Here is a 57671-nt window from a genome sequence, read left to right on the forward strand (position 1 = left end):
CGCCGCATCCGTCAGTTTGTGAAGAAGCCGGCTTCCGGTAAGGAGGTGGTGCCTGTGGCGGCGTTGCTGGAAGACACCCGGCAGTTTGCCGAAGTCGATGTGCGGCATAACGGTGGGGGGGTGAATGTATTGGTCGAGGACGGCGTTGAAGACGTCATGGCGGACCCTGTACAGGTTCAGCAGGTCACACTCAACCTGATTCGCAATGCGTTGGAAGCAACTCGGGCCGCCGGCTCTTCCGAGCCGGTTAATGTCACGGCCGTGCGTACCGGCAATGGTTTCGTGCGTATCGACGTCACTGACCGGGGCACCGGACTGCCAGAGGATGCAGAGAGCAAGCTGTTCCTGCCGTTCTACACGACCAAGCCGGAGGGTATGGGTATTGGTTTGCCCATGTGCCAGTCCCTGATCAAATCCCAGGGCGGAGAGATTGGCTTTGAGCGCCCGGAGCAGGGCGGGGCGCGATTCTATTTCACCTTGCCGGAGTCCAGCGCTGCTGAACCCGACGCCCTTCGTCACCAGGCGGCCGAGTAAATCCGGCCGCTATTCAAAACCCAGTCTGCTAATCCTGGTGCCAGGTAATATCGCCGGACAGGTGAGGGGCATCGCCCTTGCTGTTCAGTAGCTGGTAGTCCCAGGTGTTGCCATTTTCCTGCCAGTTCAGCTGCGCGCTGCCGGGCAGGAAGAACGGTTTCTTGAAGCTGCAGCGTACCGTCAGCGGTCCTTTCCGCCAATTCTCCTGCTGTTCAAGCATGGCGAGTACGTGGGCCTTGCTCCACATACCGTGGGCAATGGCCCGTGGAAACCCGAACGCCTTTGCGGTCAGTGCATGGAGGTGAATCAGGTTAAGATCCCCGGAAACCTTACCATAGCGACGGCCCAGGTTTTCTGGCGCCTTGACGTCCAGGGTGTTCGGGTAGCGGGGCAGTTCGGGTTTGCTGCCAGTGCCAGGCTTGCCGCTGCCGGCTGCGCTTTGGCGGAACAGGTTGGTGCTGGTCTCTTCCCAGACCTTTTGACCGGATGAGAAGCATTCGGTAACGAGGTCGAATTCCAGGCCGCGGTCGGTCTGCGTTTCGCCATCAAGCCGCACTTCAATATCCAGTCGTTCCCCAGTACCGATCGGGCGAAATTGGGTAATGCTGTTCCGCAAATGGACCAGGCCCAGAAGCGGAAGAGGGAACTGGCTATCGGTCAAAAGCTTAAGTTGCAGCGGGAACGCCAGGATGTGTGGCCAAGTAATTGGCACTGATGTGTGAGGCGCGAAACCGCATACCTGCTCATAACGTGCTAGCTTTGGCCCGATGGTGCTGACGCCCGTCAGCCTGGCGCTGAGTGCCGGCAGTGATGGCGCTGTAAGGTTTTTTTGCTTCGGTAGCACTGCGCGGCTATAGAGTGGCCAGAGCCCCGGAGCCTGTTTGTTATAGGTGTAGTTTGCGGTCATGGCGGTGCCGACCTCCTGCAATCGCTTGAGAACTGTGAAAAATCTGGTACAACTGTGCCTTATTGGCCCAAATTGCCCGATATTACGCTAATATTGTTCGAATGCGCCTGAGTCTGGCAAACTCATTGGGTCAGGACATTGACTCGGCCTACTGGCCCTTTGGTCTGGATGGCCAACGTAGAAAAAAATATACAACTATAAGCGGGATGATATGCAGGAACTTCGTGATGCTGGTGTGATGCTGCGCTTGATCTATCAGGCAATGAAGAAGAAGGGAATCGATACTGATGCAGTTTTTACCCGGCTTGGTGTTGACGAGGCTTATGTCTACACCGAGCAGCTTCGAACACCACACAATGCCCAGCTGTATTTCTGGCAAGTTCTTGAAGATGTTTCAGGTGATCCGGACATCGGACTGCAACTGGGGAAACTGTTGCCGGTTTACCGAGGGCAGGTGCTGGAGTACCTTTTTCTCAGTAGTCCCACCTTTGGTGAAGGTCTGCGCCGGGCGCAAAACTATCAGCGCTTGCTGAGCGACGCGGCGAATACGGACTTCATCATTGAAGGTGACGAAGCCTGCATGGTTCTCGATACTGCCTCCGAAGAAGTCCGCCGCCTGAAACATTTTAATGAGTGTTTTGTGCAAGGGCTGGTGGCTTTCTTCAAGTCCATCACCGATGGCAGCTTTTACCCGTCCCGAATCGAATTTGAGCACGAACGTGACCGTGGCCAGGATCTGGTGGCAGACATTCTTGAGTGTGAGGTGCGGTTCGGAGCCAAGGAAAACCGGCTCTATTTCTCGACCAGCTTGCTCTCTTACCCGTCGTCCCATGCGGAACCTGAACTGCTGGCCCTGCATGAACGGTTTGCCAGCGAGCAGGTTGCGCGGCTCGAAAAGAAAGATATCGTGGGGCAGGTCGAACGCATCATTGCCGAGCTGCTGGAAAGCGGGGAGGTGACTCTGGATGCCGTGGCCGAACGTTTGGATATCAAGGCCCGCACACTGCGTACGCGTTTGACGGAAGCCGAAACCAGCTTCAATCAGGTACTGGCGGATTTTCGCTATCGCCTTGCGCGCCAGTTGCTGGCGACCACCGATGAGTCCATTGATGAAATCGTGTATCTGACGGGGTTCTCAGAGCCGAGTACCTTTTATCGGGCGTTCAAACGCTGGTCTGGGATGACTCCGATTGAATACCGGAAGAACGCCCAGGGTCGCGATGCGACCATCGATGCTATGTAATTGAAGAAAATTCTAAAAAGTTTTTTGAAAAGCGTTGACACGGGGGCAAAGCTCTATATAATGCGCCCTCGTTGTCACCACACAGTCATCTACGGATGGCCATTCAGGTGGCAGCCCAACGCGGAGCGGTAGTTCAGTTGGTTAGAATACCGGCCTGTCACGCCGGGGGTCGCGGGTTCGAGTCCCGTCCGCTCCGCCATTTTTTCCTCTCTTTTCTTTGGCATCCGCCAAATTATCCCTGAAGTCGTCAATGTTTCGCCATTCTGGCGCTTGTCATCACTTTGTCATTGTAGTTTCATAATCTGGCGTTATCTCGCTGAAGGACTCAATCCGTGAGGATGCTGGACTATGATGGAATATGAAGAAGAATTGTTGTCTCAGGACAATGAAGATTTTGACGATGATGAAGAAGAACTGGACGACGCGACCGAGCTTTAGCCTTTGGCGTAGCGGTTTTGTCCGCTAACCGTAATCTTGCGCCCGAAGTGTTTTTCGGTGCTCTCCAGGACTTACGTTGAACCACCGCCTGTAGGCTTTGTGAAAGGCCGCAGGCGTTGAAAACCCAAGAAGCCAGGATACCTCAGAGAGTGAGAGTACGGTCTCGCGGATGTAGTCCTCGGCAAGCTCCTTCCGTGTTTCGTCGATCAGTTGTCGATACCCGGTTCCTTCCTCCGCCAGTTTGCGCTGCAGTGTCCAGGGGGACAGGCCAAATTCCTGTGCCACCGATTCCAGACTGGGAGCTGATTGTTCCAGCATCGGTGTCACTTTGTCCTTGACCTGCTCCCGCAAGGTCCAGCCTGACCGCAGTCGTTTCAGTCGCAGTTCACAGTCGCTCAGCAGCAGTCGGTTCAGGGCGGGCTGGGCGGATAGTGACGGAAGCGCCCTGACGCCTTCCGCCAGTTGGATGCCGTTCTCGCCAGCGGAGAACGCCACCTGGCAGTCAAACCACTGGGTAAACAGCTCTTCCAGGCCTTGTGATGGGTATTCGATCGATACCCGTTCAACTACATGATGGTGGCCGGACAGTTCGCGAATCAGTTGAACCCAAGTCGACAATACTGAATCCACCACGAAAAAGTTGAAGGCGTTGTAGGGGCGAATGGAATAGAAGTGAGCCTGTGAGCTGCCTGCCGCCATGTGGGGTTGGCCACGGCTGTTGCGACTGGTCAGGGGGAAGTAGCGAACGATGGCCTCCAGAGCATCGCCAATGGTTTCAGACGTCAGCGCGGCCAGGCCCGCCAGTCCAATGTCAACCGGTCGGCTCAGGCTGCCCATTGCCAGCCCAAGGGCAGGGTTCCCTGTCAGTTTGATCGCCGCATGTCCCAGGCGCATATAGCGGGGGATACTGATTCGTGCGTCGGGCGACGACAGTAGTCGCTCGTTCAGGTTGAACTGGTCGATCAAGGGCTGGGCAGAACAGCGCTCGTGGCGGACGGCCCTTAACAGCGCGTTGACGTAAAACACGCTGATGTCGCCAAGGGTGTTCTTGCGTGGATTGGGAGGCTCAGGCTTGGTCATAAGGGTGATTGTGGTTTAGGGATAGTTAAATGTTATTTCAGGATATTGAGGCGGGCAAGCAGGCAGGCTACTTTATCGCCATATAACGACGAACTCCCCAGGAGCAACTGATGAGCGAAAATACAGTCAAACCCGGCCTTGCCAAGTACCCGAACCTGCTAAAGCCGCTGGACCTTGGTTTTACCAGTCTGCGTAACCGGGTGTTGATGGGCTCCATGCACACCAACCTCGAAGAAGCGAAGCATGGTTTTGAGCGGTTGGCAGCGTTTTACGCCGAGCGGGCACGCGGCGGTGTCGGGCTCATCGTAACCGGGGGAATTGGACCTAACGCCGAAGGTTGTGTGTTCAAGGGCTCTGCCAAACTGGACACTGAAGCGGAATCCGATGAGCACAAGCTGGTGACCCAGGCGGTTCATGAAGCGGGCGGAAAAATCTGTATGCAGATTCTGCATGCCGGACGCTATGCCTATAGCCCGGAGCTGGTGGCGCCTTCAGCCATTCAGGCTCCCATCAACCCGTTCACCCCGAACGAGCTGGACGAAGCCGGTGTCGAAAAGCAGATCCAGGACTATGTGAACTGTGCTGCCCTGGCCCAGCGTGCGGGTTATGACGGCGTTGAAATCATGGGTTCGGAAGGTTATTTCATTAACCAGTTTATCGTTTCTCACACCAATCACCGGACCGACCAATGGGGCGGCAGCTACGAGAACCGTATCCGTCTGCCTCTGGAAATTGTTCGCCGGGTACGCGAGCAGGTAGGGGAAGAGTTCATCATCATCTACCGTCTGTCCATGCTGGACCTGATCGAAGATGGCAGTACCTGGGAAGAGGTGGTGCAGCTGGCCAAAGGTATCGAGAAGGCTGGTGCCACCATCATCAACACCGGTATCGGCTGGCATGAAGCGCGTGTTCCTACCATTGCGACGTCTGTGCCACGGGCGGCCTTCACCGAGGTGACCGCGCGGTTGCGGAGTGAGGTGAACGTGCCTCTGGTGACCACTAACCGCATCAATATGCCGGATGTGGCAGAGAAGGTGCTGGCGGAAGGTCATGCCGACATGGTGTCCATGGCGCGGCCATTCCTGGCCGATGCCGACCTGGTCATCAAAGCCGAAGAAGATCGTGCGGAAGAGATCAATACCTGCATCGGGTGTAATCAGGCCTGTTTGGATCACACCTTTGAAGGCAAGCTGACATCATGCCTGGTCAACCCTCGTGCCTGCCATGAAACAGAACTGGCGTATGTGAAAACGGCCAAACCCAAGGCTATTGCTGTCGTGGGTGCCGGGCCCGCCGGGCTGGCCTTTGCGACGGTGGCCGCAGAGCGGGGTCACAAGGTGACGCTGTTTGATGCAGGGTCCGAAGTCGGTGGTCAGTTCAATATTGCCAAGCGTATCCCGGGCAAGGAAGAGTTCTATGAAACCCTGCGCTATTTCCGGGTGATGCTGGACAAGCACGGTGTTGATGTTCGGCTCAACACTCGGGTATCGGTAGAGGATCTGGTGGCTGGTGGCTACGATGAAGTGGTGCTGGCAACCGGTATTATGCCGCGCCTGCCGAATATCGAAGGTATCGACCATCCGAAAGTGATGGGTTATCTGGACGCTATCCTTGGGCGTAAGCCGGTCGGCCGCAAAGTGGCGGTCATTGGAGCTGGCGGGATTGGTTTTGATGTGTCGGAGTTCATTGTTCACCAGGGTGAATCCCCATCCCTCAATGCCGAGCACTTCATGAAGGAGTGGGGGGTTGATCTCACTGTTGGGCATCGTGGTGGTGTCCGGGGCGTTACGCCAGAGCTGCCGGAAGCTGCACGGGAAGTTTTCCTGCTTCAGCGTAAGACCTCGAAGGTGGGGCAGAACCTGGGCAAGACCACGGGCTGGATTCACCGGACGTCCCTGAAGAACCGCAATGTTCAGATGGTGCCTGGCGTGACTTACCGCAAGATTGATGATCAGGGGCTGCATGTCACCATCACCCCCAAAGGCGCTGAGCAGGGCGAAGACCGGGTGCTGGATGTTGACAGCATTATCGTCTGTGCCGGCCAGGACCCGCTGCGCGAATTGCAGAAAGGCCTGGAGGATACCGGTGCGAGTGTGCACTTGATTGGCGGCGCCGATGTGGCGGCTGAGCTTGATGCCAAACGCGCCATCAACCAGGGCAGTCGCCTGGCCGCGGAAATCTGAGGTCATTGCTTGAGAGGGGACGTTGCTCCTCTCTAGGTTATTGAATGACAAGCCCGGTTGAGCGTTCCGCTCTTCCGGGCTTTTTTTCGGGTGGTTAAAAAAAGTTACTTCAAGACTGGAACATTTCGCCGTAAAGTCTGCCAGAATGAATCCACAGCACTACAATCATTGCTGGGGTATCTTTAATCCAGGTAGCGTGAAGTCAGCAGGCGTCCGCTGTGCGCATTTAACAGGAGTCAAGAATGGGGTCTGCCGGTCAGGCGAGTGAGGGGTATGCTGCGGTATTCTTCATGGACGGTAAAAAAATTGCCCGTCAGATGCGAGCTTCAGAATTTGGTGCTTTCCTGGATGGCTATGTCGGCCTGTCGGATTTGAAAGAAACGGACGTCAAGGCCATTTATGTGTCGCTGACGGACGATCTCCAGATCCAGGGTATGGTGTTTTTTCGCATCTACTTCGACGAAGAAGGGCGTGCGGACAGCAGTTGGAACATTCCGATCGAGCAGCTTTCACTGACCGGAGGGAAGGGGCCGAACCTGGGGAACGGTCCCATTCACCTGGCTTGTAAAAGCCAGTGCCCCATCCCGGGAATTAAGGATGAGTTGTGGGACCCGGACATGACGCCGGGCAACAACACCTTCCAGGTTATCCGCAAGGCCATTGACTCCAACACGCTAAAATTCAAGAAAAAAGAGCCTACCCCGCAGACCGGCGACGACGAAATTCCGGTACTGGGTGCGGCCGTTGTTCCGGTTTTGGAGGCCGAATCAGAGGCAGAGCAGGAGCTGAAGGCTGAGCGCACCCGCATGGCCAACCTTCTCCGGGAACACCGGCTCAGAATCAAAACCCTCCAAAGCGTTCATCGGGATGCGTTGGCGGATACTCGCCACGAGCACCGTATTGAAGTGAAGGCCGTGCGTTCGGAACTGACCGAGCTTGAGCAGAAGTATGAGCGGCTGCGGATTGCCAACGAGCAGCTAAAGCAGCGTCTCGCTGAGCGCAATGAGCAGTACCTGATGATGCAGGAGCAGGTTAGTCAGGAGAATGAGCAGCCCGAAGAGCCGAGCCTGGCCAGCAGTGCTGAAGCAGTTTTGCTGAACGAACAGATCGAGCGAAAGCAGCGGGAGTTGGAGCTGCGGGACGAGAAGCTGGTCTTGCTGGAACAGGAGCTCCATGAGCTGCGTCACCGGGAACCGACGGAAAACACGGTGATGAGACATCTGCAGGATCAGTCAGTATTCTTGGTGGGGTATCATCCGGGGATTGGGCACCTGACCCTCCCTTATGAAGATATTGAGGTCTACTTTCAGAATCCGACCGCGTATGCCGCGGACAAGTGCGGGCTGAATGAGCCTGCCTACCGTGACTGGCTGGATCACTACGAAAACCCGGTGTGCCGACACCAGGGCAGCGACGGTGTTGCCTGCGAACAGCCGGTCATGCGAGTCAGCCAGCCAGCGGAGTTCCGCCCGGGTGTCGATGACCGCTGTGATGAGCACAGGGGCGGTTAGTCCAGGTGAGCTAACCTTGTCCCGGCCAAGAATCGGGAACGACAAACCAGCGTTCCACCTCCACCAGACCTTCCCCTTGCTGACTCCGGCCCATGTTTGCGAATAACGCGGGTCTTTCACTGACTGGAATCTGTTTTAGTGCCTGCTGCGCGTGCTCTGCAGGTTCCGCCTGGCGCTGCTGATAGGGACCCAGCCAATGGGGTTTTCGAAGCTGGGTCCAGTGTTCGGTATTCACCTGGTCCAACTGGGAGTGATAGAGCCAGCGTCCGGTTTCGTGGTGGGGGTTAATGTAGTCACTGTCGGAGCTTTCGGGTAATTCTGGGGACAACGGCCTGAAGAGGTAGCCCGGCATGGTCAGCACCGGGGTGATCGATCCGTTAACACCATGGCTGGTCAGTATCTTTCGGGTTTCCGGGCGCTGGGTCATGGTGAGCTGGTGGCTTGTCATGCGACCGGCTTTCAGGTCAAGGCGGTCACGGGCGTTGGGGCCGAACCAAAGGGTTTGGCCGTCCTGCACAAGGCCCAGGTAGAACTTGACCGCTATTTCGTGATGCTCAAATTCCTTTGTGACCGGGTTATGGACGATGAAGTCGAGCTCCCCCAGGGTGTGGCCGTCGTCTGCCCGGATGGCAGCGTTGCGGAGGATGATCGGCCACTCCAGAAGCCATTCCAGCAAGAATGCATAGAGCGCTTCAAAGTAGTGCCCCAGGCGGTGGCTTTGGCTGCGATTGAGGGCGGTCAGCAGGGGCGCAGGTTGGCGATCCAGTGCTTGCAGGCGGTCAAAGGTGTCGCCAGGCAGCCAGGCCGACAGAGGGCGGATTGTTGGCTGGCAGATCAGCGAGGGTGCCTGGCAGAGCCAGGCAAGGTGACGAACCGCGGGTGTCTGCCAGAAAGTGTCATGGAACTGTGTCATGGCAAAGTCAGGAAATCAGGCAAAGTTGGATAACGGGTTTTCAGTAATCTGCCGATATTCGTTAAGATGACATTAACCAAGGCCGCTGAACAGTGCGGCGGTCTTATCCGGATGCCAGCTACGGGACTCTTTACGGAACTCCAAATGGATCAATTCAGAAATATCGGCGTGATCGGGCGAATGGGTAGCGTCAAAGTGGTGGAATCCCTCCGCCAGCTTAAAAGCTACCTGATCAGGGAAAACTATCACGTCATCATTGAGGACGACACAGCCAGTATGTTACCTGGCCATGGGCTGCAGGTAGCCAGCAAGAAACTGCTGGGGGAAATCTGCGATCTGGTCATCGTGGTCGGCGGTGATGGCAGTCTGTTAGGTGCAGCCCGAGAGTTGGCAAAATCCAACGTACCACTGCTGGGTGTTAACCGGGGCCGGTTGGGTTTCCTGACGGATATTTCGCCCTCTGATCTTGAAGAACGCCTGTCAAAAGTACTGGCGGGCGAGTACATCGAAGAAAAGCGGTTCCTGCTGGATGGTAGTGTGGAGCGAAACGGCCAGGCCCTGGGGTTTGGTGCGGCCTTGAACGATGTGGTGCTTCATCCTGGCAAATCCACCCGGATGATCGGTTTTGATCTCTTCATCGACGGCCACTTCGTTTATAGCCAGCGCTCTGATGGCCTGATCGTCTCTACACCCACAGGGTCAACGGCATACTCGCTTTCCGCGGGTGGGCCGATCATGCACCCGAAGCTGGATGCCATCGTGCTGGTGCCGATGTTCCCCCACACTTTGAGCAGCCGGCCGATTGTGGTCGATGGCAAGAGTGAGATAAAGCTGGTAATCGGTGAAACCAACGAGGCGTACCCCCAGATCAGCTTCGATGGTCAGATGAACATTGCGTGTGCACCCGGTGACATCATCCGTATCACCAAGAAGCCCTTTAAGATCCGGTTGATTCATCCGGAAGACCATAATTTCTATGCCACTTGCCGAGACAAACTGGGCTGGGCGAGTGAGATCGCAGCGAGTTGATTATGGCCGTACATAAAAAAACCGCGAGCCGCGGTTACGACATTATCGGAGATGTACACGGGTGCGCCCATACCTTGGTCCGCCTGTTGGATCAGATGGGCTATCGCAAGATCAATGGCGTCTACGAGCATCCACGGCGTCAGGCGATTTTTATCGGCGATATCGTCGACCGGGGCCCGCGTATCCGGGAGTCGCTTCATCTGGTCCGGGATATGGTGGAGCACGGTTCGGCGCGAATGGTCATGGGCAACCATGAGTACAATGCGCTGGGGTACTGTACCCGTGCACCGGCTGGGAGCGGCAAGAAGTGGCTCCGTGAGCATAACCCGCGCCACGACCGGCTTATCCGCGAAACCCTGGACCAGTTCGAGCATTACCCTCAGGAGTGGAACGAGTTTCTTGAGTGGTTCTATACAATTCCCCTGTTCATCGAGGAAGACCATTTCCGGGTGGTGCACGCCTGCTGGGATAACGACCTGATTGAAAAGTTCAAAGCCGCGCAAGGGGGAGCCTGCATTGATGAGGACTTCCTGCAGGCATCGTCTGCGCTGGAATCGTTTGCTGGTCAGGTGATGGACACACTGTTGCGGGGGACCGACCTCAAATTGCCAGAAGGCCTGGCGATCACTGGCAAGGATGGGTACGTGCGTCAGTTTTTCCGCACCAAGTTCTGGGCTGACAATCCGAAAACCTACCAGGATGTGGTGTTCCAGCCTGACCCGCTTCCCCCGGAAGTCTCCAGCCGGGTACTGACCGCGGAGGAGCATGCGCAGTTGCTTAGCTACTCATCGACGGAGCTACCGGTATTTGTTGGCCATTACTGGATGGATGGCAGGCCGGAGCCGATTGCGCCCAACGTGGCCTGTATCGACTACAGTGCGGTCAAGTACGGCAAGTTGGTGGCCTACCGTATGGACGACGAACGTGAACTGTCGCGGGATAAGTTCGTCTATGTGGACGTAGAGCGTCCGGAACAGGGGAGTGACCCCTATTCTGAAGACAGCGTGGCGAGGTGACCTTGTACCGGATCAAACAGCTCGAAGCGGATGTGAACCTCGCAGAGTTCAGCCGCTGGTTGCGTGAACAGGGGGTAAATCACCGGATTACTGCGGAGGGGAACTTCCAGGTTCTGTGGCTGGAAAATCCGGATTACACAGATGCGGTACTGGCAGCACTCAACCAGTTCCTTGAATCCCCCGCGTTTCGGTCCGGGGTGCAGGACAGTAATCGTTCCCCGGTGTATAGGGGCGGCAGGTGGCAGCCTTCCCCACGCCATGCGCCGTTGGTGCTTTCGCTGATTGTGATCGCCGTTGTGGTGGCCTGGGTGACCGGGCAGGGGACCAGTGTGCTGTCAGCGAACCTGACGTTTGTGGATCCCCGCTACTACGAGTGGGGCACGTTTGCACAGCGGATGGCCTCGTTGGCGGATAGCCTGGCATCGGGCCAGGTCTGGCGACTGATTACCCCGGATTTCCTGCACTTCAGCTGGACCCATGTGATCTTTAATTCGGTGATGCTGTGGTTCCTGGGCAGTCAGGTTGAGTGGTTTGACGGCAGGGGGCGGTTGATTGCGCTGTTTCTGGTGAGCAGTCTGCTATCCAACGGGCTCCAGTATGCGGTGTCCGGCCCACTGTTTGGTGGGTTGTCCGGCGTGGTGTACGGCGTGCTCGGCTATTGCTGGCTCAGCCAGCAGCGATTGCCCCGCTTCCAGTTTCCGCCGGCATTGGTGGTGTTTGGGGTGGTCTGGATGGTTATTGGTTTTACCCCATTGCCGGAATGGTTGGGACTTGGCAGGATGGCGAATGAAGCGCATCTCGGCGGCTTTGTCGCCGGACTGGTCATGGCGGTATTGCCGCCACGGGCTGTGCGGCGTTAAGTTGCTTGATGGTGTTCAAAAAAAGCCCCACCAGAGGTGGGGCATAAAAGAGCTATGAGCTCCTGATGAGAGAGACCAAATGAACGACCTTTGTCATTTGGTGGGGTAATGATAATCGTTATCATTTAATGGGGTCAACCCCAGAATGATAGTTATGTGCAATAAACTCGGAAAGATGTGATGACATACCAGGAATTGATTGAGCGTATGGACCCATCGGTATACCGCAGCCTGCGTCAGGCGGTGGAGCTGGGTAAATGGCCTGATGGCCGGGTGCTGAGCGAGGAGCAGCGGGAGTTGTGCATGGAAGCTGTGCTGTACTATGAAAGCCAGCATATCCCCGAAGATCAGCGCGTAGGCTATATCGACCGGACCAAGAGTGATGGCAGTACCTGTGGTCCCGACGATGACGCTTCTCCCATCCGTATCATGAATTGAGGTTGGGTTTGAACGCAGCAATTGATGTGATGGGGCGGCTCCGGAAAATGCCGGTTGAAGCCTCTAACCCGGTTAGCTATACCATCAAGGTCGGGGATACCCTGCTGCCTCTGAATGATCTCATTGGGCGTCAGGTCCAGATTGATTTTGACGGGGTTATTCGCTGTATCCACTGCGACCGCACCACGAAGAAGAGCTTTAGCCAGGGTTTCTGTTACCCGTGCTTTCGTAAGCTGGCGGCTTGCGACAGTTGTATTGTCAGCCCTGAGAAGTGCCATTTCCATGAGGGCACCTGCCGTGAGCCGGAATGGGCAGAGACGCACTGTATGACGGAGCATGTGGTGTACCTCGCCAATTCGTCAGGACTGAAGGTCGGAATTACCCGTGCCTCCCAAGTGCCGATCCGGTGGATTGACCAGGGAGCAGTGGCCGCAATCCCCATGCTGAGGGTTGCAACCCGGCAGCTGGCTGGCCTGGTTGAAGTGGCCTGCAAGCAGTACGTGGCGGACCGCACCAACTGGCGGGCCATGCTCAAGGGCGAGGTGTCGGAGCTGGATCTGGCCGCAGAGCGCAGCGCTCTGTTGCAGAAGATAGACGCCGAGCTGAGCGCTTTGCAGCAAGAGCATGGGCCAGAATCGCTGAGGGTGGTGGATGAGCCGGGCTTAAGTCTCAGTTATCCCGTCCAGGTCTGGCCCTTGAAGGTCAAAACCCATAATCTGGACAAAACCCCATCGGTGACCGGTGTGCTTCAAGGTATCAAGGGACAGTACCTGATTCTTGATACCGGTGTGATCAATATTCGCAAGTACACCGCCTATGAAGTCCGGTTTCAGGTCAGTGCCTGAAACCGGCGCCACAACGTCATAATTCCAACGATTCCCCCCCGGCGTATTACCGCCCTGTCAGCTGGAGAAAATCATGCGAACAAATCAGCCTCGAACCATTTACCTGAGCGAGTATCGCGTGCCGGCCTTTCTGGTCGATCATGTCGATCTCAGGTTTGAGCTGTTTGAGCAAGGTGCCCGGGTGCACAGTACCCTGGACGTTCGCCGTAATCCGGATTACCCGGAGCGGGCTGAACACCTGGAACTGGACGGTGACAGCTTGCGCCTGGAAGCGGTCAGCCTCAATGGCGTAACCCTGGAGGCAGACCACTATCAGGACCAGGGTGACAAACTGGTTGTTCTGTCCGTGCCAGACCAGTTCCAGTTGACGGTGGTGACCTGGATTGAACCGCAAAACAACACCCGCCTGGAGGGACTCTATAAGTCATCGGGCATGTTCTGTACCCAGTGTGAGGCCGAGGGTTTCCGCTGTATTACCTTCTTCCCGGACCGGCCCGATGTCATGGCGCGTTTCCGGACCCGTATCGAGGCTGACAAATCGAGTTACCCGGTGTTGTTGTCCAACGGCAATGATATTGAGCGGGGCGAGCTGGCGGACGGCCGTCATTTTGTCACCTGGGAAGACCCGTTCCCCAAGCCCTGTTACCTGTTTGCACTGGTGGCGGGCGACCTGCTCCTGAAACAGGATACGTTTACCACCTGCTCAGGCCGGGAGATCGATCTGCGTATCTATGTTGAGCCGCGCAACGCCACCAAGTGTGAGCATGCGATGGACTCGCTACAGCGGTCGATGCGCTGGGACGAAACGGTATACGGTCGCGAATACGACCTGGATATCTTCATGATCGTTGCGGTTGATGACTTCAATATGGGGGCCATGGAGAACAAGGGGCTCAACATCTTCAACTCCTCCTGTGTCCTGGCAAGCCCGGAAACCGCAACCGATGCTTCGTTTCAGCGTATCGAAGCGATTGTCGCCCATGAATACTTCCACAACTGGTCCGGAAACCGGGTCACCTGCCGGGATTGGTTCCAGTTGAGCCTCAAGGAAGGCTTTACGGTCTTCCGTGATGCCGGATTCTCGGCAGATATGGGGTCCCCGATCGTTAAGCGGATTGAAGATGCCACTCTGATGCGGACTGCCCAGTTTGCTGAGGATGCTGGGCCTATGTCCCACCCGGTGCGGCCGTCGTCTTACATGGAAATCTCCAACTTCTATACCCTGACTATCTATGAGAAAGGGGCTGAAGTGGTGCGGATGATTCATACCCTGTTGGGGCCCGACTTGTTCCGTAAAGGCAGTGATCTGTATTTTGAACGCCACGATGGGCAGGCGGTAACCACCGATGATTTTGTGCGGGCTATGGAAGATGCCAGCGGGCGCGACCTGAGCCAGTTCCGGTTGTGGTATGAGCAGGCCGGCACCCCGGTGCTGACCGTGCGTGACGAGTTTGATGCCGAAGCCGGTATCTACCGGTTGTCGATTGAGCAGTCCATCCCTGATACCGCCGGGCAAACCGACAAGAAGCCCCAGCACATTCCGTTTGCGCTGGGGCTGCTGGGGCCGGATGGCGAGGCTGTGCCGCTCCGTCTGTCGGAGAATGAAGCGGATGCCCCACTGGAGCGGGTGCTTGAGCTGACTGAGGCGCGTCATTCTTTCGAATTCCATGGTGTGCAGACGCAGCCAGTACCGTCCCTGTTGCGCGAGTTTTCCGCTCCGGTCCGAGTCGACTACCCGTGGACCCGGGAGCAACTGCTGTTCCTGATGAGCCATGACAGTGATGGTTTTAACCGCTGGGATGCTGGTCAACAGCTGGCCGTGGACGTCATTCGGTCATTGATGGACGGCGAAAACGGAGCCGTGGATGAGCGCCTGGTCGACGCTTATCGTGTTCTGCTGAACGATCCGGCACTGGACCAGGCTTTGGTGGCCAAGATGTTGCTGTTGCCGTCAGAGGCGTATTTGATTGAGCTGTCGAATGATGTGGATGTTCAGGCCATACATGAGGCTCGTACACGGGTTCTGGATCATTTGGCAAACGCCCTGCGGGATGATCTGCTGGCATGCTTCCACCGCAACGCCGGCTCAGGAGACTACCAGTTAACGCCGGAGGCGATTGCCGGCCGCAGCTTGCGTAACACAGCCCTCGCCTGGTTGCTGCATATTGGTGATCAGGAGGCCTGCACGTTGGCGCAACAGCAGTTCGACGTGGCCGGCAACATGACCGATCGTTTGGGGGCTCTCCGTGCCTTGGTCAACTCCCGGTTTGTCGCCGAGCGAGAAGCCGCCTTGGAGACCTTTTACCAATGCTGGGAGGCTGATCCACAAGTTGTGGAGCAGTGGTTCTCCGTCCAGGCAGGCAGTCAGCAATCTGGAACGCTGGAGGCGATCAAGGCGCTGCTGCAACATCCGGCGTTTGACTGGAAAAACCCGAACAAAGTGCGTTCCGTGATTGGGGTGTTTGCCGGTCAGAACCTGGCCCAATTCCACCAGCCGGACGGCTCTGGCTACCGTTTCCTGGCCGATCAGGTCTGTCGACTGGACGATAGCAACCCGCAGATTGCGGCACGGCTCGTTTCCCCGCTGACCCGTTGGAAAAAATTTGCTCAGCCTTACTGCTCGGCGATGAAGGAAGCGCTGGAGACGGTTCGGGCAAAAGATGGGTTGTCAAAAGATGTCTATGAAGTGGTTCACAAAAGCCTGCGGCCGTAGTGGGTGGGTCACCCGGCCTGTGACACTTCACCAACAAAAATCGCACTTTTGGACGATGACCTTTATTGGCTATTCGTCTAACCTGAATTTCACTTGGAGGACCGGATTGCCCTCGTTAGTACAATAATAAAGCACAACAAGACGCCTGATAGGCATATAGACTCACCTAAGGTTGATAACATGCTGAACAATAAAAATTTGCTTCTGGGTGGCCTTTTCGCGCTGTCGGTTGCGGCAGCACCAGCGCTTGGCGCGGTATCCGCCAGCGAAGCGGCTCGCCTGGGTAATGACCTGACCCCTTTTGGCTCCATAAAAGCGGGTAACGCCGCTGGCACTATTCCGGCCTGGACTGGTGGTTTGACGACGCCCCCGGCTGGCTACGAACGTAGTGGTCAGCACCACATTGATCCATTCCCGGGTGATCAACCGCAGTTCACCATCACCGCTGCGAACATGAGTCAGTACAAGGGGCAGCTATCCGATGGCGTTCGGGCGCTGCTGGAAACCTACCCCACCTCGTTCCAGGTGCCGGTCTACATCTCTCGCCGCACCCATGCCGTACCGGAGTGGGTTGAGGACAATGTCCGCAAGAATGCCGTGAGTGCGACCATTGTGGGTGAGGGCGCCGGGCTTGATGGTGCTTATGGCGGATACCCTTTCCCAATCCTCAGTGGCTCCAATGAGGAAAAGGCCTGGCAGGTAATGTGGAACCATCTGACCCGTTGGCGTGGTGTCTCTGTAACGCGCCGCGCCAGTGAAGTGGCGGTTCAGGGCAACGGTGATTACTCTCTGGTTACCTCTCAGCAAGAAGCCTTCTTCAATTTTTACAACCCGGAGGGGGATGAAGGCGATCTGGATAATGTGATTTTCTATTACCTCTCATTTACCCAGTCGCCGCCGCGTCTGGCGGGTGGTGCGATCCTGATCCACGAGACCCTGAACCAGATCATCAACCCCCGTAATGGGTGGGGATATAACGCTGGCCAGCGTCGGGTTCGTCGTGCTCCCAACCTGGGTTACGACTCGCCGATTGCCGCTGCTGACAACCTGCGTACGGCGGACGATACCGATATCTTTAACGGCGCGTTGGACCGCTACAACTGGAGTTATGAGGGCGTCAAAGAGATCTACGTCCCTTACAACAACTACCGGCTGAGCGAGGACGGCCTGCCGTACTCTGAAATTTTGGGCGTGGCACACGTTAACCCGGAGCTGACTCGTTGGGAACTGCACCGGGTGCATGTGGTTGAGGCAAGCCTGAAGGACGGTGAGCGCCACATATACAGCAAACGCCGTTTCTATGTTGATGAAGACAGCTGGAACATATTGCTGGTGGACCAGTACGACGGTCGTGGCCAGCTCTGGCGCGTGACCTTCGGGATGGCCATCAACTATTACGAGCTGCCGGGCGTCTGGACCGTTCTGGATGTGTACCACGACCTTCAGGCGCGTCGGTATCACGTGCTTGGGCTTGATACCGAAGAGCCTGGCACTCGTGTGTTCAGCAACGAAGTACCGAACCGTCGTTACTACTCGCCGGCCTCGTTGCGCCGTCGCAGCGTGCGTTAAGGAAATAAAGAAAAATTACGATGAAGCAGGAACAGACCGGAAGTCGTGAGGCTGCCGGTCTACTTTTACATGGGAGCGGTATTCTCAGTCGCCCCCACAGAGACACTTAACAAACATAATAGGCACACTTAATGGCTACACGGTTGACGTGCAAGACCCTGGGTTCGGCCTGCCTTGGAATGACCATGGCATGCTCCGCCCCTGCGGCTTTTGCCCTGACGGACATCCTCGAAACCCCGGCCAGGGAAACAAGGCTGGCTCCCACCCACTTGCTGACGGACGTAGACTCCGCAGGCGAGCGCATCGTTGCGGTTGGTGAGCGGGGCCATATCATTTTCTCTGATGATGAAGGTAAGTCGTGGACCCAGGGACATGTGCCCGTGTCGGTGACCCTCACTGCTGTCGACTTTATCGGGCCCGAGACTGGCTGGGCGGTAGGACACAGTGGCGTTGTGCTCAAGTCTGAGGACGCCGGTGCGAATTGGGCCGTGCAGTTGGACGGTGTTCAGGCTGCTGAGCTGGCCATTGCTGGTAAGGAAGAGCGTGCCGCCGAGCTCGAAGCAAAAATCGAGGAGGCACCGGAAGAAGAGCGGGGCGACCTGGAATGGGCGCTGGATGACCTCTACTTCTCCATAGAGAACATGCGTGCGGATATGGACATCGGGCCGGTAAACCCGTTGCTGGACGTGTGGTTTGAGAATGACCAGTTCGGTTTCGTGGTGGGTGCCTACGGCATGCTGCTGCGGACCGAGGATGGTGGCGCCAGCTGGCAAGACTGGTCGGGTCGTTTGGACAATTCGTCTGGCTACCACCTTAATGCGGTCACCCGTATTACCGGAGGAGCCCTGGCCATTGTGGGTGAAGCTGGGCAGATTCACGTCTCTGTGGATCACGGTGAAACCTGGGAACTGCGCGACAGCCCCTATCCCGGTTCCCTGTTCGGTGTGATTGGCACCGGTAACGTAAACGAAATCCTGGCCTTTGGGCTTCGTGGCAATGTATTGCTGTCCACGGATTTGGGCAAGTCCTGGAATATCGTACCGAGTGGTGCGAGTGCCACGCTTAATGGTGGCATGGTGTCAGAAGACGGTCGAATTACTCTCGTAGGCAATGGCGGTGTCATTCTGGTGAGCTCTAACGATGCTGAAAGCTTCCGCCAGTCTTATCGCGAGGACCGGGAGGGTGTGATGAGCGTGGTGCCGGTATCCGACACCAATATTCTCATTGTGGGTGAGCACGGTGCCACGGTCACTGATGCTCGCGGACAAGACCTTTAATTACGCCCTGTTGCGGCGAAACTGACAGATTTGAAGAGGGGCTTATTTAATGTCCAACCCGAAGCACGATAAGGGCGAACATTACCTGACGACGCCGAAGGCGGAGCCGTTCCTGGAGCGGCTGATTTTCAATAACCGCGCGGCGATCCTGTTCGGCTTTCTGATCCTGACGTTGTTCCTGGGATACAACGCGGTCAAGATCCAGCCGGATGCCAGCTTTGAGCGAATGATTCCGCTGGAGCACCCGTACATTGTCAACATGATTGAGAATCGTGATGACCTGGAAAACCTGGGTAACTTTGTACGGATTGCCGTAGAAGCCAAAGACGGCGATATTTTCAGCAAGGAGTACATGGAAACACTCAAGGAGATCACTGATGAAGTGTTCTTCCTCAACGGTGTAGACCGTGCCGGTCTGAAATCACTGTGGACGGCGAACGTTCGCTGGGTCGAAGTGACCGAGCAGGGCTTCCAGGGTGGCAGTGTTATCCCTGATGGCTATGACGGCTCTCCGGCCAGCCTGGAGGCGCTGCGTCAGAACATTTTGCGTTCCAATGAAGTAGGACGTCTTGTTTCCGACAACTTTGGTTCAACCGTGGTCTATGCGCCGCTGTATGAAACCAGCCCGGAAACGGGTGAGCCTCTGGACTACGCCCAGTTCTCCCGTCAGCTGGAGGAGCAGATTCGCTCGAAGTACGAGCAGCAGAACCCGAACGTTGAAATCCGCATCGTGGGCTTCGCCAAGAAAGTGGGTGACCTGATCGAGGGTATCGGCTCCATCGCCTGGTTCGCCGGTATCACCATCGTGCTGACAACCCTGCTGCTGTTCGGCTATTCCCGTTGCATCTCTGGAACCCTGGTTCCGGTTTTTGCCTCCATTGTTGCTGTGTTCTGGCAGCTTGGCGCACTGCGGCTGCTGGGCTATGGCCTGGACCCATACTCGGTGCTGGTGCCGTTCCTGGTGTTCGCGATCGGGATCAGTCATGGGGTTCAGGTGGTCAACGCCATGGCGCTGGAAGCGGCCAAAGGCTTTGACCCAATCACTGCGGCACGTCTGGCGTTCCGGGCGCTGTATATTCCAGGCATGCTGGCGCTGATCTCGGATGCGTTCGGCTTCCTGACCCTGCTGTTCATTGAAATTGACGTTATCAAAGACCTTGCTGTTGCGGCGGGTCTGGGTGTGGCGATCGTTATTGTGACCAACCTGGTCCTGCATCCGCTGATTATGTCCTATATCGGCATCACCAAAGGCGGCATTCGCCATGTTCAGAATCATGGTGAGAAGCAAGATCGCAAATGGCGGGTCATGTCGTACTTCTCCCACCCAAGTGTGGCTCCGATCTCATTGCTGATCGCGGTTCTTGGCCTGGGTCTCGGTGTGTACTACAAGCAGGGCCTGAAGGTCGGTGACCTGGATCAGGGTGCGCCAGAGCTGCGTGCAGACTCTGTCTACAACCAGGATAACGCGTTCCTGATCAACAACTACTCAAGCAGCGCCGATGTGCTGGTAGTCATGGTGGAAACCCCTGCGGAGCAGTGTACCCAGTACAACGTACTGCGGGCCATGGATGCGTTGCAGTGGGAACTCCAGAACACACCGGGCGTGCAGTCTTCCGCGTCTCTGGCTGACGTCTCCAAGATTGTGACCAAGGCGCTGAATGAAGGTAACTGGAAGTGGTACGAGATTTCCCGCAACCAGACCATCATTAACGCCTCTATCCGTGAGGCCCCGGCTGGCCTGATCAATACCGACTGTAGTCTGACCCCGGTACTGGTCTTCCTGGAAGATCACAAAGCGGAAACGCTCAAGACTGTGGTTCAGGTTGTCGAGGCCTTTGCGGCCGAGGCCAGCAATGATGAGCACAACTTCCTGTTGGCCGCGGGTAATGCGGGCGTGGAAGCGGCTACGAACGAGGTTATTTCCAGCGCCAAGAACATGATGCTCGTGTTCGTCTATGGCGTGGTGAGCCTGCTGTGCTTCGTGACCTTCCGTTCCATTCGGGCTGTGTTGTGTATCGTGGTTCCGCTGGGCCTGACCTCCATTCTGTGTGAGGCCATCATGGCGGTGTCCGGTATCGGCATCAAAGTGGCCACCTTGCCGGTTATCGCCCTGGGTGTGGGTATCGGTGTGGACTACGGTATCTACATCTATACCAAACTCGAGAAGTTCCTGCTGGAAGGCAAGACCCTTCAGGAAGCTTACTATGAGACGCTGCGCTCAACAGGTAAGGCGGTTGTCTTCACCGGTGTAACGCTGGGTCTCGGTGTGGTGACCTGGATTTTCTCACCCATCAAGTTCCAGGCCGATATGGGCTTCCTGTTGTTCTTCATGTTCCTCTGGAACATGGTTGGTGCAATCTGGCTGCTGCCTGCGTTGGCGCGCTTCCTGTTGCGCCCGGAGCGCATGGTGGCCAAGGCCCAGAAAGCCAAATAAACGCTTTCTGAGCTGATAAAAAAGCCCGTTTCGACGGGCTTTTTTATTGCCTGCTCAAACGGTTAGCGTGTTAACAGTCACTTTATTTAACGTTTGATCTGGTCTATGGTTTACGGGTAGCCATAGTCTGCCTGCCGCAAAAGCAGGCGGTGAATGATAATGATGAAAAAAAGGGAAGAGCTCATGGCACTTGGAAAGAACCTTTCTGCACTCGCACTGGTAGCCGCAGTTGGACTCGGCGTGACCTCAGTCTCCGCCACTGCAACGGAACAACGCTTCGTGACAATCGGAACCGGTGGAGTGACTGGTGTTTACTATCCAGCAGGCGGAGCCATCTGTCGTCTGGTCAACATGGACCGGAAAGAGCACGGAATCCGCTGCTCTGTCGAAAGTACCGGTGGTTCGGTCTACAACCTCAATGCGATTCGACAGGGTGAGCTGGACCTTGCGGTAGCCCAGTCAGATCAGCAATACAACTCCTATAACGGTGCCGGTGACTTTACCGAGGTAGGGCGTGACGAAAACCTTCGCTCGGTCTTTTCACTTCACCCTGAACCGTTCACCGTAGTTGCTTCCAAGGGCTCAAACATTCAAAGCTTCGAAGACCTGGCCGGCAAGCGCGTCTCTGTGGGCAACCCGGGCTCCGGCCAGCGCGCCACCGCAGAGGTCCTGATGGAAGCCATGGGGTGGGGGCTCGACAAGTTCTCCCTGGCCGCTGAGCTGAAGGCTGCCGAGCAGTCCCAGGCGCTGTGTGATGGCAACATTGATGCATTCTTTTACACCGTTGGTCACCCATCCGGGGCGATCAAGGAAGCGACAACTTCCTGTGACAGCGTGCTCGTTAACGTAGATAACGAAGCTACTCAGGAGTTGGTTGCCGAGCATCCCTACTATCGCGTGGCCACTATTCCGGGCGGTATGTACCGTGGCAACGATGAGGACGTGACCACCTTTGGTGTTGCTGCGACGTTCGTGACTTCGGCCAGTGTCGATGAAGACGTGGTGTATGAGGTGGTGAAAGCAGTGTTCGAAAACTTCGACAGCTTCAAGCGCCTGCACCCTGCATTCGCCAATCTTGAAAAAGAGGAAATGGTTGCTGATGCGCTCACCGCACCTCTACACCCAGGCGCTCTGCGCTACTACAAAGAGGTTGGTTTGATCGACTGATCACCACAGGTCCAAGCGGCGGGCATTTTAAATGCCCGCTGCTGTATTCAGACTCTTATTCGCTTTGACAGGATGTAACTATGGCCAATGGTGAGCCAGGAGCTAATACGAACAAAGAGCAGGCGGACGTCGAGCAGTTTCTCCAAACTGAATCCGGAGGACGGGCGCTTACCGGTCCCGCGGCGGTTATCCTCTTTGTCGTACCATTGTGCTGGTCGTTGTTCCAGCTATGGATAGCATCTCCACTGCCCTATGTGGTGGAATTCGGTATTTTCAATTCGACAGAGGCCCGTTCGATTCATCTGGCCTTTGCGTCGTTTCTTGCTTTTTCTGCGTTCCCCATGATCCGGGGAAAGCATACCAATCACGTTCCGGTGTACGACTGGGTACTTGCACTGGCTGCGGCATTCGCGGCCTCATACCTCTACCTCTTCTATGATCAGCTGGCTACTCGGCCGGGTGCTCCCATTACCCAGGACCTTGTGGTGGCTCTGGGAGGTCTGGTGCTGTTGCTTGAGGCGACCCGGCGTGCGCTAGGTCTGCCGCTGACCATTGTCGCTGCGGTATTCATTGTTTACTCCCTCGCCGGCCCCTATATGCCGGATGTCATATCCCACAAAGGGGCCAGCCTTGAAAAGCTGGCGTCGCATCAATGGCTGGGGACCGAAGGTGTCTTCGGCGTTGCATTGGGGGTGTCGACGGGCTTTGTGTTCCTGTTTGTGCTGTTTGGTGCCTTGTTGGAGCGTGCCGGTGCCGGCCACTATTTTATCCAGGTCGCCTACGCCTTGCTTGGGCATATGCGAGGAGGACCAGCAAAGGCTGCGGTGGTTTCCAGTGGGCTCAGTGGTGTGATTTCAGGGTCGTCTATTGCCAACGTCGTAACTACAGGTACCTTTACTATCCCGCTGATGAAACGGGTCGGGTTTCCTGCTACCAAGGCTGGGGCGGTGGAAGTTGCGGCGTCAACCAATGGCCAGCTGACCCCGCCCATCATGGGGGCGGCGGCGTTCCTGATGGTGGAGTACGTCGGTATTTCCTACATCGAGGTGATCAAGCATGCGATTCTGCCGGCGTTGATTTCCTATGTGGCGCTGATCTACATCGTGCACCTGGAAGCCTGCAAGTTGAACATGCAGGGGGTTGAGCGGCTGAATCGCCCTTCACTGGCCCAGCGAATGTTGACTTGGGTGGTACTGTTGTTGGGGCTGTGCCTGCTGACCTTTGCCGTCTACTACGGGATTGGCTGGTTGAAAGATGTCTACGGTGATAAGGCTATCTGGCTGGTCGGGCCTATGCTGTTCGTGGCATACGTCGGGCTGGTTTGGTACGCCACCCGGTTCCCTGAGCTCGAAGAAGACGACCCCAGCAAGGCCATGGCTGAGCTGCCTCCAGTGGGGCCGACGGTTAAAACCGGACTTTACTACCTGCTGCCGGTTGTTGTTCTGGTGTGGTGTCTGACGGTAGAGCGGTTCTCGCCTCAATTGTCGGCGTTTTGGGCGACCATGTTTATGGTCTTCATTATCGTTACCCAGCGGCCAATCAAGGCATTTTTCCGAGGGGAAAATCAACTGAGTCAGGGGCTCAGGGAAGGGGGGGCTGACTTGTTCCACTCCTTGGTGACCGGGGCCCGTAATATGGTGGGTATCGGTGTGGCAACCGCGACCGCAGGCATCGTGGTAGGAACGGTGACGCTTACTGGTATCGGTTTGGTGATGACCCAGTTCGTTGAGTTTATTTCTGGCGGTAACTTGCTGGCGATGCTGATGTTTACCGCGATTATCAGCCTTATCCTGGGGATGGGGCTGCCGACCACCGCCAACTATATCGTCGTGTCCACACTGATGGCGCCGGTGATCGTAACTCTGGGCGCCCAAAACGGGCTGATTGTTCCGCTGATCGCCGTGCACCTGTTCGTGTTCTACTTCGGGATACTGGCAGACGACACTCCCCCGGTGGGGTTAGCGGCTTATGCCGCGGCAGCAATTTCGGGGGGGGACCCGATACGAACCGGTATCCAGGGCTTCACCTACGATATCCGGACAGCCATTCTGCCGTTCATGTTCATCTTTAATACACAGTTGCTGCTGATTGGGTTGTCGGGCTGGTTTGACCTGTTGGTGACCATTTTCAGTGCGGTTACCGCCATGTTGGTTTTTTCGGCTGCAACCCAAGGCTACTGGTTTACTCGGAGCAAGCACTGGGAAACTGCGCTGTTGCTGCTGATCACGTTTACCCTGTTCCGGCCAGGCTTCTGGTGGGACATGATCTATCCGCCGACCGAGAACCGGCCTGGCACCGAGATCATGCAATACGTTGACCGGGTACCGGCGGACGAGCCGATTGTGATCCAGGCTTCCGGTATGTCTCTTGATGGGCAGGACGTTTCCACCTTTGTGGAGTTGCCGTTGCCGGAGGGCGCAACGCCTGAAGACCGGCTGATGCAGGCGGGTCTGCAGTTGCGACAGGACGAAGACCGGATGGTGGTGGACTTTGTTGGTTTTGGCTCGGCGGCGGAAGATGCGGGAATTTATTTCGACTGGACTATTGATTCGGTGCAGGTGGCGCTCGACCGTCCACCGAAAGAGCTGATGATCATTCCTGCCTTGTTGCTGTTGGCGGTCCTGGCTTACGGCCAGATTCGTCGTCGTTCCCGTGAAAATGGCGGTTCCTCTGCGGCTGTCGCTTGAGGCTGTTTGGGGTGGCCGGCTGAGCGCCGGCTGCCCGAGGGCTATAAGCGGGTGATCTGCCGAACTTCCTGCCACATCAGGCGGTAGGCATGGGAGGCCGCAGAGCGGGGCATCAGAACCGGTACTGGCTTGCGCGCTTCGCCCATTTTCTCCACGTCGCTGGCGTACGGGATGTAGCCCCGGAGTCTGTCTTTCAGGCGCTCGTCGCCTTCTTCCAGGATGGTACGGTGCAGGCCCTTCCTCCGGTCCACCATGGACAGGAACGGATGGAATTTGCCAACCTTGATTTTCTTGTCTTTGGCGAACTGTCGCAGTTGCTGCCAGCTGTTGATCGAGAGCCAGGTCGGAATCGTAGGAACGTAAACCTGGTCGGCACAGGACAAGACCTCTTCGGCGAGGTGTGACAGAGATGGCGGGCAATCCAGAATGACCAGTCCGTAGTCCTCCGACAGTGGTGCCAGCCAGGATTTAAGCGTGTTGGCGTGGGTCTGCTCTGCCAGCCGGACATCCAGATTCCGGAAGCTCGGGTGGGCCGGGATCAGGTCCAGCTTCGGGTACTGTGTCGGGTAGATCAGTTTGCCGACCGGCGTTTTGCCTTTGAGCAGACGCGATGCTTTTTCACCGGTAATGTCCGGATCTTCACCAAGGTACCAGCTTGCTGCTCCCTGAGGGTCCAGATCCCAAAGCAGCGTGGGTATCCCACTGGCGCTCGCCAGGTAGGCGATATTTACTGCCGCAGCCGTTTTGCCAACCCCGCCCTTGAGGTTGTGAAAAGCAATAATGCGCATCCCTTTCTCTCTGTCGGTCTGGGTGTCGTTTCCGTGAGCATGGAAGGTAACGGAGTGTGATCGAGCCCCTATTTTGCATAGCCAGACAGGAAATGACAGGGGTCTTTGGTCTGGCCTCTGTTAATAACCTTGGCACCCCTGCTAAAATTCTGTCCCCAAACCGGACCGCGTCCTGTATCGCGGCTCACCGATAACAAGTGGTCTTTCGTAGGGACCACCACTGACCGGAGTCAAACATGCCTGTTGTTACCTTGCCTGATGGCAGCCATCGTAGCTTTGCTGAAGCTGTCACTGTCCATGACGTTGCCGCCGATATTGGCGCTGGCCTGGCCAAAGCCGCCCTTGCCGGACGCGTGAACGGAAAGCTGGTTGATACCAGCCACCTGATTTCTGAAGACTCAGAGCTGGCGATCATTACCGAGCGTGATGACGATGGTGTTGATGTTATCCGCCACTCCACGGCTCACCTGTTGGCCATGGCGGTCAAAGAGTTGTTTCCCTCTGCACAGGTAACGATTGGCCCCGTTGTCGACAACGGCTTTTACTATGACTTCCGGTTTGAGCGCCCGTTCACCAACGAAGACCTGGCGCGTATTGAAAAGCGCATGGAAGAGCTGGCGAAGCAGGATATACCGGTATCCCGTTCGGTGCTGTCCCGTGCTGAAGCAGTCCAGCTGTTCGATGAGATGGGTGAGGAATATAAGGTCCGCATCATCGAAGACATTCCTGGTGAAGAGGATCTGTCCTTCTATCGTCAGGGTGATTTCATCGACCTGTGCCGCGGTCCTCATGTACCCAGTACTGGCAAGCTGAAGGCCTTCAAGCTCACTAAGGTGGCTGGCGCGTACTGGCGTGGTGACACTAACAACGAGCAGCTGCAGCGGGTTTACGGCACCGCCTGGGGTAACAAGAAAGACCTGAAGGCGTACCTGCACCGTCTGGAAGAGGCTGAAAAGCGGGATCATCGCAAGATCGGTAAGAAGCTGGATCTGTTCCATATGCAGGAAGAAGCGCCTGGTATGGTGTTCTGGCATCCCAACGGCTGGACGGTCTATCAGCAGATCGAACAGTACATGCGTGACAAACTGCGTAATCACGGCTATCAGGAAATCAAGACACCACAAGTGGTGTCGCGGACCCTGTGGGAAAAATCCGGTCACTGGGACAAGTTCCATGACGACATGTTTACCACTGAGTCTGAGAAACACGATTTTGCCATCAAGCCGATGAACTGCCCCTGCCACATCCAGGTGTTCAATCAGGGGCTGAAGAGCTATAAGGATCTGCCGCTGCGTCTGGCGGAGTTTGGCTCCTGCCACCGCAACGAGGCGTCTGGCGCGCTGCACGGCATCATGCGGGTTCGTGGTTTTACCCAGGACGACGCGCATATCTTCTGTGAGGAAGATGCGATCCAGGCGGAAGTGTCACGCTTTATCGCGTTGCTGCATGAAGTCTATGCGGATTTCGGTTTCAGTGAGATTCTGTACAAACTGTCCACCCGGCCCGAGAAGCGGGTAGGTTCCGACGAGGTTTGGGACAAGTCCGAGGCGGCGCTGGAAGAGGCGCTGAACCGGGAAGGTGTGGACTGGGAATTGCTGCCGGGTGAGGGCGCTTTCTACGGGCCGAAGATCGAGTTTTCACTGAAAGACTGTATCGGTCGGGTATGGCAGTGCGGAACCATCCAGGTGGATTTCTCGATGCCGGGTCGCCTGGGGGCGCAATACGTCGCCGACAATTCCGAGCGCCGTACCCCGGTTATGCTGCACCGCGCCGTGCTGGGTTCGTTTGAGCGCTTCATTGGTATCCTGATTGAAGAGTATGAAGGTGCTTTCCCGGCGTGGCTGGCACCAACTCAGGTTGCGGTACTGAATATTACCGACAGCCAGAGTGAGTATTGCCAAAATCTTGCGGAAAAATGGAAAACTTTAGGCTATAGGGTTAATGCTGACTTGAGAAACGAGAAGATCGGCTTTAAAATCCGCGAGCATACTTTAAACAAGGTTCCCTATCTGGTTGTCGTTGGCGACAAAGAAGTGGAAGCCGGTGCCGTTGCGGTGAGAACCCGCAAAGGGGAAGACCTGGGAACCATGACGCTTGAAGCGTTCGAGGCTCTGCTGGCAGAAGCCGTTGAACGTAAGAGCAAAATTTAAGACGGAGATCTTACTATTAAACAGCGTACGAATCGGGGTGGCCGCGCGCCACGCGCACCTATCAACGAGAACATTGAAGCAACGGAAGTCCGGCTGATTGATGCTGACGGTGAACAGGTCGGTGTTGTGTCCATTGAGGATGCCCTGAAACGGGCGGAAGAAGCTTCTCTTGATCTGGTTCAGGTCACGGATTCCGATCCCATCGTCTGTAAGATAATGGATTACGGTAAGAAGATCTTCGACGAGAAAAAGGCCAAGGCGGCTGCGAAGAAAAAGCAAAAGCAGACGCAGGTCAAAGAGCTGAAGTTCCGTCCAGGAACTGAAGAAGGGGATTATCAGGTCAAACTACGCAACCTGGTACGTTTCCTTGAGAGCGGGGATCGCGGCAAAATCACGATTCGCTTCCGTGGCCGTGAGATGGCACACCAAGAAATTGGTATGAAGCTCATGGAACGCATTGAAGCGGACGTTGCCGAGATTGCTGTGGTTGAACTGCGGCCGAAAATGGAAGGCCGTCAGATGACCATGGTGGTAGCGCCCCGTAAGAAGAAGTGATCCTGGAACAGTGACTCGTCCCCTGCAGTCGCAGGGGATTTGTCGTTTCAGGAGCACATGCGTTTTTTTTCAAAATAGAATGCGGAGTTTTAAAAAATGCCCAAGATGAAAACCAAAAGCGGGGCCGCCAAACGGTTTAAAAAGACCGCTAACGGCTTCAAGCATAAGCAATCCTTCACCAGTCATATTCTGACCAAGAAGAGCCCTAAGCGTAAGCGTCAGCTCCGTGGTACCAAGCTGATTGCCAAGTCTGATGTGGCTTCCATCAAGCGTATGATCGCGCAGTAAGCGCACTGGTTTAACAGAAGGATATAATTTATGCCTCGCGTAAAACGTGGTGTGGTTGCACGCCGTCGTCACAAGAAGATTCTGAATCAGGCCAAAGGTTACTACGGCGCTCGTAGCCGTGTATTCCGTGTTGCCAAACAGGCGGTTATCAAAGCGGGTCAGTACGCTTACCGTGACCGTCGTAACCGCAAGCGTCAGTTCCGCGCACTGTGGATTGCCCGTATCAATGCTGGCGCCCGTGCCAACGGCCTGTCTTACAGCCGTCTGATTGCTGGTCTGAAGAAGGCGAATGTTGAAATCGATCGTAAGGTTCTGGCCGACCTGGCCATGAACGAGCAGCAGGCGTTTTCTGCTGTTGTTGAGAAGGCCAAAGCGGCTCTGTGATCGCTTAGCTCTTTCAGCGATTGCTGATCGATAGGGCGCTGCCTGGCGGCGCCTGGTGATAGGGGAAGGGCGCGCTCTTCCCCTATTTTTGTTATTAGGGAGTGGTATATAGACTCCTTGGGGCTTCTGAATAGGTCTTTCTCCCAACGAGGACAGGATTTATTCAGAAGCCTTTCAAGCAAATTCCATCTATGGTTTGGAGCAGGGTCAATGGAAAACCTGGAGCAACTTGTTCAGGACGGGCTGGCCGCGGTTGAGAAAGCCGCTGGCCTGCAGGAACTGGATCAAGTCCGCGTAGATTACCTGGGTAAGAAAGGTGTGCTTACCCAACAGCTGAAGTCCCTTGGCAAACTGTCCGCAGAAGAACGCCCGGCGGCCGGTCAGAAGATCAACGAAGCCAAGGTTCAGGTTCAGGATGCACTGAATGCCCGTCGCGAAGCGATGGAACAGGCGGCCCTGGATTCCAAGCTGGCCAGTGAGTCCATCGATGTGACCCTGCCGGGCCGTGGTCAGGACCTGGGTGGATTGCACCCGGTGACCCGTACTCTGCAACGAATCGAACAGTTCTTTGCCCGGGCCGGCTACAGTGTCGAGCAGGGGCCGGAAATCGAAGACGATTACCACAACTTCGAAGCCCTCAATATTCCGGGTCACCACCCGGCTCGTGCCATGCACGACACCTTCTACTTCAATCCCGGAACCCTGCTGCGAACCCATACCTCTCCGGTCCAGATTCGTACCATGGAGGCATCCAAGCCACCGTTCCGTATGATTTGTCCGGGTCGGGTATACCGCTGCGATTCAGACATGACCCATACCCCGATGTTCCACCAGGTTGAAGGGCTGCTGGTCGAAAAGAATGTCAGCTTTGCCGATCTCAAGAGCACGGTGGAAGAGTTCCTGAGGGTGTTCTTTGAGCGGGACCTGGCGGTACGTTTCCGGCCATCGTATTTCCCGTTCACCGAGCCGTCTGCGGAAGTAGACATCGAATGGGGTCGTGAAGAAGACGGCAGCATCAAGTGGCTGGAAGTCATGGGCTGCGGCATGGTTCACCCCAAGGTATTCGAATACTGCGGCATTGATCCCGAAGAGTACCGGGGCTTTGCGTTTGGTCTGGGCGTCGAGCGTCTCGCCATGTTGCGTTACGGCGTCAACGACCTGCGCATGTTCTTCGAAAACGATCTGCGTTTCCTGCGACAGTTCCGTTAACGTTGAACACCTAGAATCGAGTCAATACCGCAAACCGGCATCAGGACAAGGCATACAACATGAAATTCAGTGAACAGTGGCTACGGGAATGGGTCAATCCGGCAATCGATACTCAGGCACTGGTGGATCAGATCACCATGGCGGGCCTGGAGGTTGACGGCTTTGAGCCTGTGGCAGGGCGTTTTTCCGGCGTTATCATCGGCGAGGTCAAGGCCGTGGCGCCACATCCGGACGCTGATAAGCTGCGGGTATGCCAGGTCGCCGGAGGCGAAGAGGTTGTCCAGGTTGTGTGCGGCGCACCAAACGTTCGCGAGGGGCTCAAGGTACCGTTCGCGGTTGTGGGCGCCGTCCTGCCGGGCGACTTCAAAATCAAAAAAGCCAAGCTGCGTGGTCAGCCATCCTTCGGGATGTTGTGTTCTGAATCAGAGCTGGGCCTTTCCGAGAGTCATGACGGGCTGATGGAATTGCCGGCTGACGCCCCCACTGGGCAGAGCTTGCGTGATTATCTCATGCTGGATGATGTGACCATTGACGTGGACCTGACGCCAAACCGTTCCGACTGTTTCTCTATTCGCGGTATTGCCCGGGAAGTCGGCGTTTTGAACAGCATGCTGGTGGAGGCGCCGGAGATCACGCCAGTCGCTGCCACTACCGGTGAGCGCGTTGATGTGACCGTGCGTGCGCCGGAAGGCTGCCCGCGTTACCTGGCCCGGGTACTCAGTAATGTGGACTTGAGTGTCAGTACACCACTGTGGATGCAGGAAAAACTGCGCCGAAGCGGAATCCGCTCCATTGACCCGGCTGTGGATGTGACCAACTACGTGATGCTGGAGCAAGGTCAGCCCATGCATGCCTTTGACCAGGCCGAAATCAAGGGCGGTATTGTAGTGCGGATGGCCGATGCGGGTGAAAAACTGGTATTGCTCGACGGCCAGGAAGTGACCCTGGACGAAGGGACACTGGTGATTGCTGATCATGAAAAGCCCATTGCGATTGCGGGCGTTATGGGGGGGGAGCACTCCGGTGTCAGCGAAACAACCCGCAACCTGATTTTGGAAGCGGCCTATTTCGATGCTATTACCCTGGCAGGAAAGGCGCGTCAGTTTGGTTTGCACACCGACGCCTCACACCGTTTCGAGCGCGGTGTTGACTACAAGCTGGCGTGGGATGCCATGGAGCGGGCGACAGCGCTGCTGATGGACATCGTGGGCGGTGAGCCTGGTGAAATTGTTGAAGTGGTCAACGACGCTGAAATGCCGGATGAGCGTCTGATCGACCTGCGGGAACAGCGCCTGGCGGATGTGCTTGGCCTTGAGATTGACCGCACCACGGTTGAGGAAATTCTGACTCGCCTGGGTCTTCACATTGAAAAGCTGCTGAAGGATGGCTGGCGAGTTCTGGTGCCCAGTTTCCGGCCGGATCTGACCATTGAAGAAGACCTGATCGAAGAAGTTGGCCGGATCTTTGGCTACAACAACCTGCCAGTCACCGAGCCGGTTGGCTCACTGGGCCTGAAGGCGGTTCCCGAGGCGACCCGCCCTCTGTCTGCTGTGCAGAACTTCTTTGTGTCCCGTGGCTATCAGGAAGCCATCACTTACAGCTTTGTCGACCCGAAAATCCAGGCGCTGGTGGCTCCGGATGAGGACGGCATCGAGCTGGCCAATCCGATTTCGGCGGACTTGTCGGTCATGCGGACCACCCTGTGGAGCGGGCTGCTCAAAACGGTTGCCTACAACCAGAATCGTCAACAGCCCCGGGTCCGGTTATTCGAAACCGGGCTCAGGTTTGTTCGCCGGGACGGTGAAATTGATCAGCGTCCGATGCTGAGTGGTGTTGTTGCAGGGCCTCAGGACCCTGAAAACTGGCTAAATGGCCGGCGTGAAGCGGACTTCTTTGACGTCAAAGGTGAACTGGAATCACTGTTCCAAGTGCTTGGTGTCAATGTGGAATTCTGCCGGGGAAGCCACCCCGCGTTGCACCCGGGGCAGACGGCAGAACTGATGCTGGACGGTCAGTCTGTGGGCTGGTTGGGCGCATTGCACCCGCAAGTGCAGAAAAAACTGGAACTTAATGGCACGATTCTGATGTTTGAGCTATTCTTGAATCCAGTTGTTACCGGTTATGTGCCTAATTTCAAAGTGATTTCAAAATTCCCTGAAGTTCGGCGGGATTTGGCTATCATTATCGGGGACGATACAGCTTTCGCAGATGTAGAGCGTGTCGTCAGAAAGACGGCTGGAGAATACCTTACTGCAGTGCGTGCGTTTGATGTCTATGAAGGGGAAAGCCTGGGTGAGGGTAATCGAAGCCTCGCGCTGAGCCTGTTCTGGCAACATCCGGAGCGAACACTCAACGAAGAAGAAGTGCACGGACTCTTCGACGGTGTGATTGGCGCACTGAAGGATGAGTTGGGAGCGACACTGAGGAGCTGATTGAATGGCGGCGTTGACAAAAGCGGAAATGGCGGAGCGTCTGTACGAGGAATTGGGCCTCAACAAGCGTGAAGCCAAGGAAATGGTTGAAGCTTTTTTCGATGAGATCAGGGGTGCGCTCAGCCACAATGAGCAGGTCAAGTTATCGGGTTTCGGTAACTTCGATCTGCGTGATAAAAAACAGCGACCGGGAAGAAACCCGAAAACCGGCGAAGAAATCCCAATCAGCGCGCGTCGCGTGGTGACCTTTCGTCCGGGTCAGAAACTGAAGCAGAAAGTAGAAGCGTATGCTGGAACCCAGTCATAACAACGAACTTCCCGCGATCCCTGGTAAACGCTATTTCACCATTGGTGAGGTGGCGGAGCTGTGTGCGGTCAAAGCCCACGTACTGCGTTACTGGGAACAGGAGTTTCCCCAGTTGTCGCCGGTAAAACGTCGGGGCAACCGTCGCTATTATCAGCGCTCAGACGTGATCACCATCCGCCAGATTCGCAGCCTGCTGTATGATCAGGGCTACACCATTGGTGGCGCCAAGCAGAAGCTCAGCAGCCATGAAGTGAAGGACGACACGTCGCAGTACAAGCAACTGATCAGGCAGATGATTAGTGAGCTGGAAGAGGTGCTTGAGGCTTTGAACGCGCCCCTTCACTGAGATTTATCAATGAATCCTGCAAAGAAACCGAAGACAATGTCCTCGGTTTTTTTGTGTCTGGGTCTTAGGTATCCAGGTCCCCGTCCCCGTTCCGTTTAATTGCCTGAGAGGGTTTGTTCGTGCCAGCCGGAAACCGTGGTTTTGTTCTAACGCCCCAATCTTCCCAGAATCGTTTGCCCAGGTTTGGAGTCGCTGCATTGGGTCTTCTGATGCTGCTGGCCGGCACTGCGGTGCAGGCATCCCAGGCGGGAGCGCAGGGGATGACCAGTCACCCAATCGGCTACCTGGCCATTGGCGTGTTCGTGCTGGCCTATATCTTCGTCATGCTCGAAGAAAAGCTGCATATGCGAAAGTCCAAACCGGTTCTGTTGGCGGCGGGGATCATCTGGTTTCTGGTGGCGGGGCTGGCGGCGGCGAATGGAGACAGCGAGAGCGCGAATGAGGCGTTGGGGCATAACTTACTGGAATACTCGGAGCTGCTGCTGTTCCTTCTGGTTGCCATGACCTACATCAATGCCATGGAGGAGCGCCAGCTCTTTGATGCGCTACGGGCCTGGTTGGTGAGCAAAGGCTTCAGCTACACGGGGCTGTTCTGGATCACCGGCATACTGGCGTTTTTCATTTCCCCGGTGGCGGATAACCTGACCACAGCGTTATTGATGTGTGCGGTGCTTCTGAAGGTGGGAGAAAACAGCCCGAGGTTCATTGGGCTGGGCTGCGTCAACATCGTCGTAGCGGCGAATGCGGGCGGTGCTTTTTCACCCTTCGGCGACATTACCACGTTGATGGTCTGGCAGAAGGGGGTGGTTAATTTTTCCGAGTTCTTTGTATTGTTTGTGCCGTCGCTGGTGAACTTCCTGGTGCCCGCAGCCATCATGCACTTCTTTATCCCCAAAGAGCCGCCGAAGCAGGCCGAAGAGAAGGTCATCATGAAGCGTGGGGCCAGGAGGACGCTGGCGCTGTTCCTGCTGACCATTGCCACTGCTGTTTTGGGGCATAACTTCCTCCACCTGCCGGCGGTGGTCGGCATGATGATGGGGTTGGGGTATCTGCAGGTGCTGGGCTATTACCTGCGCCTGAGTTTCGAGCGAAGCGTGAAAAAAGAGCGGGCAGTGGCTATCCGTGACAAGAACGAGCGGTTGCTGGCCCGGCTGGATAATGCCATCCCGTTTGATGTGTTCAGCCCGATCGCCCGGGCGGAATGGGACACCTTGCTGTTTTTCTACGGTGTGGTGTTGTGCGTGGGGGGCTTGGGCTTTCTGGGTTACCTGAGCGAAGTTTCCACCCTGTTGTACACCAACTGGAACCAGACCGCTGCGAACGTCACCGTGGGCCTGCTGTCGGCCGTGGTCGACAACATCCCGGTGATGTTTGCTGTCTTGTCGATGGAGCCGGACATGTCTCATGGCCAATGGCTGTTGGTGACCCTGACGGCCGGTGTCGGCGGATCGATGCTGTCGATCGGCTCTGCTGCCGGGGTGGCGCTGATGGGGCAGGCTCGAGGCCACTACACCATGATGACCCACCTGCGCTGGACGCCGGTTATTCTCCTTGGCTACGGTGCGTCGATAGTGACTCACCTTTGGCTGAACGCGGAGCTTTTCTGAGTTTGGTCGCGCATTTCTGCTAACTGGTCACGAGGCGGGCATGGAGCCCGCCAGCGTATCAGCCTTCTTTTCAGCTTTCTCTGCATAATGATCTAAGGCGCCTGTGGATTGTTCCGAGGCGCTCCAGTTTTTCTTGCCAAATACCAAACTTCCGCTAATATGAGAATGATTATCAATAATGATAAGGGTCTCGTATGGAATTTCTATGTCGCATCCACCGTGGTGAGCTGGCAGGGCTCCCACAGAATAAAAAGATGGATCTTTGGCTTAGTTGGATGGCTGAGGCCGGTAACTACGCAGACCGTGGCGAGTGGGTGCAGGTTATCCGCTACGCTGGCTGCGCCTTTGACCTCTCGTCAAATTCAGTGAGCGAAGGTGATCCCGTTATGGCTGTAGAAATGGTGCTTGCGGCTATTTGCCTGGCGGAGGCGTTTCGTAGCGCGGGACACCCGAGTGTGTCAGAGGTGGTTGTTGAACGAGCGCTCAAACGTCTTGGCCGCAAGGCGCCGAATGAGTTGAGGTCGGCGTTGAGGGAGGAGGGGAGTCGACAGCGCTTCTTTGCTGACTATATGGGCTGGCCGGCCTTGAGGCCCTCTGCCGGGTGTCGTCACGCTACGAATACGGTGCATTGAGGTAGGGTTGTGAAGCAGCGAATTTATGGTTCCCCAGGGGAGAGCATGGGCGAAGCTGAAAGTATTACCGTAACCCTCCGGCCGGATAGCCTGAGGCGCCTGTTGCAGCAGCAGGAGCTGCACGTTGACGAATTTTCCTGTTGGGACGACGGTTCGAGAGAGCGTGTTCGGTTGATGTTGCTGAACATTGTCGGCAGGCGCTAGCCGGGGCTTTCCGGTCAAGTTCTAACGGTAGGCCAGCAGCATGTGCTGCCGAATTCGGGTGCTTCTTTGTGGCTAAAACGAAAAAAGGCAGACGCCGTGTAAGTGTCTGCCTTTTTTAGGGAATATGGTCGGGACGGCAGGATTTGAACCTGCGACCACCTGCACCCCATAAAGATTTATTGTAATCCAACCCAATCTAACCCAAACCAAGTAAAATTATCTATCCATTGATATAAAAGGATTTTTTGTTTTGCGCTTTCCAAGGAAATCCAATAGCATCCAGTTTAAGCGAACGAGAAACGGTGACCAAACGGTGACGAGAATTCAGGTTAATACGGATTGGGTGCGATGGGGACCATTACAGACAAGCAGATGAACTCAAAGCCAGACAAATCAGTTTGGCTAACGGAGGACGCTCCGAGAGGGTGCGGGCGTTTTATGGCTCGAATCCTGAAAAGCGGCGACCGGCTGTTCTATTTTCGTTACACCAATTCTGACGGCGACCGAATCTTTCTTCCGATTGGAAACTATGATCAGTCTGGCAAGGACGGTTTGACACTGCGTGAGGCCAGAACAAAAGCCGGAGAGCTATCCCGTCTTTACCAGAGCGGTGTTCGAGACTTAAAAGAGCACCTGGATGCAGAGGAGGTCGCTCGCAAAGCTGCCCATGAGGCTGAGATGGCGCGGATGGAGGCCGAACGGGAAGCTGCTGAGGCTGAGAGAGCTCGTCAGGCGGCCCGTAAGACAGTATCAGAGCTCTTTGAGCACTGGGCTGACATTGACCTAAAGAACCGAAAGGACGGCGGCGCTGAGGTTCGTAGGATCTTTGAAAAAGACGTCCTCCCCAAGATTGGTGAGCTTGCCGTTGAAGATGTGAAGAAGGGGAACGTAATTGAGGTTGTGGATTCCCAACTCAACCGGGGGGTAACCCGGCTGGCCAAGTTAACCCTGAGCCTGATTCGTCAGATGTTTCGGTTTGCTGTTGATCGGGATCTCATTGAACATGACCCTACAGCCAGTATCAGGAAATCCAAGATTGGCGGTAAAGAGGTCGAGCGAGACCGGGTCTTGAGTCGCGAGGAGATCAAGGCCCTTGCCACGCAAGTTCCTGCGGCTCAGATGTTACCTTCAACCTCAAGTGCCATCTGGATCATGTTGGCTACATGCTGTCGTATTGGTGAGCTCGTTAAGGCAAGGTGGCTCGATATTGATTTTGTTTGTGCCCTTTGGACAATCCCTGCTGAAAACAGTAAAAACGGGAAACCGCATGAAGTTGCATTGTCTGAATTTGCGCTTGGATGGTTCCATGACCTGAAGTCCTACACTGGCGACTCAGAGTGGTGTTATCCAAACTCGAAGTTAACCGGTCCGGTGTGCCCGCGCACGATCACTAAACAAATCGGCGACAGACAGTTGCCAGAGGGACGTGAACCGCATAAAGGTAGGAGTTCGCGTGGACAGACATTGATTGTACCAGGTGGTAAGTGGACGCCCCATGACCTTCGCCGGACAGGAGCCACTTTGATGACAGCATTGGGAATCATGCCAGAGGTAGCAGAGCGTTGCCTGAATCACATAGAAGAGAACAAAGTGAAGCGGGTCTACCAACGTCACAGCTATGGTCCTGAAAAGAAGGAGGCATGGGAAACCCTGGGCGCTCATCTTGCCGAGCTTCACCAGGCTGGTTTGAAAATAAGCTCCCGGGAGGCTGTAGATGGCGAGTAGGGTTGACCAAGTTGTGATGATGGCTCTAACGAATATCGAGCGGGACGGTGTTATCGATATCAATGAGTTTTTGAGCGCCCAACTGCAACACGGCAGAGATGTTTGGTGTCGTATTCCTGATCAGCTTCAGGCCTATCTCTGCACGGTGTCTTTGGGGATGCGAGGGGAAGAACTGGGCACCGAGTATTTCTCTTTATCAACTGACTATCGGTACCTTTCCATTGGCGATAAGGTCATTAGAGAAATGTTGGCAGTCGGTCAAAGCGTTGTGAGTGTAACGGAGTTGTTTGCTTCAATCGATGAACACCTGGAGTTCATAACCTTGTCTCCAGCATTTGCGGCCTTCGAAACGTGTATGAAGGAGAGGTCGGCGAATCAATCGTTCATTGACACTCTTCGTATGTCTTCAAGGCGTGCAATGCGTACCCAAGAACGGTTTGTCATTGGGTTATCCAAGGGAGGAAACATTGGTGGGAGCGTTTCGAGCCAGGTAATGGAACAAAGTTTTCCCGTCAAATTATCAGATCTGTTCGCCTTGAAAGCTGACTACCAGAATTATTTGTCGGAAGCTCAAGGCCATGAGGCTACTTGCTTTATGGAGGAGTGGATGACCGAAGATCTCCGTGTACTCAATCGCTACGCCGCTACGTTCAATAAAAAATATGGTCAGCCTGGTAAATTAGATGTTGATGATGAGGCCCTTGAAAAGCTTCGTACAGATTTAGCTAGCGATCTAAAGGCGAAGAACCCAGGTGGTCCTAAAGTTACCGCAGCAATAAAGATCGTAGTTAGCACAAGGGTGTATTATCCTAAAACTCCTATTAAGCCGATTTCAGGAGAAAAGAAAGTTTCTTTGTTGGACATTGCAAATGCATTGGCCAAGTTATACTGGAAAGGGACTGTGGAGGAAACTCAGCGCGATTATAAAACTAATGTTGAGAAGTTTGAACAGAAGGTTATGAAGGTTCTAGATGATCATAAGGTACTTAAATATGCTGCCTTAAGCCGTGAGCTAAGCCGTTTTATCCGGTTCAGGACTTAGCGCGGGCTTGGACCTTGGTCTGCCCAACCCTGACCGTTTGGAGGGCATGTTACTTCTGAAAAACGCTTGTGCGTTCCCAATCACAGCGTCTAGGGAATAATCTATTTTTGCAAGGTAGCATCCCGTAGCTTTCATATTTTCTATAGCTTCCTTATCCCAGTACTCTATGCGACCAATACCGAGCCTTTTGTACTGCGATTTGTTTGCATTGCAGTTGTAGTACCAGCCTTCCCCATGGGTAATAGTCGCCCTCCAATGTTCGCCAATTATCGTCGCCAAATTAATGTCTGATTGATAGAGCGAGCCATCAAAAAAGACCATCAAGTGAAAGTGAAACCCGGTTATGTGCCCAAGCTCCAATGAGCAAAGGAAGCCCACTGATCTGGGTAGACGCTTGGATTCGTACAAATCTCGCCTCATTTTTGCCCAATACATTTGCATTTCATTGAGGAGGTCTGAAGTGTAATCTGTTTTCCAAGGATCTGGCTTTAGGTGTAAATCAATTCGTACTACAGTTAATCGGGCGTAACTGTTTGTCAAGGCGTCAATGTAATTATTAGTACTTCTCTTCCTCTTGGACTGGGCTTTCTCGTGGCGAGACACGGTGGTTCGGAAGCTGTCTAGAGAAGTGAAATGGTGTATAGCATCAACAAATAACAGGTATGTAATATTGGTTTTCAAATTTCCACAAAGCATTGATTTTATGTCGTAATGCTCGAAGCCTTCGGGAAAGACCTGAGCCTTCGCTGAAAAAAAAGCTATAGCATAGGGGTTGGAGGTATAGTTTGGCGTATTCACCTTAAACTTGGTCTCAGGAATTGATAATAGACGTACTAGCTCTGATTTTTTTATTGGCGTTTGGTTGACGTTTTCAATGCTTCTGGTTTTAGATATGATTTTAGTAAGTTTCTCAATGTGTTTTAGGTCAGTTAAAGTGTCACTGCATTCGTATATATTCACTTTTATTTAAACCTTTGTGGATTATTTATGTTTTATAATGTGTGTCATTGGTTGTTGTGTCTATCTAATAGAGTCTCTCTGGTTAATATTTTCACTGGTTAATAAATATAAGTACCAGAACTAATATGGGCAATTTTGCAGAATTGTCTAGACATATTTTATTTAATTTGGTTGTTAAGTTAGTGGTTTCTGAGCGTTATTGGTGGATATGTTGGGGTTGTGTCAATGTGCCAAGTATTGGTTTCATCTTTGAATGTTCTGATGTGGCCATGACACTCAAGGTACTCCAGGGCCTCTTTGAATCTTCCAGGCTTTCTAAGCGGGCCTGAACAATACTGTCTGGCGTGGCGCTTTCCTATATATCTAATGCCTTTTTGTCGAAAATTAACTGTCAACCATTCGTTTAAAATCCATGCATCATTGATAAACTGAGGTTGGCTGTTGAAAACATTGAGGTATTCTCTGGAGAAGTAAATGCAAATATGTATGCTGGTATTTAATGTCTCCCAGGTTATATCTCCCTCATACCCGTTCACCACGTGAATGATTGCTGATACACGGGCGATGTTCTCCATTAACTTGGATGCATGGTCTCTGGCATTTTCATATAAGCCACCAGGTTGCATGTTTGCTTCGATTTCGTTAGTCGTTGTTATGTAGAGTTGGCGCGCTGAGTTCTCGAATTTGAGCAGATGCCGGCGTTTCGGAGAAGCTTCGTTTAGCCTCAAACTCTTTTTCAGTAGCTTGCGAATTCGGGCAAAATAGTTCGAAGCGTCAGTGAATTCTTGCCTATCTTCTGATGCGAAGCGATACCCGATTGTTGATGCGAGAGGGGCGGAGACAAGTGTTCTAGCCCAGAGACCGGCAGCTCTAGCGATATCTGAGTTACGGTCCCGATACTCTTCCAATAGCTCCGGTTGAATGGATAGCAGGAATGTCAGCCGAGGGTCTGTAACAGCGAAAGGGGTGGAGTCCTTTCTTGCGAATTTAATTTCCATATTGCTCCATGCTGAATTCAACATGGACATTCCAGGGGTGATTAGACGGTTGAGTGTCCCGCTCCCCTCATCAGCAAGTACACAGACGTTTTCGCATTGTTCATGCATCCCTTGAAGCAGGGCTTGATAAGTCGCATCTTCATAAAGGGTTTGTCGCCCTTTGGGCTTGCATGGTTTCGCTGCGAGATGAGCTGATAACCTTTCTTTTGCTTTTGCCACTTCGTTGTCACTCATAACTTCAAGACTCCTGCGTATTTGAGGTCAGGGATTTTCGGAGGGCGTTGCTCAAAGCTTTTTCTAGTACCCTGCGCTGTAGATCCCATATGTGCATCTCCTGCTCCCATTTGTCAGAAAGGGACTTATATTCTTGCTCTGCCAAAGCCTCAGCTTCTCGAATTGGCTGAAAGAAGTACTTGATTAGGCTTGACTTTCGTTCGCCGGAGCCTGCGATCATCAAAGTAAACAGGGATAAGGACGTCGGTCCTCCCGCGGGTCGTTCTACGTCACACAGTGCTTGGGTTACTGTGGAAGCTGCGGTTAAAGCCACAAGCAGTGTCGTTGAATAGGGTGTTTGTACAGATTCGCCTGCATGGCACACTGCCTCTCCCAACAGGCCGAGGCGCGAAGGGTGTGGAAGCTCCTGATACCGTTCAAATAGGTTTAATGTTGGGGCTGCTGGTAGCCCCCATCGACTGGTGGTTCCCCAGTTTGAAGACATTCTCTTACTCCTTTATCTAAGGTGCGATTAGCTGCGTGAAATCTCTATCTGGTCCTCCATCCAGTCGTCGATTTCATGTTCGATCCATGCGACTGCACCGCCACCGAGCTTGATTTGATTTGGGAACGTTGGATCGAAATACTTCGAATCCTGCTTGAGTTTGTTGTAGATTGTTGAGCGCGACAGGCCCGTTTTATTCATGACGGTCCTCAACCGTATAAAGCGGATGTGTCTTTTTGGGGTGCCTGTCATTTTGTGTCTCCTCGTTAGTCTGGTAATCAGGCTAAATGGGAGGGGGAGACAAGGAAATTTTATTTCCGAAATATCCCAGAATATTCTGAAAGAGCTGCCTTTTCGGCCGTGACGGTGTCGAAAATGCTGCTACGTTTGCTACGCGTAGCAGCTGTAGCTAGCCATTCACCCATTCCAGAAATTTTCAAACCTATATCACCTCTGTGAGCCAGGGCACTGACAGTGCCTTCCCTCCTACTTCACAGAGGTAATTCCTATGTCTGAACAATGCCCCAACTGCCTGTCCCGGCGGATTAGCAAGAACAACTACGGCAAGAAGGCTGCTGGTGTGGTCGGTGCGTCTGCCGGTACCTACGGCGGTTATGCCGCTGCTACAGCAGGTGCCCAAGCAGGTGCAGCACTCGGAGTCGTGGCTGGCCCTGTCGGCGCGACCGTTGGCGGTATCGGCGGTGCCGTCATTGGTGCACTGCTGGGTGGTGCCACCGGCGCTTCCGCTGGCGTCATCCTTGGCGATGTCCTGGATGAACGGGTGCTCGACAACTACCGCTGTCTTGATTGCGGCTATTCCTTCAGCTCTGACCCTCGCGACGATATCCGCTAATTCCCCTCGCAAATCCAAAGGAGAACAACCATGGCTCATCTCATCGAGCAAATGGCCTATGTTGGCCAAACCCCTTGGCATGGCCTGGGGAACGAACTGACTTCAAATGAGCCCCTGGAGGTTTGGGCAAAGCAAGCCGGTTTGGATTGGCAGATTCTGGAAAGCCCCGTCCGCTTTGTCACCAATGCGAATGGCAACCTGGGCGAGATCTTGTCCTATCCAGATTCGAAGGTGCTTTACCGGTCAGATACCAAAGCGCCGTTATCGGTGGTGGGTAATCGTTTCAAGGTCGTTCAACCCGAGGAGATTCTGGAGTTCTACCGGGATCTGACTGAGGTGTCTGGCTTTGAGCTGGAAACTGCCGGCGTCCTGAAAGGTGGCCGTAAGATGTGGGCATTGGCGCGTACGGGCCAGCATGGTGTGCTTAAGGGCAATGACCAGACCAATGCCTACGTGCTGTTGGCCACTGCCTGTGATGGCACCATGGCAACGACATGCCAGTTCACCAGCATTCGCGTGGTCTGCAACAACACCCTCGCGGTGGCGCTGAAAGGTTCCGCTACCAACGCCGTCAAGGTGAAGCACAACACTGCTTTTGATGCGAACCTTGTGAAGAGGCAACTGGGTATCTCGGTCTCCGCGTGGGACGATTTTATGTATCGCCTGAAGACCCTGAGTGAACGGAAAGTGAAAGCCACGGAGGCCAGGAACTACTTCCTCAAGGTGTTCACTGAAGATTCCGGTTCTGGAGTCGGCAAAACCAACGAGCGCTCCATGGCCAGGGCCTTGAGCTTGTACGAAGGTGAGGGCATGGGGGCCAACCTGGCTTCCTCCGCAGGCACGGCCTATGGCCTGTTAAATGCCGTCACGGAATTCATTGATCATCAACGTCGCGCAAAAACGGTCGACCACCGGTTGGACTCAGCCTGGTTCGGAACCGGGGCAACTATCAAAAATCGTGCATTAGAGCAGGCCATGTCGCTTGTGGCCTGAGCCAATTCACAGGCTCTCAAAACCACCATAAAGCCCACCAGAGCACCAGGCTCCGGTGGGCTTTTTTTATGTCTGAAGGAAATCACCATGAGCATGAGTGCAAAAGCAGTTCAGAAGCAGCGGCCAGCACTGCGCCTGGTTTCCACCAAGGGGCTCAGCCGGGACGAATGGTTGAGGGTGCGTAAGCAAGGCATTGGCAGTAGTGATGCTGCGGCAGCCGTGGGCATGAACCCTTATCAATCCCAGTTGGAACTCTGGATGGTCAAAACCGGCAGAGATGCTGGTTTGCCAAAACCGGATTCGGACGACCCAACTTCACCGGTTTACTGGGGGCACATACTGGAACCCATCGTGGCAGAACAGTACAGCCAACAGACCGGGCGAAAGGTGCGCCGGGTAAATGCGGTGCTGCAACACCCCGATCCGGACAAGTACTGGATGTTGGCCAACCTGGATTACTCCGTTGTGGCGAATGAAGACGTGCAGATCCTGGAGTGCAAAACCGCCGGGGAGTTCGGGAGTCGTCTCTGGAAAGAAGGTGTGCCGGACTACATCCAGTGCCAGGTCCAGCACCAACTGGCGGTTACCGGTAAGCAGGCGGCAGACGTTTGTGTGCTGCTATGCGGTCAGGAGTTGAGGATCTACCGTATTGAACGGAACGAAGAGCTCATCGAAGCACTGTATGTGCTGGAACGCCAGTTCTGGGATTTCGTGGAAATGGATACGCCACCGCCAGCCGATGGCTCTGATTCTGCCGAACGAGCCTTGCGCCATCTCTATCCGGCGGATCAGGGCGAGACCCTGGACTTCAGTCAAAGCAAGGAATTGTCTGACGCCTTTGACGAACTGTTAGCCATCCGCTCGGAAATGGAAGGCCTCAGATCCACCGAATCCCACCTGAAACAGCGGATCGAGAGCCAGATGGGCGAGGCGTCAAAGGCAACCTTCTCCAATGGCAGTGTGAGCTGGAGGTGCAGCAAAGATTCTGTTGGGCTCAACGTCAAGCAGCTACTGAAGGATCAGCCTCATCTACTGGACCAATACCCTCTTACCAAGCCGGGAAGCCGGCGATTCCTCATTCAAGCATGAACACCCCATTGGCTACGCGGGCGCGGCAAGTGCCCCGTGGCGCTTGTTCACAGGAGATTCACCATGATTAAAGGTTTAGCCATTACGCCTCCGGTGCTGGGGCGTATCAGTATAGGGCGGGTAATTGAAAAGAATGGTATCCGCCTGCCACAGAAGGACGACCAATTCACCATTACATCCCAGATCCAGGAAAAGGGCGGATGGGTGCTACATCCACTGGATGAGTCGCTCAGAAAGGAGGCTCCGAACGGCAAGCTGCGAACCATCCCGGTCCGGATGCTGTTCAATGACGCGGACCTCAACCTGCGGGCTGAATACACCATGTTCGACAGGAAAAGCGGACGGCCCCTGTGTGTTGGCAACGGCGACAGCTGCAAGCGCCTTACCCAATCAGGGGTTCAGTCATTGCCGTGCCCGGGGCCGATGCTTTGCGAGTTTGGTAAAGGTGGTTTGTGCAAACCCTTTGGGCGCCTGAACGTGAAGGTTGGCGAGGATGATGATTTCGGTACCTTCATATTCCGCACGACGGGTTACAACAGTATTCGGACCCTGGCGGCCAGGCTGAGTTACTACCAGGCAGCCTCTGGTGGCCTGCTGGCGTATATGCCACTGGAATTAAAACTGCGAGGCAAAAGCACGACGCAAAGCCATCGTACGCCCATCTACTATGTGGACCTGGTGATTAAAGAAGGAATGTCATTGCAGGAAGCGGTGGCCGAAGCCAGGGAAACGGCCAGGCAGCTAAAGGAAGAAGGTGTTGATCAGGCTGCATTGGACGCGGCCGGGAGGAAGGGGTTCGGTAATGCGCTGTCTGAATGTGATGAAGAGGAGGTGCGGGAGGTTCTTGAAGAGTTTTTCGCCCATACAGATTCCTCAGCACAGAGCCATGCTAGCCGCATAACTGAAGCCGCTGAGATGGGGACCCTCAAGAAACAGTTGGGAAGAGATGGGGGAGGGCGGTTGGCTTCAGGGGTGTGAATGTTATACCAAAGGGCGGAGACGGCAGGCTCTGGCAGCTCTACCAGGAAAAAGCTAACCTTCCGAAAGGTAGATCCGTTCCGCCGTTTCCCAGAGGTTGGATGGTTTGCAGGAAAGGGCATCTGCAATTTTCCAAACGGACACGATAGTTGCCTTTGCTGCGCCACGTTCAATACCTGACACAAACGACCTGGCTAGACCGGCCTGATCTGCCAACTCCTCCTGGCTAAGGCCTATCTCGACCCTTCTGATTTTAACCGCCCGTCCAAATGCTTTTCCTAGCCTTGAGGCTTGCTCTGAATCCACGGGTAAGCCCTTTTGGAGATGTTTGAAACCAAAAGAGTTTTACAAAGACCATGTGGACCATCCACGCTCGTTGAAGTACATTTGGGCCTCTATAGAGGTCTAAAAGGCTTTTATAGGTGTGATTTTGTGCAGTTTTAAGCTGACTGGATCTGGTCGGTGTTGGCGGAAGCTGCATCTTGGGAATTTAGACAACATAAGGAGACCACTGTGTCCGTAGTAAAAACCATGTCGATTATTGGGATCGTATTTTTCTCGCTTTGCTTGATTTTGGTTATGGGATTTGCCGAATCCGATATCGAGGCTGCAATGGGGTGGGGGATGTTCGCTGCTCTATACGGGATTGGTTACTCAATCACTACCCTGGTCAAAGTAAAGAGTTCTGCTAATTCCCCCTCCTGATGAGATGCCCTGCCAGGTGCGCTTCCGCGCCTGGCACTTGGTCGCCCAGATTAAGTGAAAATACCGAGAACAAGCTTCTATTTTGGGCACTCTGGGGCGAGGCTAGTGGCTAGCAAGGTAGCTAATAAAACTGAAAGCTGGAGACGTTTAATGTTTAAACTCAGTAAATGTGCAGTAACAGCGGTATTCCCAGTGCTCCTCGCGGGATGTTCTGGTGGAACTCTGGATTGTTCTGATGTGGTTACTAAAGAAACGGTCGTTGATATCGTCGTGAGCAACATCCAAACGGCCGTATGGGGACGTGAAGCATTTGACCGTGAAATCTTGAGTAACTTTGATGTGACCAATATCAAAACACTCGGATATGACGATGCAACGGATCGGTATCACTGTGCAGCTAGCTTGGATTTTGAGCTGAAAGGAAACCCGAAGTCCTTCGATATTGAGTATGTCAATTCCTATCTCGAAGAGGTGGGGGACACTGAAGTCGCTGTATATGACATTAACGATATCAAAGGAAAACTACTGTTCATGGTGGCGGCTACCGGTGGGTAACTACAACCCCAACTGCCTGATACGGGCTGGTATTAATAACGGTGGATGCAGAAATGCTCCACCGTTTTTTTTTGAGTTTTTTGTGAGGTCGCAGCCAAGCAGAACCCTTTATCGGTCCAACTCGAAATTACAGCACAAAAACTTTACAGTAAATTTTTTGAGGGGTAAATTTGGCGTCATGATGATTTTACGAGGCTACACATGGCTGACGAAAAGCTTGAAGTTCTGCGTAGACTTAGAGCAATTGAATTGCTGGCCTACTGGGAGGGGCGGTTAGTAACCAATCGGCTGATGACTTGGTTTGGCATCAGCCGACAGCAAGCCTCTTCCGATATTAAGCGTTACATTAGCGCCCATAATCCGGGTTCCCTCTACCATGATCCTGGAATGAAGGGATACGTGCCTCAGGGCGACTTCCAGCCCGTCTTAACCACAGGGCATATCAACGAATATCTGGATATGATCTCTGGTCTGGTCGGCGAATCTGTTGCAGTGACTCTGGAATCCGAAGATCACCTTGCTGCGGTCCAATTGCCCGATCGTACGGTTCGACCGGAAATTGTCCGGGAAATACTGCGAGCTTGCCGATCGCAATCCAGTATAAAGATTCTCTACGCTTCAATGACAAATCCAGTATGGAGCGAGAGAGTAATCTCTCCACATACCTTGGTTTACACCGGGTTCCGTTGGCATGTTCGGGCCTATTGCCATAAGCGTAGTGAATTCAGAGACTTCATTTTGTCTAGGATAGACCGGACGCCCAAGTCTGCTTCCGATCCGGCCCCTGACTCTGTACAGGACGCCCTATGGCAAGAGCGTACCGTTATGACGCTTGTGCCAAACCCGAAGCTGAACGATGGCCAGAAAGCGCTTGTCGAGAAGGATTTTGGAATGCCGGATGGGCGGCTCCAAATTTCGGTCAGGAAGGCTCTAGCCCACTATACGTTGCAGCGTTACCAGGCAGCGATAACCGTTGATGAAGCGGCCGATGAGTTCAAGTTTCCCATTGTCCTTCTGGACTCAGACCGAAAGAAACTGAGCCCCTATTTGTTTGGCTCAGAGCCATAGAGGAGACTGAGATTGAAAGACCAGTTCCATTATGACAGTGACTTGGTTGGAGGCTCTCTCATGGTGAGAGAGAGCCGTATTGTTGCTGGTTTGCTAATGGACGGCGTAACACCTGAGCAATGGGATGAGGCAATCCGCGTCGAGAACGTGTTGCAGAAACGTTCACCGGCCTCAGCAAAACGTAATGCGACAGCGATTCGTAAGCGGCTTGAGCGCCTGGAGCCTGCGTTCTGGCGAGCGCTTCGGGATGGCGATGATGAGCTGGCCACGCAGGTTGCCTTTTGTGCCGCGTTAGAGCGAAACCTGTTGTTGGTTGAGTTTATGGAAACGGTTCTCCGTGATGCTTATAGGTCGCGAGCCGAAAAGCTCGACGCCTTTGTGTGGACGGATTTTCTGGAAGACCGGTCGCATCGAGACCCTACGATTTGTGACTGGAAAGAAAGCACCAGGAAGAAAATGGGGCAGGTGGCGTTTCGTATGCTTGCGGAGGTGGGGTATCTAAAGAGCACCCGAACGCTAGAACTACAGCATGTTCTGGTACGGCCGGAGGTCAGGATCATGCTTGAAGAGCATTACAAACAGAGAATCAGGAAGTGCATGGAAGTGTCAGCATGGACGCGGTAAGTGCATCAGCATTAGCCATTTTGGGATAGGCATTATGGATCAACGACTACACGACCGGTTGAATCAAATACCAGACAAGATACTTTCCTCTGAGTTTTTAAGTGGCAAAACCTTAGGAGGAGACCTCAGCTTCTGGATATTTGATTACGAGCCCGAGCAGGAGTTGGATGTTCGCGAGTACATTGAGTTCCTTGAAGTCATGCTGGCCAAAAAGCACAGCCATTTGAAGGTGGTTAACATCAATCTTCTCAAGTGCCTGGTCGGTTATCTTGCCGATCGCAACTTCGTTGATAAAGCCATAGAGATGCAGAAGATCAAAGGTGATGAGGCCTTGATGAAAGCCCTTAAAGGGCCGCTGCACATGGACAAATTCGCGCCTTACCTGACAGAAAAACATTCCGCTACCGAGCAGGACATCATCTTCATTACTGGAGTGGGTTCTGTTTGGCCGTTATTGCGAGCACACAACCTGCTAAACAGCCTTCATTCACTGTTGGGGCATAAGCCTGTCGTCCTGTTTTATCCCGGCCAATACAACGGCCAGGCAATGAGCCTGTTCGGGAGAATACCCAGCAACAATTACTACAGAGCCTTCAGGTTGGTTCCGTAAGCGATGGCGACCAATTAATAAGAATTTCAGGGGAATCAACACACTATGAACATCAAAGAACTCTTTTTTAAGCCACTGGATCGCTCAATTAACGGCGTTGTTAAGGCTGACCAGGATGATGATGCCACTGTTTACCAGGAGCTGGATGAATATGTGGTGACCAATGAGCTGGAGAAGCATTTTCGGGATTTCTTTCAGTCCTACGGTACCGATCTCAATGACCCATCCATCGCTAACCGAGTGGGGGTGTGGATTTCTGGTTTCTTCGGTTCTGGTAAATCACACTTCCTGAAGACCTTATCCTATATTCTGGCCAACAAGGTGGCGCGGGATTCAGAAGGTAAGGAACGCAGCGCAGTAGAGTTTTTTGATGAACACAAGATCCGCGATGCTTTTATTCGTGCAGATATTGATAAAGCCGTAAGCGGTCATTCCGATGTCATTCTGTTCAATATTGACAGTAAGGCCAGCTCAAACGATGACGGCAACCCTATTCTCAACGTATTTCTACGAGTCTTCAATGAGCACCAGGGTTTTAGCGGCGACCACCCGCACATCGCGCACATGGAACGTCATTTGGCCCAGAAAGGGGCCTATGAGACCTTCAAAACCGCATTTGAAGAATCCAGCGGTCTATCATGGACTGAAGAGCGTGACGGATATCAGTTCTATCAGGATGACGTAGAGAAGGCCATCTCCAAGGCATTGAACCTGTCACCAGATGCTGCCCATAAATGGTTTGAAGAATCCGAAGAGACGTTCAGCGTCTCCGTCGAAAACTTCTGTCACTGGGTCAAAGAGTACCTGGACGGTAAAGATCCGAAACACAGGATACTGTTCCTGGTGGATGAAGTTGGTCAGTTTATTGGCAGTAATACCCGCCTGATGCTGACCTTGCAAACCATCACGGAAAACCTGGGCACTATCTGTAAGGGGCGTGCCTGGATCATAGTAACCTCTCAGGCCGATATGGACGCGGTATTGGGTGAACTGTCATCTTCCAAAGCCAACGATTTTTCCAAGATTGCCGGTCGCTTCAAGACCCGGTTGTCGCTGTCCAGCTCGAACACTGATGAGGTTATCCAGAAGCGCTTGCTGCGTAAGACTCCAGAAGCAGCGGACATGCTCAAGTCCGTCTTCGACCAGAAAGGCGATATTCTAAAGAACCAAATTACCTTCGATCGCTCCGGGCCTACGCTCAAAAACTTTGATGGTCCAGATAGCTTCGTCAATAACTATCCGTTTGCGCCTTACCACTTCCAGTTGGTACAGAAGGTTTTTGAGGAGATCCGTAAAGTCGGGGCCACCGGGGCGCACCTGGCTTACGGTGAACGGTCTATGCTGGACGCCTTCCAAATGGCCGCCAGCTCCATCGCCAAGGAAGAGGTTGGGGCTCTGGTACCCATGCACCGTTTCTATAGTGCCGTTGAGGGCTTCTTGGATACAGCCGTCAAACGCACCATCGATCAGGCCGGTGAAAATGCCACGCTGGACAGTTTCGATGTTCAGATGCTCCGCACCTTGTTCATGATCCGCTATGTAGACCTGATCAAAGGAACTCTCGATAACCTGGTCACCCTGTCGATTGAGAAAATCGACGATGACAAGCTGGCGCTACGCAAACGTATCGAGGAGAGCCTTCAGCGTCTGGAGAAGGAAAGCCTGATCACCCGTAATGGTGATGAGTTCCTGTTCCTGACCAACGAAGAGCGGGACATTACTCAGAAGATTAAGGCTACTGACGTTGCCAGCTCGGAAGAAAACAAAGAACTGAGCAACCTGATTTTCAAAGACCTTCTGCGAGATACCAATAAATACCGGCATCAGCCCAACAAGATGGACTACAGCATTGGCCGGTACCTGGATGGACACACCCTGGACGGTAAGTATGAAGCTGACCTGAAAGTGGAAGTGGTGTCACCGCTGGACACTGATTACAGCCAATACTCTGAGGCTGGCTGCATCAACAAAAGCGCAGAGGGCGAGGGTCAAATCCTTATTAAGCTGGGCGATGATAAGCAGTTCTTCAGTGAACTCCGCACCTGGCTGAAGACCAACAAGTTTATTCGTCTGAACGACGATGGTACCCAAGCGGACATTACCCGTATCTTGGCTGATCGTGGTCGGGAGAACCAGGAGCGTAAAAAGCGCCTGCGTGCCCGGATGGAAGACATGCTGTTGAAAGCGGATGTCTACGCTCTTGGTCAGCATCTTTCTCTATCTTCATCCAATGCACTTACCAAGCTTGATGAGGCCTGCCGCTACCTGCTGGAGAATACTTACACCAAGCTGAGCTATATCAAGGTCTACCAGCAAGACCCTTGGCGCGAGCTTAATGCCGTTCTGACCGTCGATGATATTGGACAAATGGGCCTGTCATTGGAAGGTGATGAGGGTAATCCAAAGGCAACCCGCGATGTTGAGCAATACATCGGGCTTAGGGCGACCGGGACCGAGCGTATCCTGCTTTCAGACATTGTTGAGCGTTTCGCGAAGCGACCGTATGGCTGGCCAGATGCTGAGATTTTGTTGATTGTTGGCCGTTTGGCTGCGGCTGGCCGGATCTCGTTCCAACTTGGGGGTGGAACGCTGCCTGTCAGGGAAGCGCTGGAGCCTCTCCAGAATACACGCCGCCGCCGCGAAGTCTCAATTATCAAGAAACGCCAAACCGATGAGGCAGTGCTGAAGCAGGCGCGTAACCTGACTCAAGACCTGTTCTCTTCGATGGGACCTGCCACCGAGAAGGAGTTGTTCGAGTTTTACACTCAGCACTTCAGCAAGTGGCTGGCCAACCTCAAATCCTACAAGAGCAAAACCGATGTGGGCCGTTTTCCAGGGAAGACAGTGATTGAGCAGTCAATCCTGACTCTGGAGCGCTTGCTTAGTAATGATGATAGCTTCGATTTCTTCAAGCAGGTCGTGGATAAGAAGGACGATTATCTCGATCTGGAGGAGGATTACCGGGACATCCACGAATTCTTCAGTAACCAGATCCACACCTGGCAGCAGCTTCAGCAGGCACTTCGTCACTTCGATAAGAACCGTCAGGCGTTGGAGAAGGAAGCGGAAGCCAGTAAGGCTTTGTCGGAACTGCAATCTATCGAATCAGCAGATACGCCTTACGGGATGTTGCACAAAGTCGCTTCTCTGGTAAGCGCAGTAGAAACCGTCAACGAACGTCTGCTAACTGAAAAACGAACCCATGCCATTGAGCGAGTGGACGACAAAATCAAACAGCTTGAAGGCGAGATCGCCAAGAGTGGGATTGGCTCACCTGAGCTGAGTAACCGGCTACTTCGTCCACTGCAACTGGTGAAAGCAGATTTAGAGACGGAGACCAGTATTGCCGGTATCTACATGCTGCAAACCGAAACAGCCACGGAACGCTTTGATGATGGTCTGTATGAGCTTGAGCGAGCGGTTCAGGCGGAGATTGAGCGCCGCGCCAAGGCAGAGCAGGCAGCGAAAGCTCAGCAAGCTGATCCAACCGGCGCAGATACGTCCACACCGATCCCGGATACAAAACCAGAGCCACCCGTTGCTAAGCCTAAACCTGTTGTCGAGGTGAATGTGTCCAGCGTCTACAACAAGACCTGTGAAGGTGTGTACCTGGAAACAGAAGAATCCATCGACCAGTTTGTGGAGGCCCTCAAAGCTGAGTTGAAAAGCATTGTTCGCAATGAAAAGCGCGTGCGTATTCGCTAAGGAAGTAATCACATGAACACTAACAACGTAAAAAAATACGCACCTAAAGCCCGGAAAGCCTTTATTGAAGCCATGAGTAAACAGGCTGCGAAATATGGGATTACCAAAAAGAAAATCGAGCCAGCGGAGCAGAAGGGCGACCTGGTTCTGATTGGTGATAGACCGTTTCCGGCTTTGGTTATCAAACCTCGTGAACGCTTGGTAAAGCGCATCGAGCAACAAGGCTTCGACCAGGTAATGGAGCATGTAGCCTATAGCTGGTTTAACCGGCTGTGCGCTATTCGCTATATGGAACGCAAAGGGTTTCTTGACCACGGGCGTCGGGTATTGAGCGCGGCTGACGGCAGTGCCGGTGTGCCCCAAATACTGGAAGAGTGTCTGGATGTCGAGTTGCCCGGACTGGACCAGGCCAAGGTTAGAGAGCTGAAGCTTGATGGCACCAAAGACGAAGAGCTTTACCGCGAGCTGTTACTGGCCCAGTGTCATGCCCTGCATCAAGCAATGCCATTTTTGTTCGAGGCGGTCGCTGATGAATCCGAGCTGCTGTTGCCAGAAAACCTGACCAAGACTGACTCACTGATCCGTGATCTTGTTGCCAGTGTTCCCGATGAAGACTGGGAGCATATCGAGATTATTGGCTGGCTTTACCAGTTCTATATCTCCGAGAAAAAAGATCAGGTGATCGGCAAGGTTGTTAAAAGCGAGGATATTCCCGCTGCGACACAGCTTTTTACGCCTAATTGGATAGTTCAGTATCTGGTTCAGAACTCGGTTGGTCGCCAGTGGCTTCAGACGTATCCCGATTCTCCACTCCGGGAGAAAATGCCGTACTACATTGAGCCTGCCGAGCAAACACCTGAAGTGCAGACGCAACTTGCAGAGATTACACCTTCCGAGATAGCTCCGGAGACTATCCAAATTCTTGATCCAGCGGCGGGGTCGGGTCACATAATCGTGGAAGCTTATAAGGTATTAAAAGCTATCTACGAAGAGCGAGGTTATCGAGCCCGAGACATTCCTCAGCTCATTCTCGAAAACAATCTTTTTGGTCTAGATATTGATGACCGTGCCGGACAATTGGCTGGCTTTGCGTTGATGATGCTGGCTAGAGAGGATGATCGAAGAATCTTCAGTCGGAATATCAGGCTTAATGTTTTGTCGTTACAGGAAAGCTCTAATGTAAATCTCCCTCCTCTCTGGAAATCACTGAACTTGACCGGAGAATGGCAGAGCGGAACTTCGCAAGGGCTCTTTGAAGAGGAGCAGCATGACCTTAGTTCTTTTGCAGCGGACAGCCGCTACCAGTTGCTTCAGAGAACCTTAGAAAGATTCAAACATGCCAAGACATTCGGTTCCTTAATTGATGTTCCTCATGAAGACTATGAGGGGTTGAAGGAGCTTTTCGTCACTCTATGTGAATTGGAGCGTGATGGCGATTCGATGCAAAAGGCAGCGGCAACTCAATTGATTCCCTATGTACATCAGGCCGTGATTTTAGCTCAGAAATATGATGCCGTTGTAGCGAATCCTCCCTATATGGGCAGCAAAGGAATGAATACTGACTTGAAGGAGTTCGCAAAGAGGGAATATCCGAACAGCAAATCGGATTTGTTTGCGATCTTTATGGAGCGGGCATTCAAACTGCTTAATCAGAAAGGATTCAACGCTCAAGTAAATATGCAGTCATGGATGTTCTTGTCAAGTTTCGAGCTTCTCAGGAAGAGTATTTTAGAAGATAGAATGCTGATAACAATGGCACACCTGGGATCGAGAGCGTTTAGTCAAATTGGCGGCGAAGTTGTGCAAACTACTGCTTGGATTATAGGGTGCGTTGGTTGCAGTAACTATAAGCCTACATTTTACAGGCTTGTAGCGGGTGATGAGGAAAGCAAAAAATCTGCTCTCCTGAGTCGCAATAATAATTATTCGGAAATTAGTCAAAACGATTTTCTTAAAATTAATGGCCAGCCAATAGCATATTGGGTTTCCAAGCAGTTTTTGACAAAAGTTGGTTCATTGAGAGTCCTCGGAAAGGATTATGAGGTGAAAAGCGGATTGTCTTCAGCAGACAATGATCGATTTATTAGGTTGTGGCACGAGGTATCAGTAGATAGTACTAGCAGGGGTGAGTATAAAGAAGGTTTTAAGTGGTACGGGTGCAATAAAGGTGGTGAGTATAGAAGGTGGTTTGGAAACAATAACTATGTAGTGAATTGGGAGGCATCTGGAAGAGAGTTAAAGGATTTCAAGAATGCGTATGTTCGTAACGAAGAATGGTACTTCAAAGAAGGCGTGACATGGACCATGATTGGCGGTGGCGATTTGTCTGTCAGGTATACGCCTCCGGGATTCATATTCGACTTTGCATCACCATCGATATTTAGCATTTCATCTGAGAATAATATCTATTACCTGATGGCATATCTAAACTCCCCGGTAGGCACTTTGGTAAGTGGGCTTCTCAATCCTACTTTAAATCTAAGCCCTGGGGTGTTAGCTGCATTTCCAACGACTATTAAAGAAAAAGAGTATGATGAAATATCTAGTAGAGCAAAGCGTCTTGTTGATATTTATAGGAATGACTTCGAAAGCATGGAGGAAAACGTTGGTTTTTCGAAAAACGAAATAATCAACTACAAATCCTCTAGCATAAGAAATGATTTCAATTTCTATTTGGAGCGCTCTGAAGAACTGCTGACCGAGACAGTTGAACATGAGAATTATATAGCCAAATACTTTACTGAGATTTACGACGCTGGTGAGGATGTCTCATTTGAAATTGAAAGAAAAAAAATATCGCTCTATTGCAACCCGTTTTATAGGTATGGTGTTGATGACATTAACCGTGCTAGGGATGTACAGAGGTCTGATTTAATAGTTGAGATTATTAGTTACTCAATTGGCTGCACAATGGGACGGTTCTCTCTTGACCGTACAGGAATGGTGTATGCTCGATCAGGCGGCCTGTGTTTCTCGGAGTTGGTTTCTGAAGGAGCATATAAAACCTATCCCGCAGACGATGACGGAATCATTCCACTAACGGACCAGGAATGGTTCCCCGATGATGCAACTAATCGATTCCGTGAGTTTGTCAGAGTCGTTTGGGGAGAAGAGCGCCTTCATGAAAATCTCGACTTTGTAGCAGAGTCTCTCTGTCTGCACGCTATCAAACCGAAGAAATCCGAATCGGCAATGGACACGATTCGTCGGTACCTGTCTACCCAGTTTTATAAAGACCACCTGAAGACTTACAAAAAGCGTCCTATCTACTGGTTGTTCAGCTCTGGTAAGCAAAAGGCTTTCGAGTGTCTGGTTTATCTGCACCGGTATAACGAAGGTACGTTGGCGCGTATGCGTACTGAGTACGTCATTCCCCTGACAGCGAAGATGGCGGCCTATGCTCAAAAGCTGGAGAACGATAAAGAAGCAAGTGGATCGGCAGCGGAGGTGAAGCGGCTTGAAAAGGAAATTGCCCAACTGCACAAGCAGCAGGCTGAGCTGAGCGAGTTCGACGAGAAGTTGCGCCACTATGCTGACCAGAGAATAAGCCTGGATTTGGATGATGGCGTAAAGGTCAACTACGGCAGGTTCGGGGATTTGCTGGCGGACGTGAAAAGCGTGACTGGCCAAGCTCCGGAGGTGCTGTCATGAAGTTAAATAGCCTAAGCGACATTTTTGAACGCCGTTTACTCCGTATCCCGGATTACCAGCGGGGTTATGCCTGGAAGGAGCACCAGGTTGAAGACTTTTGGGAAGATATTCTTCAGCTTGAAAGCGACCGCATACACTACACGGGCGTCATCACTCTTGAACCTGTGCGACCCAACCTCTACCAGAGATGGGAAAAGGACCTTTGGCTCATAGAAGGTGTGGGCTTCAGGCCATTCTATGTGGTTGATGGGCAGCAACGATTGACCACTTCCATGATCTTACTCCAAGCCATCTTGGAATCAGTGCCTAAGGATGCCGAGTTAAACTATCAGTCGATCGCCTCTATTCGTAAGCAGTTCATATTTTTTGAGGCGGACAATAAGCTGCAACAAAGCTTTATCTTTGGTTATGAAAAAGACAACCCCAGCGATGAGTACATGAAGACCAAGATTTTTGGTGAGTACTCAGGTTCAAATCAGTATGTAGAAACTCTGTACACCCGAAATCTCAGCTTTGCAAAAAAGTACTTCAAGGACCAGTTGGCGGGACTGTCTGTTGATGAGATTGCTTTGATATACAAAAAGCTTACTCAGAAGCTGAAGTTCAATTTGTATGAAATTGATGAAGAAATAGATGTTTTCGTCACATTTGAGACGATGAACAATCGCGGGAAGCCGCTGACCAGTTTGGAATTGCTCAAAAATAGACTGATTTACCTTTCAACTCTGTTCAAAGATAACGAAGGGCGAGAGCAGCTTAGGGTAAACATCAACGATGCATGGAAGACCATGTATGAATATTTGGGTAAAAACCCGGATGTTCCACTAAGCGATAATCTATTTCTTCGTAATCATTGGACGATGTACTTTAAGTACACCCGGAGAAAAGGTGATGATTACATAAAGTTTCTGCTTGATGAGAAGTTCAACGCAAGGAATGTGACACACCCTAAATCATCGGATGAAACGCTCAAAATTGAAGAAATATCTGACTATGTTCGAAGCCTCCAGCAATCAATCGTTTACTGGTTCTACATGCATAATCCGTATTATGCGCAATCTAGCGAGCTGACGGAGTCTCAGAAACTTTGGCTGGATAGGTTAGAACGATTGAGTTTCAGATCCTTCAAGCCACTGATTCTTTCAGCCTTTGTCTCTAAACAAGATCCAGTGATGGTTACAAAACTTCTGGGAGCAGCTGAACGCTATAATTTCACTCTGTTTAACCTTAGCCAGCGTCGGTCAAACACTGGGGATACCGAGTTCTTCAGTATGTCTCGTGACTTGCTTGTTGGTTCCAAATCGATACAGGATGTGGTTTACGCCCTTGGGCAATGGGTTAAGAGATACTACGACCCAGCGAAATTTCTTTCGCATATTGAAGAAAAATACGAGCTCGACCGGGATGGATTCTATCACTGGGATGGTGTGCGCTATTTCTTGTACGAGCACGAACAGTGGCTAAGAAACAAGGGTAAACAAGCCACCAGTAAGTTGTCTTGGGACGTATTGAGATCCAACAAAAAGGATCATGTGACACTTGAGCACATTTTCCCTCAGACTCCCGATGATGAATACTGGGTAGATAGATTCGGCCATTTGGATGAGCAAGAGCAACGTTATCTGACCCACTCCTTAGGTAACCTGTTGCC

49 protein-coding genes and 1 tRNA gene (2 of these 50 cut by a window edge) are annotated in these 57671 nt (G+C 53.4%); 41 read left to right on the plus strand and 9 right to left on the minus strand.

What is annotated here, in order from left to right; genetic code table 11:
- On the plus strand, positions 1–534 hold the 3' end of the coding sequence (locus BMZ67_RS06730; protein WP_092021189.1) for an ATP-binding response regulator. 1062 nt of this gene lie to the left of the window's left edge; only the last 534 of its 1596 coding nucleotides appear in the window; its start codon lies off the left edge, out of view; it ends in the stop codon at positions 532–534.
- 28 nt (positions 535–562) lie between these two features.
- Here BMZ67_RS06730 and BMZ67_RS06735 read toward each other — a convergent pair whose 3' ends face one another.
- Positions 563–1441: a MaoC/PaaZ C-terminal domain-containing protein gene (locus tag BMZ67_RS06735; RefSeq protein WP_092021190.1), complete on the minus strand. Its 879-nt coding sequence runs from the start codon at positions 1439–1441 to the stop codon at positions 563–565.
- Positions 1442–1652: 211 nt separating this feature from the next.
- Here BMZ67_RS06735 and BMZ67_RS06740 point away from each other — a divergent pair, with 211 nt between their 5' ends.
- On the plus strand, positions 1653–2684 hold the full coding sequence (locus BMZ67_RS06740; protein WP_092021191.1) for an AraC family transcriptional regulator: 1032 nt from the start codon (positions 1653–1655) through the stop codon (positions 2682–2684).
- A 122-nt stretch (positions 2685–2806) separates the two neighbouring features.
- Positions 2807–2883: transfer RNA gene (locus tag BMZ67_RS06745), tRNA-Asp, on the plus strand.
- Between the two features lie 263 nt (positions 2884–3146).
- Here BMZ67_RS06745 and BMZ67_RS06750 read toward each other — a convergent pair.
- Entirely contained in the window at positions 3147–4202 is a 1056-nt protein-coding gene (locus tag BMZ67_RS06750; RefSeq protein ID WP_092021192.1) for an AraC family transcriptional regulator, read from the minus strand.
- 110 nt (positions 4203–4312) lie between these two features.
- Between BMZ67_RS06750 and BMZ67_RS06755 the strand changes: the two genes are divergently transcribed.
- Positions 4313–6385, plus strand: a complete 2073-nt coding sequence (locus BMZ67_RS06755) for an oxidoreductase (RefSeq protein ID WP_092021193.1) — start codon at positions 4313–4315, stop codon at positions 6383–6385.
- Between the two features lie 242 nt (positions 6386–6627).
- Positions 6628–7896, plus strand: coding sequence for an AAA family ATPase (locus BMZ67_RS06760; protein ID WP_092021194.1), 1269 nt, complete (start codon positions 6628–6630; stop codon positions 7894–7896).
- A 10-nt stretch (positions 7897–7906) separates the two neighbouring features.
- Here BMZ67_RS06760 and BMZ67_RS06765 read toward each other — a convergent pair whose 3' ends face one another.
- A complete protein-coding gene (locus BMZ67_RS06765; RefSeq protein ID WP_092021195.1) occupies positions 7907–8809 on the minus strand; it encodes a DUF1853 family protein in 903 nt (300 codons plus the stop codon).
- 144 nt (positions 8810–8953) lie between these two features.
- Here BMZ67_RS06765 and BMZ67_RS06770 point away from each other — a divergent pair, with 144 nt between their 5' ends.
- From BMZ67_RS06770 to BMZ67_RS06820, 11 genes are all read left to right on the plus strand, one after another.
- A complete protein-coding gene (locus tag BMZ67_RS06770) occupies positions 8954–9838 on the plus strand; it encodes an NAD(+) kinase (RefSeq protein WP_092021196.1) in 885 nt (294 codons plus the stop codon).
- Positions 9839–9840: 2 nt separating this feature from the next.
- Positions 9841–10854: a metallophosphoesterase gene (locus BMZ67_RS06775; protein WP_092021197.1), complete on the plus strand. Its 1014-nt coding sequence runs from the start codon at positions 9841–9843 to the stop codon at positions 10852–10854.
- 2 nt (positions 10855–10856) lie between these two features.
- Positions 10857–11714, plus strand: coding sequence for a rhomboid family intramembrane serine protease (locus BMZ67_RS06780; RefSeq protein WP_092022079.1), 858 nt, complete (start codon positions 10857–10859; stop codon positions 11712–11714).
- 180 nt (positions 11715–11894) lie between these two features.
- The gene (locus BMZ67_RS06785) at positions 11895–12152 is read left to right on the plus strand and encodes a YeaC family protein (protein WP_092021198.1); all 258 of its coding nucleotides are present in this window, start codon (positions 11895–11897) and stop codon (positions 12150–12152) included.
- A gap of 8 nt (positions 12153–12160) precedes the next feature.
- Positions 12161–12997, plus strand: a complete 837-nt coding sequence (locus BMZ67_RS06790; RefSeq protein ID WP_092022081.1) for a DUF2797 domain-containing protein — start codon at positions 12161–12163, stop codon at positions 12995–12997.
- 73 nt (positions 12998–13070) lie between these two features.
- Positions 13071–15710 (plus strand): aminopeptidase N, encoded by a 2640-nt coding sequence (gene pepN / locus BMZ67_RS06795; protein WP_092021199.1) that lies wholly within the window; start codon positions 13071–13073, stop codon positions 15708–15710.
- Between the two features lie 180 nt (positions 15711–15890).
- Positions 15891–17279, plus strand: coding sequence for a DUF1329 domain-containing protein (locus BMZ67_RS06800; protein ID WP_092021200.1), 1389 nt, complete (start codon positions 15891–15893; stop codon positions 17277–17279).
- A 185-nt stretch (positions 17280–17464) separates the two neighbouring features.
- On the plus strand, positions 17465–18556 hold the full coding sequence (locus BMZ67_RS06805; RefSeq protein WP_092021201.1) for a WD40/YVTN/BNR-like repeat-containing protein: 1092 nt from the start codon (positions 17465–17467) through the stop codon (positions 18554–18556).
- 49 nt (positions 18557–18605) lie between these two features.
- Positions 18606–20990, plus strand: a complete 2385-nt coding sequence (locus tag BMZ67_RS06810; RefSeq protein WP_092021202.1) for an efflux RND transporter permease subunit — start codon at positions 18606–18608, stop codon at positions 20988–20990.
- A gap of 183 nt (positions 20991–21173) precedes the next feature.
- Complete coding sequence (locus BMZ67_RS06815; RefSeq protein WP_092022083.1) at positions 21174–22157, plus strand: TAXI family TRAP transporter solute-binding subunit; 984 nt, start codon at positions 21174–21176, stop codon at positions 22155–22157.
- An 80-nt stretch (positions 22158–22237) separates the two neighbouring features.
- Positions 22238–24844, plus strand: coding sequence for a TRAP transporter permease (locus BMZ67_RS06820; protein ID WP_092021203.1), 2607 nt, complete (start codon positions 22238–22240; stop codon positions 24842–24844).
- Positions 24845–24885: 41 nt separating this feature from the next.
- On the opposite strand, the gene BMZ67_RS06825 is transcribed toward BMZ67_RS06820, so the two are convergent.
- Entirely contained in the window at positions 24886–25632 is a 747-nt protein-coding gene (locus BMZ67_RS06825) for a ParA family protein (RefSeq protein ID WP_092021204.1), read from the minus strand.
- Positions 25633–25868: 236 nt separating this feature from the next.
- Between BMZ67_RS06825 and thrS the strand changes: the two genes are divergently transcribed.
- From thrS to BMZ67_RS06885, 13 genes are all read left to right on the plus strand, one after another.
- Positions 25869–27782, plus strand: coding sequence for a threonine--tRNA ligase (thrS, locus tag BMZ67_RS06830; RefSeq protein WP_092021205.1), 1914 nt, complete (start codon positions 25869–25871; stop codon positions 27780–27782).
- A 15-nt stretch (positions 27783–27797) separates the two neighbouring features.
- The gene (gene infC, locus BMZ67_RS06835) at positions 27798–28337 is read left to right on the plus strand and encodes a translation initiation factor IF-3 (protein WP_092021206.1); all 540 of its coding nucleotides are present in this window, start codon (positions 27798–27800) and stop codon (positions 28335–28337) included.
- A 96-nt stretch (positions 28338–28433) separates the two neighbouring features.
- Positions 28434–28625, plus strand: a complete 192-nt coding sequence (rpmI, locus tag BMZ67_RS06840) for a 50S ribosomal protein L35 (RefSeq protein ID WP_092021207.1) — start codon at positions 28434–28436, stop codon at positions 28623–28625.
- Positions 28626–28655: 30 nt separating this feature from the next.
- Entirely contained in the window at positions 28656–29009 is a 354-nt protein-coding gene (gene rplT / locus BMZ67_RS06845; protein ID WP_092021208.1) for a 50S ribosomal protein L20, read from the plus strand.
- Between the two features lie 210 nt (positions 29010–29219).
- A complete protein-coding gene (pheS, locus tag BMZ67_RS06850) occupies positions 29220–30218 on the plus strand; it encodes a phenylalanine--tRNA ligase subunit alpha (protein WP_092021209.1) in 999 nt (332 codons plus the stop codon).
- A gap of 59 nt (positions 30219–30277) precedes the next feature.
- Positions 30278–32650: a phenylalanine--tRNA ligase subunit beta gene (pheT, locus tag BMZ67_RS06855; RefSeq protein ID WP_092021210.1), complete on the plus strand. Its 2373-nt coding sequence runs from the start codon at positions 30278–30280 to the stop codon at positions 32648–32650.
- A 4-nt stretch (positions 32651–32654) separates the two neighbouring features.
- Entirely contained in the window at positions 32655–32957 is a 303-nt protein-coding gene (gene ihfA, locus BMZ67_RS06860) for an integration host factor subunit alpha (protein ID WP_007151838.1), read from the plus strand.
- Positions 32938–33303, plus strand: coding sequence for a MerR family transcriptional regulator (locus BMZ67_RS06865; RefSeq protein ID WP_092021211.1), 366 nt, complete (start codon positions 32938–32940; stop codon positions 33301–33303). The genes ihfA and BMZ67_RS06865 overlap by 20 nt, the downstream gene beginning before the upstream one ends.
- Before the next feature lie 197 nt (positions 33304–33500).
- Positions 33501–34910, plus strand: coding sequence for a sodium:proton antiporter NhaD (nhaD, locus tag BMZ67_RS06870; RefSeq protein WP_245749901.1), 1410 nt, complete (start codon positions 33501–33503; stop codon positions 34908–34910).
- 194 nt (positions 34911–35104) lie between these two features.
- On the plus strand, positions 35105–35542 hold the full coding sequence (locus tag BMZ67_RS06875; protein WP_092021213.1) for a hypothetical protein: 438 nt from the start codon (positions 35105–35107) through the stop codon (positions 35540–35542).
- 45 nt (positions 35543–35587) lie between these two features.
- Positions 35588–35746 (plus strand): hypothetical protein, encoded by a 159-nt coding sequence (locus BMZ67_RS18580; RefSeq protein WP_175481859.1) that lies wholly within the window; start codon positions 35588–35590, stop codon positions 35744–35746.
- Positions 35747–36118: 372 nt separating this feature from the next.
- A complete protein-coding gene (locus BMZ67_RS06880) occupies positions 36119–37471 on the plus strand; it encodes a tyrosine-type recombinase/integrase (protein WP_342713320.1) in 1353 nt (450 codons plus the stop codon).
- Positions 37461–38513, plus strand: coding sequence for a hypothetical protein (locus tag BMZ67_RS06885; RefSeq protein ID WP_092021215.1), 1053 nt, complete (start codon positions 37461–37463; stop codon positions 38511–38513). Before BMZ67_RS06880 ends, BMZ67_RS06885 begins: the two co-directional genes overlap by 11 nt.
- On the opposite strand, the gene BMZ67_RS06890 is transcribed toward BMZ67_RS06885, so the two are convergent.
- From BMZ67_RS06890 to BMZ67_RS06905, 4 genes are all read right to left on the minus strand, one after another.
- Positions 38484–39473 (minus strand): YagK/YfjJ domain-containing protein, encoded by a 990-nt coding sequence (locus tag BMZ67_RS06890; protein ID WP_092021216.1) that lies wholly within the window; start codon positions 39471–39473, stop codon positions 38484–38486. The genes BMZ67_RS06885 and BMZ67_RS06890 overlap by 30 nt on opposite strands.
- A gap of 179 nt (positions 39474–39652) precedes the next feature.
- Positions 39653–40705: a DUF3987 domain-containing protein gene (locus BMZ67_RS06895; protein ID WP_092021217.1), complete on the minus strand. Its 1053-nt coding sequence runs from the start codon at positions 40703–40705 to the stop codon at positions 39653–39655.
- Between the two features lie 4 nt (positions 40706–40709).
- The gene (locus BMZ67_RS18825; RefSeq protein ID WP_092021218.1) at positions 40710–41189 is read right to left on the minus strand and encodes a DUF3987 domain-containing protein; all 480 of its coding nucleotides are present in this window, start codon (positions 41187–41189) and stop codon (positions 40710–40712) included.
- A 27-nt stretch (positions 41190–41216) separates the two neighbouring features.
- On the minus strand, positions 41217–41441 hold the full coding sequence (locus BMZ67_RS06905; RefSeq protein ID WP_092021219.1) for a helix-turn-helix transcriptional regulator: 225 nt from the start codon (positions 41439–41441) through the stop codon (positions 41217–41219).
- 256 nt (positions 41442–41697) lie between these two features.
- Between BMZ67_RS06905 and BMZ67_RS06910 the strand changes: the two genes are divergently transcribed.
- The 4 genes from BMZ67_RS06910 to BMZ67_RS06925 all read left to right on the plus strand — a co-directional run bounded on the left by BMZ67_RS06910 (position 41698) and on the right by BMZ67_RS06925 (position 45102).
- The gene (locus BMZ67_RS06910) at positions 41698–42042 is read left to right on the plus strand and encodes a hypothetical protein (protein ID WP_092021220.1); all 345 of its coding nucleotides are present in this window, start codon (positions 41698–41700) and stop codon (positions 42040–42042) included.
- Positions 42043–42072: 30 nt separating this feature from the next.
- Positions 42073–43035 carry a DUF932 domain-containing protein gene (locus BMZ67_RS06915; RefSeq protein WP_092021221.1) on the plus strand — a complete coding sequence of 321 codons (963 nt, stop codon included), beginning with the start codon at positions 42073–42075 and terminating at the stop codon, positions 43033–43035.
- 87 nt (positions 43036–43122) lie between these two features.
- Positions 43123–44124 (plus strand): YqaJ viral recombinase family nuclease, encoded by a 1002-nt coding sequence (locus BMZ67_RS06920; protein WP_092021222.1) that lies wholly within the window; start codon positions 43123–43125, stop codon positions 44122–44124.
- A 63-nt stretch (positions 44125–44187) separates the two neighbouring features.
- Positions 44188–45102 carry a recombination directionality factor gene (locus tag BMZ67_RS06925; protein WP_092021223.1) on the plus strand — a complete coding sequence of 305 codons (915 nt, stop codon included), beginning with the start codon at positions 44188–44190 and terminating at the stop codon, positions 45100–45102.
- A gap of 54 nt (positions 45103–45156) precedes the next feature.
- Here the strand turns inward: BMZ67_RS06925 and BMZ67_RS06930 are convergent, their stop codons facing one another.
- Entirely contained in the window at positions 45157–45408 is a 252-nt protein-coding gene (locus tag BMZ67_RS06930) for a helix-turn-helix domain-containing protein (protein ID WP_092021224.1), read from the minus strand.
- Positions 45409–45615: 207 nt separating this feature from the next.
- On the opposite strand from BMZ67_RS06930, the gene BMZ67_RS18490 reads away from it, so the two are divergent.
- The 8 genes from BMZ67_RS18490 to BMZ67_RS06965 form a co-directional block, all read left to right on the plus strand.
- The gene (locus tag BMZ67_RS18490; protein WP_139214339.1) at positions 45616–45807 is read left to right on the plus strand and encodes a hypothetical protein; all 192 of its coding nucleotides are present in this window, start codon (positions 45616–45618) and stop codon (positions 45805–45807) included.
- A 150-nt stretch (positions 45808–45957) separates the two neighbouring features.
- Positions 45958–46362 (plus strand): hypothetical protein, encoded by a 405-nt coding sequence (locus tag BMZ67_RS06935; protein ID WP_139214340.1) that lies wholly within the window; start codon positions 45958–45960, stop codon positions 46360–46362.
- A 201-nt stretch (positions 46363–46563) separates the two neighbouring features.
- Positions 46564–47430 carry a helix-turn-helix transcriptional regulator gene (locus BMZ67_RS06940; protein ID WP_092021226.1) on the plus strand — a complete coding sequence of 289 codons (867 nt, stop codon included), beginning with the start codon at positions 46564–46566 and terminating at the stop codon, positions 47428–47430.
- A 12-nt stretch (positions 47431–47442) separates the two neighbouring features.
- Positions 47443–48054 (plus strand): DUF1819 family protein, encoded by a 612-nt coding sequence (locus BMZ67_RS06945; protein ID WP_092021227.1) that lies wholly within the window; start codon positions 47443–47445, stop codon positions 48052–48054.
- Between the two features lie 34 nt (positions 48055–48088).
- Entirely contained in the window at positions 48089–48664 is a 576-nt protein-coding gene (locus BMZ67_RS06950) for a DUF1788 domain-containing protein (RefSeq protein ID WP_092021228.1), read from the plus strand.
- A gap of 45 nt (positions 48665–48709) precedes the next feature.
- Positions 48710–52369, plus strand: a complete 3660-nt coding sequence (gene brxC / locus BMZ67_RS06955) for a BREX system P-loop protein BrxC (protein WP_092021229.1) — start codon at positions 48710–48712, stop codon at positions 52367–52369.
- 12 nt (positions 52370–52381) lie between these two features.
- Entirely contained in the window at positions 52382–56020 is a 3639-nt protein-coding gene (pglX, locus tag BMZ67_RS06960) for a BREX-1 system adenine-specific DNA-methyltransferase PglX (RefSeq protein ID WP_092021230.1), read from the plus strand.
- Positions 56017–57671 carry the 5' portion of a DUF262 domain-containing protein gene (locus BMZ67_RS06965; RefSeq protein ID WP_092021231.1) on the plus strand. It continues 334 nt past the right edge of the window, so 1655 of the gene's 1989 nt are visible here — the first part of the coding sequence; it begins with the start codon at positions 56017–56019; its stop codon lies off the right edge, out of view. Before pglX ends, BMZ67_RS06965 begins: the two co-directional genes overlap by 4 nt.

It is taken from the genome of Marinobacter zhejiangensis (assembly GCF_900114775.1).
Taxonomy (GTDB): Bacteria; Pseudomonadota; Gammaproteobacteria; order Pseudomonadales; family Oleiphilaceae; genus Marinobacter; species Marinobacter zhejiangensis.

Excerpts from the sequence above, each read along its gene's own strand:
- BMZ67_RS06735 (WP_092021190.1), bottom strand. The coding sequence starts at position 1,441 with ATGACCGCAAACTACACCTATAACAAACAGGCTCCGGGGCTCTGGCCA.
- BMZ67_RS06740 (WP_092021191.1), top strand. The coding sequence starts at position 1,653 with ATGCAGGAACTTCGTGATGCTGGTGTGATGCTGCGCTTGATCTATCAG.
- BMZ67_RS06750 (WP_092021192.1), bottom strand. The coding sequence starts at position 4,202 with ATGACCAAGCCTGAGCCTCCCAATCCACGCAAGAACACCCTTGGCGAC.
- BMZ67_RS06755 (WP_092021193.1), top strand. The coding sequence starts at position 4,313 with ATGAGCGAAAATACAGTCAAACCCGGCCTTGCCAAGTACCCGAACCTG.
- BMZ67_RS06760 (WP_092021194.1), top strand. The coding sequence starts at position 6,628 with ATGGGGTCTGCCGGTCAGGCGAGTGAGGGGTATGCTGCGGTATTCTTC.
- BMZ67_RS06765 (WP_092021195.1), bottom strand. The coding sequence starts at position 8,809 with ATGACACAGTTCCATGACACTTTCTGGCAGACACCCGCGGTTCGTCAC.
- BMZ67_RS06770 (WP_092021196.1), top strand. The coding sequence starts at position 8,954 with ATGGATCAATTCAGAAATATCGGCGTGATCGGGCGAATGGGTAGCGTC.
- BMZ67_RS06775 (WP_092021197.1), top strand. The coding sequence starts at position 9,841 with ATGGCCGTACATAAAAAAACCGCGAGCCGCGGTTACGACATTATCGGA.
- BMZ67_RS06785 (WP_092021198.1), top strand. The coding sequence starts at position 11,895 with ATGACATACCAGGAATTGATTGAGCGTATGGACCCATCGGTATACCGC.
- pepN (WP_092021199.1), top strand. The coding sequence starts at position 13,071 with ATGCGAACAAATCAGCCTCGAACCATTTACCTGAGCGAGTATCGCGTG.
- BMZ67_RS06800 (WP_092021200.1), top strand. The coding sequence starts at position 15,891 with ATGCTGAACAATAAAAATTTGCTTCTGGGTGGCCTTTTCGCGCTGTCG.
- BMZ67_RS06805 (WP_092021201.1), top strand. The coding sequence starts at position 17,465 with ATGGCATGCTCCGCCCCTGCGGCTTTTGCCCTGACGGACATCCTCGAA.
- BMZ67_RS06810 (WP_092021202.1), top strand. The coding sequence starts at position 18,606 with ATGTCCAACCCGAAGCACGATAAGGGCGAACATTACCTGACGACGCCG.
- BMZ67_RS06815 (WP_092022083.1), top strand. The coding sequence starts at position 21,174 with ATGGCACTTGGAAAGAACCTTTCTGCACTCGCACTGGTAGCCGCAGTT.
- BMZ67_RS06820 (WP_092021203.1), top strand. The coding sequence starts at position 22,238 with ATGGCCAATGGTGAGCCAGGAGCTAATACGAACAAAGAGCAGGCGGAC.
- BMZ67_RS06825 (WP_092021204.1), bottom strand. The coding sequence starts at position 25,632 with ATGCGCATTATTGCTTTTCACAACCTCAAGGGCGGGGTTGGCAAAACG.
- thrS (WP_092021205.1), top strand. The coding sequence starts at position 25,869 with ATGCCTGTTGTTACCTTGCCTGATGGCAGCCATCGTAGCTTTGCTGAA.
- rpmI (WP_092021207.1), top strand. The coding sequence starts at position 28,434 with ATGCCCAAGATGAAAACCAAAAGCGGGGCCGCCAAACGGTTTAAAAAG.
- rplT (WP_092021208.1), top strand. The coding sequence starts at position 28,656 with ATGCCTCGCGTAAAACGTGGTGTGGTTGCACGCCGTCGTCACAAGAAG.
- pheS (WP_092021209.1), top strand. The coding sequence starts at position 29,220 with ATGGAAAACCTGGAGCAACTTGTTCAGGACGGGCTGGCCGCGGTTGAG.
- pheT (WP_092021210.1), top strand. The coding sequence starts at position 30,278 with ATGAAATTCAGTGAACAGTGGCTACGGGAATGGGTCAATCCGGCAATC.
- ihfA (WP_007151838.1), top strand. The coding sequence starts at position 32,655 with ATGGCGGCGTTGACAAAAGCGGAAATGGCGGAGCGTCTGTACGAGGAA.
- BMZ67_RS06865 (WP_092021211.1), top strand. The coding sequence starts at position 32,938 with ATGCTGGAACCCAGTCATAACAACGAACTTCCCGCGATCCCTGGTAAA.
- BMZ67_RS06875 (WP_092021213.1), top strand. The coding sequence starts at position 35,105 with ATGGAATTTCTATGTCGCATCCACCGTGGTGAGCTGGCAGGGCTCCCA.
- BMZ67_RS18580 (WP_175481859.1), top strand. The coding sequence starts at position 35,588 with ATGGGCGAAGCTGAAAGTATTACCGTAACCCTCCGGCCGGATAGCCTG.
- BMZ67_RS06880 (WP_342713320.1), top strand. The coding sequence starts at position 36,119 with ATGAACTCAAAGCCAGACAAATCAGTTTGGCTAACGGAGGACGCTCCG.
- BMZ67_RS06885 (WP_092021215.1), top strand. The coding sequence starts at position 37,461 with ATGGCGAGTAGGGTTGACCAAGTTGTGATGATGGCTCTAACGAATATC.
- BMZ67_RS06895 (WP_092021217.1), bottom strand. The coding sequence starts at position 40,705 with ATGAGTGACAACGAAGTGGCAAAAGCAAAAGAAAGGTTATCAGCTCAT.
- BMZ67_RS18825 (WP_092021218.1), bottom strand. The coding sequence starts at position 41,189 with ATGTCTTCAAACTGGGGAACCACCAGTCGATGGGGGCTACCAGCAGCC.
- BMZ67_RS06905 (WP_092021219.1), bottom strand. The coding sequence starts at position 41,441 with ATGACAGGCACCCCAAAAAGACACATCCGCTTTATACGGTTGAGGACC.
- BMZ67_RS06910 (WP_092021220.1), top strand. The coding sequence starts at position 41,698 with ATGTCTGAACAATGCCCCAACTGCCTGTCCCGGCGGATTAGCAAGAAC.
- BMZ67_RS06915 (WP_092021221.1), top strand. The coding sequence starts at position 42,073 with ATGGCTCATCTCATCGAGCAAATGGCCTATGTTGGCCAAACCCCTTGG.
- BMZ67_RS06920 (WP_092021222.1), top strand. The coding sequence starts at position 43,123 with ATGAGCATGAGTGCAAAAGCAGTTCAGAAGCAGCGGCCAGCACTGCGC.
- BMZ67_RS06925 (WP_092021223.1), top strand. The coding sequence starts at position 44,188 with ATGATTAAAGGTTTAGCCATTACGCCTCCGGTGCTGGGGCGTATCAGT.
- BMZ67_RS06935 (WP_139214340.1), top strand. The coding sequence starts at position 45,958 with ATGTTTAAACTCAGTAAATGTGCAGTAACAGCGGTATTCCCAGTGCTC.
- BMZ67_RS06940 (WP_092021226.1), top strand. The coding sequence starts at position 46,564 with ATGGCTGACGAAAAGCTTGAAGTTCTGCGTAGACTTAGAGCAATTGAA.
- BMZ67_RS06950 (WP_092021228.1), top strand. The coding sequence starts at position 48,089 with ATGGATCAACGACTACACGACCGGTTGAATCAAATACCAGACAAGATA.
- brxC (WP_092021229.1), top strand. The coding sequence starts at position 48,710 with ATGAACATCAAAGAACTCTTTTTTAAGCCACTGGATCGCTCAATTAAC.
- pglX (WP_092021230.1), top strand. The coding sequence starts at position 52,382 with ATGAACACTAACAACGTAAAAAAATACGCACCTAAAGCCCGGAAAGCC.